Source organism: Enterobacter sp. ECC_219_Taxon_10, from assembly GCF_058354905.1.
The window spans coordinates 627,748-683,406 of sequence record NZ_CM178005.1 but is presented as its reverse complement, the minus strand read 5'-3'; the positions used below and the strand labels follow the sequence as shown (position 1 = coordinate 683,406).

Below are 55,659 nucleotides of genomic sequence, written 5' to 3'. Positions count from 1 at the left end.
GTGATGGCAAACGCGGCCATGGTGCCGTCAACGTCCAGACGGTAGTTCAGATAGCGCTCGCCCTGATTGCTGGCAAACGTTTTCTCGCTCCACGGAAAGGTGTGGGCGCGTGTTTCAATCGCGAACGCTGCGGTCAGGTCAGGCGTCGTGAGGGAAGAAATCGTGTTCATATTCGCAGATTTGTTGCCATAGCGCGCTGCGCGCCTTTGGATTGGCTTTCAGCTCGTCCAGTGCTGGCGAGCTGATTTTGCTCCCCTGAAGAGAGATGTCGCTAGTCTCTCCGATGCGCCAGCTGTTACAGCGGCTATCAGGAGGAAGCATGGCAACCCGTTCAGGCTTCAGCTGTAAGACCTGGTCGGGCGTCAGCTTCAGGCTGCGAAGGACATCACCGATCAGGGGTTCATTCAGGGCAGGCAGTTCTTCCGCTACCATCACCAGCCGAACGTGCGCAGGGATGGAGATGGCGATTTCGCCCTGCAACGCCGTCGGGCGACGCAAGGCCCACTGGGTAATGCCCAGCTGCTGCAACTGCCAGTCTCGTCGGGATGTCATAGGGATAACTCCTGTCTCTCAGGCGCGCAAATATAGCAAATGTGTCGAAAGTGCGCCATCTACCTACTATAATCCCCGCCTGAGTTTATTGAGGAACAATTCATGTCTGCATTTACCCCGGCAAGTGAAGTCTTGCTGCGTCACAGTGATGATTTCGAAGAAAGCCGTATTCTGTTTGCCGGAGATATGCAGGATGACCTGCCCGCGCGTTTCGACTGTGCTGAAAGCCGTGCCCACACCCAATACTACCACCACTGGCAGGTGTTGAGCCGCCAGATGGGCGAGCGCGCACGCTTCAGCCTGGTGGCGGAGCAGAGCGATATTGCCGACTGCGATACGCTGATCTACTACTGGCCGAAGAACAAGCCGGAAGCCCAGTTCCAGCTGATGAACCTGCTCTCCCTGCTGCCGGTTGGCTGTGATATTTTCGTGGTCGGTGAAAACCGCAGCGGCGTCCGTAGCGCCGAGCAGATGCTGGAAGCCTACGCGCCGCTGACCAAAGTCGACAGCGCGCGTCGCTGCGGTCTGTATCATGGCCGTCTGGAAAAGCAGACAACGTTCGATGCCAACACCTTCTGGGACGAATACCAGCTTGACGGCCTGACCATCAAAACCCTGCCGGGCGTCTTCAGCCGTGACGCGCTGGATACGGGCAGCAAGCTGCTGCTCTCCACTCTGACACCGCACACCAAAGGCAAAGTGCTGGACGTGGGCTGCGGCGCGGGCGTGCTTTCAACGGTGCTTGCCAGCCATTCACCAAAAGTGCGTTTAACCCTGTGTGACGTAAGCGCCCCGGCGGTTGAAGCCAGCCGCGCAACGCTTGCCGCAAACGGCATTGAAGGCGAGGTGATTGCCAGCAACGTCTTCTCTGACGTGACCGGCCGCTTTGACATGATTATCTCTAACCCGCCGTTCCACGACGGCATGGAGACCAGCCTCGAAGCTGCGCAAACGCTGATCCGTGGCGCGACTCGCCACCTCAACAGCGGCGGCGAGCTGCGCATCGTGGCGAACGCCTTCCTGGCGTACCCGAAAGTGCTGGACGAAACCTTCGGCTTCCACGAAGTGATCGCCCAGACTGGCCGCTTTAAGGTCTACCGCACCGTGATGACGCGTCAGGCAAAGAAATAATTTGCCATAAAATGCAGGCCGGATAAGCGCCAGCGCCATCCGGCAAGCAGGCGTCTCAATTCCGTCCATTTTTGCAGCAATCAATAAAAGTCGCGCAATTTTCAGTTGACGTAAAGCTGAAAACATCTAGAATGCGCCTCCGTGGTTACGATACTTTTACAGTATCGATGGTATGCGAAGGTGGCGGAATTGGTAGACGCGCTAGCTTCAGGTGTTAGTGTCCTTACGGATGTGGGGGTTCGAGTCCCCCCCCTCGCACCATAAATCACGTTGATATTGCTCGCACTGGGCGAAGGTGGCGGAATTGGTAGACGCGCTAGCTTCAGGTGTTAGTGTCCTTACGGATGTGGGGGTTCGAGTCCCCCCCCTCGCACCAACGAGGCGATATCAAAAAAAGTAAGATGACTGTGCGAAGGTGGCGGAATTGGTAGACGCGCTAGCTTCAGGTGTTAGTGTCCTTAGGATGTGGGGGTTCGAGTCCCCCCCCTCGCACCAATTATCTTACATCCCTTCTGTAACTCCTCTTGTTTTCCCTGTTATTTCAAACTCATCAGTATTACCAGAATTCCACTGATCAATGCGACACACGATGGCAGTAAAACAAAGTGACGAAGTTGCTTATGCCATATCATGCCTGACGTAACCAGCAATCCTGACACAATGATGGCCTTCCAGATATTGATGGAGAGATCGGCAAACATCAACACGCCAAGGATTACGCCCGGCAACAATACTCCCCATGCACTTCCCAGCGCCCTGTTCAACATACATCGCCCTTTCATAACGATAATGATAAACAATATCATATGATAAAAATTATCATTTGTCGCGCAGTGAAGCAAAAAAGATCGGCCTTTACCCTTATGTAGAATGACAGAAATTTCCTAAGGTGATAAATTGCTCACCTGTTAACTACACATAAAGTTTTTCTTATAATTACGCTTTGAGTTTTTTGCATATTTTAGTGCGAAACCACACCTATTTATCTGTTTTAATTAAATTTTAATAAAAACGCACGACTATGACATCACAATCCTGGCGGTCTTTGGTTCAAAGAAAATATCAATTATCGTTACGTTTATTTTTATTTCTGAACGCAACTTCAGCCGTGTTCTCGGTAACAAACCCGCTCTATTCTGTACGCGTGTTTTCTGCCCCTCTGATTGCAATTTTCGCGATCAGTACTGGCCTGTTCGTCTGGCACTGGAAAAAGCGCGCGCGGAAGATAAATATTCCTGCCGTTTCAGCAATCTTTGGTATTTTGTGGGCCTGGCAAATTGATTCGAAATTTTCGCTAATTACCCATGACCAGGCTATGTATTTGATAATAGCCTTACTCACGGTGCTTTTTATCGGAACGCTGGCCTTCGCCAGTAATATCAAAGCATTTACGCTGCACTCGCTCCCCGCCTTTATTGTCTGCCTGTGGTTAAGCGACCAAGATATATGGCTAAGAATGTCCTATTCTTTCGCACTTCCTGTGGTGGCTATTGCTATTCATAACATTTTGCAAAGGCGCAACGATCGCTTCGCCCAGGAGCTGCTCTCTCGCCTGCTGGAAGAACGGGAAACGCTGACCGATCTCAGCATGATGGATCCTCTAACCGGGCTCTATAATCGTCGCGGCCTGCAGAGCCGTCTGGAGAACCTGCCGGCGGTAGAAAACGGCGAACACTTTGTCCTTCTGATGGATATCGACCACTTCAAAGCCTATAACGACCATTATGGCCATATGATGGGCGACCAGGCACTGAAACGCGTCTCTGCGGCCATCCGTGATGCCGTCCGTTCACGCGATATTGTGGCGCGTTTCGGTGGGGAAGAGTTCATGGTGCTGCTGACGAATATTTCCCTTGAACACGCCCGCCATACGGCAGAGCGGATCCGTCAGAAAGTCTATGATTTGAAAATCCCTCATCTTTTCAACGAAAGTGTCGCCACCAACGTCACCATCAGCATCGGTATTGCCATTTTCGAAAATGAAGACGTTGAAGGCGCGCTGGAGAGAGCAGACAGAGCGCTCTATGAAGCAAAGCATTTAGGTCGCAATAACATTCTGCTAAGTGAAGAGCTACAAACCGCTTAAGCGCGTAAGCGGTTAATCAGGACAAAAGTCTTGCCATTGGTATGAGCAATAGTTAGGATTGGCAATCATTATCATTTAGATTCCTATCTCAACTATGGCTACGCAAACCGCACACATCGTTGAACCACTCCTCTGGCGAGCGCCGCTCACCAGCGGGGATGCGTCGCTTGCGGATGCCATACGGGATAAGATTGCACAGACGCGTGCCCACCTTCTGGACTTTATCAGGCTTGATGAAGCGCCCCCGCATCACGCCATGACGCTCGCTCAGTGGCAGCAACCCTCTACGCTGCAGTCGCTACTTGCAACCTATTCCGACCATATCTATCGCAATCAGCCGACCCTAACGCGGGAAAATAAACCGCTGCTTTCCCTGTGGGCACAATGGTATATCGGGCTGATGGTTCCCCCGCTCATGCTGGCGGTGTTAACCCAAAAGAGCATGCTGGCGCTCTCCCCGGATCATTTTCACGTCGAGTTCCACGAAACTGGCCGAGCAGCCTGTTTCTGGATTGACCTGCACGAAGATCGCGGCGCAGAGCAGTTCTCTGCTCAGGAACGTCTGGAACAGCTTGTCATCCAGGCCCTGATCCCAGTGGTGGAGGCACTTGAAGCAACGGGCGAGATCAACGGGAAGCTTATCTGGAGTAATACCGGATATTTAATCCATTGGTATTTAACGGAAATGAAACCGCTGCTCGGCGATGAGAAAGTGGAGGCCCTGCGTCAGTCCTGCTTCTTTGCAAAACAACTTTCCGATGGCCGCGATAACCCATTATTCCGTACCGTTGTGCTCCGTGACGGGCTTCTGGTGCGTCGTACCTGCTGCCAGCGCTATCGCCTGCCGGACGTCAAGCAGTGCGGGGATTGCACGCTGAAATAGTAGAGTGCGGCCTGATGCCCTCACCCTGCCCCTCTCCCACAGGGCTGAGGAATCTCCATAAATTAATGCGAGCAGTGAACAATCCCCTCGCCCCTTTGGGGAGAGGGCTAGGGTGAGGGGGAACATATGGCTCTGGTGGTCATTCCGTTCACTTTATGTTCCTTGGTACTCTGTAAGGACATGGCCGGTGAACGTGCCAGGGCGGCTCAATCGCCACCGCCCTGGCGACCCGGGCTCCCGGCGGTAAATCGCCGCTTCGCGGTGCCCTCAGCTTATTCCTTCAGGCTATCGGGTCGGGCATGAGCCTGCATCCCTGCAGGCCACGCCCTCTCGGCGCATCCGTGCGCCTCGCCCCGGCCTTACGGAAACGCTTCGGCGATTTACAGCCGGACCAGGGCGTCGCTGAAAGCCTTAAATCGTTCTGAAACAACCTTATTGCTTCTGCTAAAAAATTACTGGGGTTCCCTCAGCCCCGTGGGAGAGGGAACAAACACTAAAAACGGCAACCTGAAAGTTGCCGTTTTGCTTTTACCTAGGCCACCTGCTGATTGTCCTCTTCCGCGTTACGCTGCGCTTCTTCCGCTTCCTGCTCCAGCAGCTGTTTCTCGTACACTTTAAAGAACGGGAAGTAGATGATTGCCGATACGCAGGCCAGAACGACCACCAGAATAGCGGCACGGAAATCCCAGCCCAGCGCCCATGCTGCGCCTATCGGCGCCGGTGCCGTCCAGGGTACTACGGAAATAACACGGCCAATCAGATCAAACGTCATCGCCGCCCAGGCCAGCACGGCGTTAACCATCGGGGCCAGCAGGAACGGAATAAAGAACACCGGGTTCATCACGATCGGCGTACCGAAGATAACCGGTTCGTTGATGTTAAAGAAGCTGGGCACCACGCTCAATCGGCCGATAGAGCGTAAATGCGCTGAGCGACTGCGCAGATAGCAAATCACCAGCCCCATCGTTGCACCCGACCCCCCAATCACGATGAAGAACGTCCAGAAGGCTTCCATAAAAATATGTGGCAGGAGATGACCGGCGGCCAGCGCGGTCTGGTTAGCCCCGAGGTTAGTCAGCCAGAACATCTGCAGCATCCCGGAGACGATGGCCGCCCCGTGGATCCCGGCGAACCACAGCAGATGCCCAATCAATACCGCCAGCAGGATTGCGGGCAGTGAGTCCGCCGCGGAAACCAGAGGCTTGAAGATGGACATAATTGCCTGCGGGATCAGCATATCAAACTGAGACTGAATCAACAGGCTTAGCGGATAAAGCGTTAACACCACCACCAGCACCGGGATCAGCAGGTCAAAGGAGTTTTTGATCATCGGCGGCACCTGGTCTGGCAGGCGAATACCGATGTTATGCGCTTTCAGGAAACGCATCATCTCAACGCAGTAAATCGCCACCAGAATGGCGGTAAAAATACCCGTTCCACCCAGGCTGTCGACGGGAAGCGTGCCTTTAGTTTTAGGGGCTGCAACCAGCAGAAACGCCATCAGAGACAACATGGCGCACATGAACGGATCCAGCTGGTGCGTTTTGACATAATGTTTGCCAAGGTTATAGGCGATGGCCGCGCAGATATAAATGGACATAATGCCCATCGTCATATCAAACGGCGTCAGGATCTGGCCTTCAAACTGCTTTGCCATATCCAGCCAGGCGCGCGCAAAACCCCAGGTGGTATCAGGCGAAAACGGTGGGTAAGCAAACACTAATAAAAATGAACCTACAATCATGAACGGCATCGCGGAGATAAACCCATCACGGATAGCCATGACATGACGCTGGGACGAGATACGCCCGGCAATCGGGCTCACGTAATTTTCAACGAAACGGAATATCAGATTAAACGCAGCATGGTTGGCAGACATGGTTGATCTCCTGTCAGACGTTTATTACGGGCGCACTCGCGCCGCACGTTGTTCCATAAATCAGCTTCACAACCTTGCTGGCTTGCGTACCAGCGGTACTGCTCAGACGAAATGGTTTCATAATTGGCTCTTATTATTGGATACAGGGGACGTTACATACTCAGTATTAATCTACGCATCACGCTCTGCAACCGGTTACTGTAACCGGTTTCTGTGATTGTGAAGAGGATCCAGAAATCAGCCATCCTGGATATTTGTTACTTAAGAGATATTTACAGAGCATAAATTCTTATGACAGATTACGCAGGATATTTGTCAGGAGGAAACAATGAGTTTGCAGTCCGTACAGCAGTTTTTTGCCGACAACGCGCCGGAGATAGAGGTAATAGAACTTAGCCAGAGTACGGCTACCGTTGCGCTGGCTGCTGCCGCCCACCGTGTAGAGCCGGGACAAATTGCCAAAACCTTATCGTTGAAGGTTAAAAATGAGGTGATTCTGGTCGTGGCGAAGGGTGATGCGCGTCTGGATAACAAAAAACTGAAAGACACGTTTGGCGCGAAAGCACGCATGCTCAGCAGCGATGAAGTGGTTACCGTTACAGGTCATCCCGTTGGTGGCGTCTGCCCGTTCGGGCTGGAAAACCCGCTCGCGGTTTACTGCGATATCTCTTTAAAACAATACGCTGAAGTGCTCCCCGCCGCTGGCGCAATTCATAGTGCCGTGCGTATTTCTCCAGACAGAATGGCAGAGCTGACATCCGCAAAGTGGGTTGATGTGTGCATCTGAATGATGCGCCAGAGCGTATCTGGCGCGCAAAAGGCAGGTTACAAAAATGTCGGTTTGCTTAGCCCCGCAGTTCGCGGTTCTCTAACCGGGAGATGGGTAAGAATATCCGCTGCGTCAAGCAACCCTACGTCAGAGTTCACCCCCAGCTTCACCATCGCATTAAACTTATGCGCGCGAATAGTCTTGATATTGCGCTCAAGCTGCGCCGCGATTTCGGGGATGGAATACCCGCATGACATATAACGCAAAATCGCTCTTTCCGTTGGGCTTAACATCCGGTTCTGACTGCAGTACCAGTGGTTAAGCATATTGTCATTAATGCGCAGCGTTTCGCTCAACAACACCATGAATTCCTTCATCAGGTGTTCGAGGGTCACCGATTTACTGACCACACCGTGCAGACGTGAAGGCGAAAGATGGCTAATCAACCGCGCTTCCATCTCATCCGAGACCAGGATAATGCGTTGGATATGGCTATGCGTAAACGCAAGATCCCGCAGATGCGCAAGGCAGTTACGGCGCTCTTCTCGCGCATCGGAAAGCGAATAGATCAGCGAAAAAAAATTCACGTGATGCAGTGCTTTCTTAAAGCCATCAAAATCATTAAACAGGTGCAGTTGATATTGGCTGAGTTCAGACTGCGTAAAAAGATGCTGCAGCCCGACCGCACTCATCGCGCAATTTTCGATGATGGCGAGATGTCTTGTTGAATCGGTTTTTTCCATTCCTCGAACTCTCCATAGGCTGACATTAAACTCAGCTCTCTCATTCCCTGTGTACTGTTGATCCAGGCGTACATGTCGGCATTACTCCGCAATGAGAGCCTTCGCATCGCACTGTTTTTCTGCGCACTGATCGTTTTATTGCTCTTTTTAAGCAATGTAGCGATTTGGTTAATCCCCCACCCTTTGCCTAACAGGCGAAGCACCTTACGTTCAGAGTGCGTGAGCGCAATAAAGTGTTCGTCATCATCATCACTTTCCTGAGGTTCTGGGGTTAATAACGTCTGGCTTATCCGCTCCGCGCGTTCACTCCCTGCCCGGATAGCGTTAACGACACCTTCAATAGGTTCCATATCAGAAAGCAGCGTGCTTTCCGGCCGCATAAGCAGCTCAACGGCAATAGGGTAAAACGGCCGGGAGACCAAAAAGATCCAGTGGATTTCCCGGTACTGGTTCAGTAAGCGGTAATACTCTTCGAGCGTACCCCGTGGGTTCCTGTATTCGCCTGAAACATCGGCGATAATCACGTCTGCGCGGCGCAACTGAAGCAGGGTTAACTCCTGCAGTGAGCGGCAGTAGGTCAATTCAAAATCGGGGAAATGACGCGCCATTACGTCCCCTAGCCCATTTTGCATTACGGGTATTCGGCTAATGACAACGCCATGCTTACCAGGCAGTGACAACATAGACCCTCCGTGTCCATTTTTCATTTGATGAGTAACCTTAAACGCATCAATGTATAAGTATTTTCGTCCCTGAGTGTAAAACGGATTAATACAAGCAGAAGATGAGATATGTTCTTGGTTTAAGAAACGCCTAAAACAGCGCTAATATCTCACAAAGCGCAAATAAATTTAATTACGTCGTCATTAAAATAACGACAATATAAAATTAGAATAACTAAATACAAATATCTTATATTTCCAAATTAATAATTCACCGCATTGATAAATTAATACAAAAAACCTTTCGTGACGGGGGTCGCAACTGTTTGCATAAACCTTGATCTGATCCACAGCAAAGGTCACCGCACTTTGTGCTAAAAGTAGGCATTACGGGCCAATCGGCAACTATCCACTTTCTCTTCGGGACACGACATGCAGGCAGATCGGTCAACGCAGCGTGCTATCACGCGGCTCTGTATTCAGTGCGGTCTTTTTCTGCTCCAGCACGGCGCGGAAAGCGCGCTGGTCGAGGAGCTTTCAACCCGGCTGGGACTGGCGCTGGGAATGGACAGCGTTGAAAGCGCTATCTCATCCAACGCCATTGTGCTGACCACCATTAAAGACGGGCAGTGTCTGACGTCCACCCGTAAAAACCACGACCGCGGCATTAATATGCACGTTGTAACCGAGGTCCAGCACATCGTCATCCTGGCTGAGCATAAGCTTCTCGATCTCAAGGAGATTGAAAAACGGTTTAACCAAATCAAGCCATTACGTTATCCACGCTGGCTGGTCGTGCTCATGGTGGGGCTGTCGTGCGCCTGTTTTTGTAAGCTCAATAAAGGCGGCTGGGACGGCGCGATCGTCACCTTTTTCGCCAGCAGCATCGCCATGTACGTGCGCCAGATGCTGACGCACCGGCAGCTGCACCCACAAATTAATTTCTGCATCACCGCGTTTGTTGCCACCACGGTGTCTGGCCTGCTGCTGCGCCTGCCGCAGTTTGCCGCGACCCCGACGATTGCGATGGCCGCCAGCGTGCTTCTGCTGGTGCCGGGCTTCCCACTGATTAACGCCGTCGCCGACATGTTTAAAGGGCACATCAATACCGGCCTGGCACGCTGGGCCATCGCCAGCCTGCTGACGCTGGCGACCTGCATCGGCGTGGTGATGGCGATGACGTTGTGGGGGCTACGCGGATGGGCGTGATAGATTTTCTGCTGGCGCTGGCACAGGACATGCTCCTGGCCGCCATTCCTGCCGTCGGCTTTGCGATGGTATTTAACGTTCCGCAACGCGCGCTGCCGTGGTGTGCCCTGCTGGGCGCAATCGGTCATGGCTCACGAATGGTGATGATGACGGCGGGCTTTAACATCGAATGGTCGACGTTTATCGCCTCTATGCTGGTCGGCAGCATCGGTATTCAGTGGTCGCGCTGGTATCTGGCGCATCCGAAAGTGTTCACCGTCGCCGCCGTTATTCCGATGTTCCCCGGCATATCTGCCTATACGGCGATGATTTCCGCGGTGAAAATCAGCCATTTTGGCTACACCGAGCCGCAGATGATTCTTCTCCTGAGCAACTTTCTTAAGGCGTCCTCCATCGTCGGCGCGCTCTCTATCGGGCTGTCGATACCCGGGCTATGGCTCTACCGCAAGCGCCCGCGCGTTTGATATTTGTGTTATTTCGCTGCCGTGGAGATAATCTTTCTGGTCCGTTTGGTAAAAATAAGGAAAGGATGTGGCTAACCCTGGCAGCGAACACCCCGAGCACAGTGAAGAATCGAGCCTGAAAGAGAAAATTTTTCAGAGCGCTATCGCGCTGTTTGCCGAATTTGGACTGAACGGTGCCCGCATGGAGCAGATCGCCGAGAAAGCGGGTACCACCAAACGCATGGTGGTTTACCATTTTAAAAACAAAGAAAATCTCTACCTGCTCGTCCTGGAATACGTTTACACCCAAATTCGCGCCAGTGAAAAAGCGCTCAGCCTGGCGGATATGCCTCCTGTCGAAGCGCTGGTCCACCTGGTTGAAGCCACTTTTGACTATCACGCAGACCACCCGGATTACATCCGCATAATCTGCATGGAAAACATGCAGCGCGGCCGCTTTATGCAGCAGTCAAACTATCTTCGCCAGGTCAACCGCAGCGCGCTCGACCTGCTGGAAGGCATCCTGCGCCGGGGCAAAGAAAAGCTGCTATTCAGCCAGACAGTTAACGCCCGCGATCTTCACCGTCTGATCAGCAGCTTCAGCTTTCACTACGTTGCCAACAGCTACACCTTCACCTTGCTGTTTGAAGAGGGTGCAGACGAACAGGCCCAGCGCCAGCACTACCGTAAAATGGCTGTTCAGGTGGCGCTGCGTTATACCTGTCCATAATATTGCTTGCAATTAAATCGTACACAATCTATATTCATTTCATGAACGCAAAAACGAACGACACGACCGCTGCGCTCCTGCTGGACAACCAGCTCTGTTTTGCCCTCTATTCGGCAAATCTGGCGCTTAATAAGCTGTACCGGCAACTGCTGGCACCGCTGAACCTGACTTACCCGCAATATCTGGTGATGCTGGTGCTGTGGGAGCAGGATGACGTGACGGTGTCGGACATCGGTGAACGGTTGTTCCTTGACTCCGCAACGTTGACGCCGCTCCTGAAGCGTCTGGAAAGCGCAGGGCTCATCAACCGCCACCGCTCGCGTAAAGATGAACGTCAGGTCGCCGTCACGCTGACTGAAGCCGGACGTGAACTTCAGCAGCAGGCATTGGGTATCCCACATGCGGTGGGATGCGCCGCACAGTGTGATACCGACACCATGCTGGCGCTCAAGCAACAGCTGGAACTTTTGCGACAACAGATTCAACGCGCGTGAGGCTATACTTTACGCGTCTTAGTTTACCCATATATATCGCACGCTATTAAATAGCACATACAAAAGTAAGATGAGGAACCTGCCATGTCTTTAGAAAAAGTTGTTTATACCGCCAAAGCAAAAGCAACCGGGGGCCGTGACGGCCGCGCGACCTCTTCCGATGGCGTACTGGATGTCAAACTGGGCGTACCCAAAGAGATGGGCGGCATGGGGGGAGAAGTCACGAACCCTGAGCAGCTGTTTGCCGCGGGTTATTCTGCCTGCTTCCTGGGCGCGATGAAGTTTGTGGCGGCTCGCGACAAATTTACCCTGCCAAAAGATGCGTTTATTGAAGGCGAAGTGGGTATCGGCCCGCTGCCAACCGGTTTTGGTATCGAAGCAAAACTGAATATCCACGTAGAAGGTATGGATCCTGCTGAAGCTAAAAAACTGGTCGATGCGGCGCACATTGTTTGCCCTTACTCTAACGCGACCCGCGGCAATATTGACGTCACGCTGAATATCATCGCGTAATCGGTTCTGTTCCCTCTCCCGCCGGGAGAGGGATCCCCACAAATTAATGCGAGCAGTGAGTAATCCCCTCGCCCCTTTGGGGAGAGGGTTAGGGTGAGGGGGAACATACGGCTCCGGTGGTCATTCCGTTCACTTTATGTTCCTTGCTACTCTGTAAGGACATGACCGGTGAACGTGCCAGGGCGGCTCAATCGCCACCGCCCTGGCGACCCGGGCTCCCGGCGGTAAATCGCCGCTTCGCGGTACCCTCAGCTTATTCCTTCAGGCTATCGGGTCGGGCATGAGCCTGCATCCCTGCAGGCCACGCCCTCTCGGCGCATCCGTGCGCCTCGCCCCGGCCTTACGGAAACGCTTCGGCGATTTACAGCCGGACCAGGGCGTCGCTGAAAGCTTTAACTCGTTCTGAAACAACCTTATTGCTTCTGCTTATAAATTACTGGGGATTCCTCAGCCCGCCAGGATGAGGGCACCAGCCTGCACTTCCCCCTCCTTTCCTTCCCCCTCTCTGTGCTACCATAAGCCCATATCACGCCCGTAGTAATCAGTTGAGTAAGCGTTATGTCCTCCAGAATTCTGACCACCAGCATTGCTGGCATTGATGCCTTTATGCGCGACCCACGCGGTGTGTTGACCCACGCCGAAGGCGGCACGGTTGCGGTTTTTGCCGACAACGCGCCGGCGTTTTACGCAATCACGCCGGAACGACTGGCACAGCTTCTGGAGATCGAGGCGCAATTGTCACGCCCGGCGAGCGATGTCACGCTGGATAACCAGTTCTTTGATGAACCGGTTAATGCCCCACTGGCCGTTCCTATGGGTAAATTTGCCCTGTACGCGGGCTGGCAGCCTGACGCGGATTTTCAGCGGCAGGCTGCACTGTGGGGCATTGCGTTAACCCAACCCGCCACCGCGGAAGAGCTCGCCGCGTTTACCGCCTGGTGGCAGGCGGAAGGCAAAGTGTTCACCCACATCCAGTGGCAGCAAAAGCTCGCGCGTCATCTTCAAATAACCCGCGCCAGCAACAATGGCCAGCCAAAGCGCGATATCAACGCGTTTTCAGAACCGGATAAACAGATCCCAAGCGGATTCCGAGGTGCGAAATGAAGAACGTCGGCGACCTGATGAAACGTCTGCAAAAAATGATGCCTGCCAACGTGAAGCCCGCTTTCACCACGGGTGAAGAGCTGCTGGCGTGGCAAAAGGAGCAAGGTGAAATTCGTGCCGCCGCGCTCGCCCGCGAAAACCGGGCGATGAAAATGCAGCGCACCTTTAACCGCTCCGGTATTCGTCCCCTGCATCAGAACTGCTCGTTTGATAACTATAAAATTGAGACCACCGGGCAGATGAACGCGCTTGCCGCCGCACGTCAGTACGTGGATGAATTCGACGGCAATATCGCGAGCTTCATTTTTAGCGGCAGGCCCGGGACCGGAAAAAACCACCTCGCAGCCGCCATCTGCAACGAGCTGCTTCTGCGCGGTAAATCGGTCCTCATCATCACCGTGGCCGATATCATGTCCGCCATGAAAGACACCTTCAGCAACCGTGAAACCAGCGAAGAACAGCTGCTTAACGATCTAAGCAATGTGGATCTCCTGGTTATCGATGAGATAGGCGTTCAGACGGAATCCCGTTATGAAAAGGTCATCATTAACCAGATTGTCGATCGCCGCTCCTCCTCCAAACGCCCCACCGGCATGCTGACGAACCACAACATTGACGAGATGACCCGTTTACTGGGTGAACGCGTCATGGACCGCATGAAGCTGGGCAACAGTTTGTATGTCATCTTCGACTGGGACAGTTACCGCAGCCGCGTCACCGGCAAAGAGTATTAAGACAGTTCCAGGAATCACCAGCAGGGCGCAGGTATATACTGGAACCCCTTCCGGCCCAAAACGGACCTTTTTGAGAAAGCCATTATGAAAAAACAGATTCTTATCAGCACCTTTTTAGGCGCGCTGCTGGTTACCGGCGCAGCGCAAGCGGCTTCCTGGCAGGATTCCCTGTCAAGCGCAGCAAATGAGCTGACCAAAGAGGGCAGCAGCGCCCAGGGCGGGCTCTCGGCTTCTTCTCTCACCAGCCTGCTGAGCAATAGCTCCCAGAGCCTGAGCGCGGGCACGATGAACAACGCGGCGGGGATTCTGGAATATTGCGCGAAGCAGAAGCTGGCGTCCGTGACCGACGCGCAAAACGTGAAAAACCAGGTGCTGGGTAAACTGGGTCTCGATACGCAGGAACAGAAAGCAGATACCAGCTATATGGACGGCATTCAGGGCCTGCTTAACGCGCAAAACGGCCAGCAGCTTAACCTGAGCACCCTTGGCAACTCCTCTCTGGCAAAACAGGTGAAAACCAAAGCCTGCGATCTGGTGCTGAAACAAGGCGTTAATTTCATCTCCTGATCCGCCCCATTTTCTGCCACAACACGCCGCGTTTAATGCGATAGGCTTGCATCGCGGCGTTAAACGAGCGTTTTTCCTACCTGCCACCGTCTCAGCGTCCGTTTGTCAGGATGCGACCGCCTTCATAAAAACGATTTTATAAACCAAATCCTAACAACAGCACACTTTCGTGACACTAAAATTGCAGCTAAACGACATCGCCATTACATTGTCTTACCAAAAATAAACAGTTAGCCAGCGAAGCACCTGGCGTCATGAGGATATGCTGTTGTCAGAATTTATCTCTCTTATCCTTTTTCTGGCTTCCGTCGGCGTTTATGCCTGGAAAGCCGGCCGTAACACCTGGTGGTTTATCGCCACGCTGGTGGTGCTCGGCATTTTTATCATTTTAAACATTACATTATACGCCAGCGATTACTTCACCGGCGACGGCATTAACGATGCTGTGCTCTATACCCTGACGAACAGCCTGACGGGCGCAGGGGTGGGTAAGTACATCCTTCCGGGGCTGGGGCTGATCGTGGCGCTGGTGACGATTTTCGGCGCGCTCGCCTGGGTGCTGCGCCGCCGTCGCCATCTCCCTCACCATCATGGCTACAGCCTGCTGGCGCTGTTCCTGGCGCTGGCCTCCGTTGATGCCAGCCCGGCGTTTCATCAAATTACCGAGCTTGTGAAATCCCAGTCGCGTGACGGCGATCCGGACTTCGTGGCCTATTATAAAGAGCCGTCAAAAACGATCGCCAACCCGAAGCTCAACCTTGTCTACATCTACGGTGAAAGCCTGGAGCGTACCTACTTTGATAACGACGCGTTCCCTAACCTGACGCCGGACCTTGGCGCGCTGAAAAATGAAGGTCTCGACTTCAGCCACACCATGCAGCTGCCCGGCACGGATTACACTATCGCCGGAATGGTGGCTTCCCAGTGCGGTATCCCGCTCTTCGCGCCTTTTGAAGGCAACGCCTCCGCTTCAATGTCGACGTTCTTCCCGCAGAATATTTGCCTGGGCGATATTCTGAAAAATTCCGGCTATGAAAACTACTTTATGCAGGGAGCAAACCTGCGCTTTGCCGGAAAAGATGTGTTTCTGAAATCCCACGGTTTTGACCACCTGTATGGCTCGGAAGAGTTAAAAACGACGGTTGCCGATCCGACCTACCGCAACGACTGGGGCTTCTATGACGATACGGTACTGGACGAAACCTGGAAGAAGTTCGAGGAACTTTCCCGCGCGGGCAAGCGCTTCTCTCTCTTTGCGCTGACGGTGGATACCCACCATCCGGACGGGTTCGTCTCGCGCACCTGTAAGCGCAAAAGCTATGACGTGGATGGCAAAAACAATAAGTCTTTCAGCGCCGTGACCTGTAGCCAGGAGCACATCGCCGCGCTGGTCGAGAAAATCAAAACCTCGCCCTGGTTTAAAAACACCGTCATCGTCGTCTCGTCCGATCATCTGGCGATGAAAAACAGCGCGTGGGATCAGCTCAACAAGCAGGACCGCAGCAATCTGTTCTTCGTCCTGCGCGGCGACAAGCCGCAGCAGGAGACGATCGCCACCAAGCGCAACTCCATGGATAACGGCGCGACGGTGCTGGACATTCTGGGCGGCGACAACTTTATTGGCCTTGGGCGCAGCACGCTGTCCGGACAATCCCTGTCGGAGGTCTTCCTCAACATGAAGGAGAAAATTCTCGCCTGGAAGCCCGACATCATCCGCCTGTGGAACTTCCCAAAAGAGATGAAAGACTTCACCATCGATCGGGATAAAAACACCGTCGCCTTCTCCGGCAGCAATTTCCGTCTGCCGCTGCTGGTACGCGTGTCGGATAACCGCGTTGAACCGCTGCCGGAAAGTGAGTACTCCGCGCCGCTGCGTTTCCAGCTGGCCGATTTCGCCCCTCGCGACAACTTCGTCTGGATCGACCGGTGTTACAAAATGGGACAGCTCTGGTCACAGCCGCTGGCGCTTTCTACCGACTGGTGCGTCTCTCAGGGACAGCTTGGCGGGGAGCAAACCGTGCAGCATGTTGACAAAGCCCAGTGGAAAGGCAAAACCGCCTTTAAAGATACAGTGATTGATACGGCTCGCTATCAGCACAACATCGACATGCTTAAAATCGTCGACAACGACATTCGTTATAAAGCGGACAGCTTCATCTTTAACGTGGCCGGCGCGCCTGAAGAAGTGAAGCAGTTTAGCGGCATCTCCCGTCCGGAGTCCTGGGGGCGCTGGTCGAACGCGCAGCTGGGCAACGAGGTGAAAATTGAGTACACCCATCCGCTGCCGGAACAGTTCGACCTGGTGATCACAGCCAGAGCTTACGGGCCCAACGCGAATAAGCCCGTGCCGGTGCGCGTGGGCGATGAAGAGCAGACGCTGACGCTTGGTAACGACGTAAGCACTCACACGCTGCATTTCACCAATCTATCGCGCAGCAATACTTTAGTCATTGTGCCGCCAGACCCGCAGTCCACCAATGAAGGGAATATTCTCGGCCACTCACCGCGCCAGCTGGGGATTGGCATGGTCGAAATCAAAATTGTCAGCAAGCAAGGCTAACGCATGCCCCGCCCGGCATTCCGCTGGGCGGTTATGAAAATAAATAATTCTATATAAAGTTTATAAATCAGACAAAAACTCTTTATATAAGCCAATTTTATTTATAAATATCCCACCAAAAGCCACCAACATAGAATGTACAGCTCCTGAAATCACTACGGAGCGGTACACACTTTTATCATGCTAACCGGCTATAAGTTCGAGTCCATCCGGGCATTGCGCAGTGAAAATGTCATTGCCTGGGAGGTATTGTCCACGGCAAAACCCCACGTCAATCTTGAAGACTACTTTAGCTCAATGCCCTCTGCGCAGCGTAAAGAACACTTCTTTGCGCAGCTTCGCCATACCCTGTCTTGCGAAGAAGGCGACAAGTATTACCTCAATGCGACATCGGATTTACTGCTGGAACCAGACTTCCTCGACAGGCTGAAAGAAGAAACCTCCTGCCCGGAGAGGCTGGCTATTGAAGTTACCGATCTCCATACGATGGTACAACTCGACGATATGCAAAGCCGGTCCCTGCGAACAGGTATCGCGATGCTCCATCAGTGGGGCGTTGAAGTGTGGGCCGACGACGTCTGCGAAGACATTCTTCCCGAGCTGCTTGCCAGCCAGATCCGCTTCTGCGGCGTCAAAATTGACAAACATACCTTCTGGATCGGACGTACCGAGCAGGCTAAGTTCCTGCACCTTACCCGCCAGTACAAGCGTGTCGCCAGTAAGGTACTGATAGAAGGCATCGAAACCGCGGGTGATTTCGCGCTGGCCCGCGCCAGCGTGGCCGACTACGGCCAGGGTTATCTGTGGGGCATGAAATGACGCCTTTCATCCCGAATGCCGGCTATCAGGTCATCGTTCTGAGCAGCAATGCGTTTTTGTGGCTCGGCCTCCATTCTATAGTATCGACGGCCGTGTCTCCCCGTCCTGAGGCGTACTGGATCAACAACGTTACTCCAGAAGGGCTTCTGCGTTTGCAGCAGCTGCTCAGCACGCACGCCGGGCAGAGCTGGCTGTTATTTACGGATACGGCCAGGGTCAACGACATTAACGCCCTGCCAGGCAATGAGCGGATCAGAGTGGTCCCGGGAAATGTGTCCCTTGCCCAACTAAGCCACTGCTTTAGCGACATGACCTTCTCTTTAGAAAATACCGCCACGCTCACGTACCAGGAAATGCGGGTTTGCATGCTGCTTCAAAAAGGCTTCAGCCCGGTGCGTATCGCACAAATCCTTAATAAGTCACCAAAAACGATCTACACCCACAAGCGTAACGCGATGAACAAATTTTGCTGTCAGAACCTGGCAGAATTCCATCGAAAACTCTGCCTGCTGGACGCTCTGGCCACTTCTCTGTAATTGCACTGTTATTCACGTCAGGAAATAAGATCATGAAAATTATCTCCACTGCTGTATGTTGTTCCGCTCTCCTGCTTCCTGCCGCTGCGATCGCCGCAGACAGCACCGCAAGCGCGACGATGCACGTTTCACTTGAGGTGGTAAAATCCTGCACCCTCAAAGCCAACGACCTCAATTTCTCACGCCACGGGTCGGATGAATCAAGCGAAATTCAGGCCAAAACGCAGGTCGATATTGTGTGTACCAACGGTACGCCGTTCACGCTCTCTGCCACCAGCAACGATAGCAGCGAAAACGGCACCTTCTGGCTGAAGCCGGAAAACGGTGAAACGGGCGCACAGAAGATAGCGTGGAAACTTTTTGCCGATGAGAGCAAACAGACGCAAATCACCAGCACCGATGGGCTTACCGATACCGGCAACGGCATGGCGCAGGAAGAGACGCTGTATGGCGTTATTGACGCAGGGGCGCTGACGACCGCGCAGGCGGGCGCCTACAGCGACGATGTCACCTTAAATCTGGTGTATTGATCATGCGGCGCTGTCTTCCCTGCTTCATTCTGTGGCTCCTGATGCTGACGCTGCTGTCTCGCTACGCGCTGGCCGCCACGCTTCAGGTGGCCCCCGTGACGCTCGATCTCCAGAGCGGTCAAAGAGCATCCGCGGTTTACCTCACGAACAGCGGCAAAGCGGCCATCCATGCTCAGATACGGGTTTACGAATGGACCCAGCAAAACGGCAAAGATGTGTTAACGGCCACCGACGAGGTGGTCAGTAGCCCGGCGATGACCTCTCTGGCCCCGGGCCAGCAGCAGCTGGTGCGCATCATCGTTATGGAGCCCGGCATCCGTGAACAGGAGCAAAGTTACCGCCTGGTCATTGATGAGTTGCCGGATGAAACGTCCCGTGCGGCCAACCCCAACGCGGTGCACTTTCTGCTGCGCTACTCGATTCCCGTCTTTATTGCCGGAAACCAGAATATGCCCGTTAGCCGCGATGCCCTGAGCTGCGAACAGGCGGAGCCCCAGGGAACGATCCGCTGCTATAACGCCGGGAACAGCCATATTCGCCTGAGCCACCTGCAGGCCCTGACGGCCAGCGGGCAGGTTGTGGGATCGGTGAAAGGGCTGGCGGGCTATGTGCTACCGGGACAGACCGCGCTTGTGACACTTAAGCAGGCTTCACACCACACGCTCAGCGCACTGCGCGCCTATCTCAATGATGAACACCATGCCAGCCAGATCCCCCTGCGCCCGCTCGCTACTCGCGCTCCTGCTTTGGCTACCGCTCACGCTGTCAGCCCGGGTTGAACCCGCCGCCGACACCGTACAATGGCTGGCCATCACGGTGAATCACGCTCCTCGAGGGAAGCTGTGGGCCTGCCGGGTCGTGGGTGAGGCGCTGTGGATTGACCGCGGCGACCTCAAAAAGCTGGGGCTTCGCGCCCCGGATGACCACAGCGAGTGGGTTGAGCTGACGTCCCTGCCTGGCCTGAAGGTCAGTCTCGACTTACACGCTCAGCAGGTCTCCCTTACCGCCGACGCAAAGGCGCTCGACGGCCAGCAGCGCCTGACTATCGAGAGGCCGACCGCGCAGTATCGCTATCCCGAGGCGCAGCCCATCAGCGCGTTTACGCTCGGGTATGCCCTTTATGCCAGCAACTCCCAGGGTAACCGCCAGCTTAACGCGCAGACCTCGCTGACCGCATCCGGGGCGCTTCCCGGCACCTTCAGCAGCAGCTTTTCAAGCCATGCGGGGGAGGAAAACAGCGCTGGGCGGCCCAGCCACACGCGTCTTGAAACCCGCTGGCAGTGGGACAACGCAGACTCGCTGACCAGCCTGGCGCTGGGCGACAACATCACCACGGGCACCCGCTGGAGCCGGCAGGTACGTTTTGGCGGCCTGCACTGGGCGCGGAATTTTGAGCTTAATCCGCAGCTCAACACCGAACCGCGCAGCCGCTACAGCGACACTGCCGTCCTGCCTTCAACGGTCGATCTTTACATCGACGGGCTTAAGCAGAGCAGCGAGCACGTGACGCCGGGGGATTTTCTGCTGGATACCCTCCCCTCCTTCACCGGAAGCGGACAGGCGCAGGTGGTCATTACCGACATCAACGGTCAGCGTCGCACCGTACAGCTCGATCTCTACGGCGCGCCGGGGATGCTGGCGGAAGGGCTCAGCAGCGGCTCGCTGGATATCGGCTGGATGCGGCAAAACTACGCCCTGCGCTCGAATGACTATGCCCCCGATCCCGTGCTCGACGCGGGCTGGCGCTATGGGGTAAGTAACCGGCTGACGCTGGCGCTACACACGGAACAGCAGAGCAAACTGCGCAATGTCGGGACAGGCGTCGACTGGCTGATCTCGCCCGACATCGGGATTGTTAGCCAGCATGTTGCCCTGAGCGACAGCCCTTATGGCCAGGGAAAACAGTGGGGCCTTGGCTGGCAATGGAACGGCAGCGGGACGGGCTTCTCTGCCAGCACCGTCCGTACCGATGCCGACTTTGCTGATAACGCCCGCACGATCGGCGCCCTGCCGGTCAGACGCAGCGATAGCGTCTGGCTAAGCCACTCTGTTCCTCATTTTGGTACCGTAGGCGCAGGCTGGGTACAGCAAAACATTCAGGGCAACAAACAGCGCTACCTCAACGCCTCCTGGTCCGTCTCGCTGCCGGCCCACCTCTCCACCACGCTGAGCTATACCCGTTCGTTTACGGATGCGTCGAGTAACGTTCAGCTTATGCTCTCGGTCCCGTTAGGCCGTGCGGATACTCTCTCCGTTCAGACCAGCCGCGAGACGTCACGCATGGATTATCGCCACCAGCCGGACGATCGGCTCGGCGGTTGGTCATGGCAGCTGGGACAAAGCGTTGGTGAGCGCCGGGATACCTATGCGGACGTGGGCTATCTGGGTCATGCAGGCGAGTGGCACGTCGGGCTGGAGCAAGGCGCTAAGCTGGGCAATCAGTACGCCTCAGCCGAAGGCAGCCTGACGCTGCTGGATGGCAGCCTTCATGCCCTGCGCTACAGCCAACAAGGTCTGGCGCTGGTCTCCACCCACGGCGTTGGACACGTGCCGGTAATGCTGGAAAACCGCCCGGCAGGCGAAACCGATGAAAACGGCTATCTGCTGCTGACCGACCTGCCGCAATACCACAGCAGCAAAGTCAGCATCAATCCGCTGGATCTCCCTGCCGATGTAATGGCCCCCGTCACCGACATGGATGCCAGGCCGGGCAACGGCAGCGCGGTAAAGGTCGATTTTAATGTCCATCACGCCGTGACGGTTCAGGCCCGGCTGGTCGACAGCCGCCACAAGCCGCTCCCGCTGGGCAGCATCGTTTCAACACCACGCGGCGCGACCATCGTCGGACGCGACGGTTTTATCTGGCTTGAAGATCCGCCCCTGCCGGGTGAACTGGTGGTGAAAACCGGCGAGGGGGAGTGTCGGGTCACGCTTCCGGCCCCGCGCACCGCGTCATCAATACAGAATATTGGAGAACAACTGTGTCATTAAAAACACCGTTATTGCTGCTGCTCGTGCTGTCCATGAAGGCGATGGCGGCAGCGTGCTGGATAACCTCACCCGCCGCCATCAACTTTGGCAGCGTCGTGGCGGGAAATGCCGCCTCGACCAACACCGAGGTTAAATTTAGCTGTCAGGCCGACAATAACGGCACGATGGAATATATCAACGTCTGCCTGAGCAGCATTGATGCTCCACCCTTTCAGATGCTCTCGAACGGGGACCAGGAGGGGAAACAGTACACCCTGCTCTTCCGCCTGCTTAACGGCGTCGCGCGCTCTCAGGAGCTGGGCCCCGCCAGCGGCGGGGATCTCATTCAGCAGACCCTGACTGCACAAAGCAATACCAGCATCAGCGGTAGCTTTCCGCTTATCGCCACCCTCCCGCCGGGGCAAAACCAACTGCCGGCGTACCACTATTACAACTACAACATGAATCTGCGCATCGCCTGGCACAGCGCCACCCGTCAGGATGCGCTGCAAAATTGCTCGGACGGCTCCGCGGAGGGCGAGCAGGTGCAGGGCGGCACCAGCGCGCAGGCCGAAATCAGCCAGGGGTGCTACATAGAACGCGTCACCCCGCTTAACTTCGGCACGCTGAGCAGCACCGCCACGCTGCACCCGACGCGTTCCACGGCAACACTCACCACGCGATGTCCGGCCGGCACGGCGTTTACCCTTGCCATGGGCAACGGCAACCATGCCAGCGGCAATCAGCGGCAGCTTTGCAACGACGAAGGCCAGTGCCTGCGCTATGCGCTCTGGCAGGATGCCGCTGCCACGCAACGCTGGGGCGATTCGCGCAGCGGGGATGCGCTGGTCGTCACCCATCCCGCAGGCGGCACCCAAAGCTTCACCGTTTACGGAGAAGTCCCGGCCCAGCCTCTGAGCGGTACGGGGGAATTTATTGACGACGTGATAATTACGCTGACTTATTAAACCACTCAAAAAACCGTCTGGATCAATGTTATCGGTAACAATGGCGTTAAAATAGCCAGCATCTCTGCTTAGAAGATGTAAACACCTTCTCTTTTTTTTCATTATCTCTGTCTGTTTTACAACAACTTATGAAATATCTGCTTGCTGACGCCATCGTCTACAACGACGAGGACGGTTCTGTTTCTCTTATCAATGCGCCGGATGAGGATGCGCAGATCCTCACCTGCACGGCCAATACCATCCTGAAGCTGCTGGTCCAGCATCATGGCAACGTGATTGAACGGGACACCTTTCTCCATGAGGTCTGGGATCGGCGAGGGCTCCAGGGATCGAACAACTCGTTAAACCAGTACATCAGTATTTTGCGCAAAATGCTGGCAAGCCTGCTTCCCGACGCGCTGTTTATCGTCACGGTCCCTAAGACGGGCTTTATGCTCAGCGCCGACGTCACGGTAACGCCCCAGGAGGAAGCGCCCCCGGCCGCCAAAATGGCGAAACCGGCATGGCGCGCTCGACCGGAACGGTTGTTCTGCGGCGCGCTTACTCTGGCGATCGTAACGCTGTGCCTCTGGATAACGGCGATCAAACCAGTAAACCCGCAGCGGGAGATCCATCTGCTGACCCATATCGGCACCTGTCCGGTCTACACCTTTACGCCGCTGGCGGATGTGTTTCACGAGAAGGCGATTGCCCTGGCGCAAACCCTTCAGCAGGACGGCCATCTCCCGTGTCTGAAAAATTCCATTTTCTATATGCACATCCAGAGAACGCTTTTTTACGGCCACGAAGGGCGGCTGGTGCTTTCCCAGTGTTCCCTCACGCGGGATAAAGCGAGCGCCTGCCGTACGCTTTACTATTACGAGTGGTGATATGCGACAGATAAAAATTTGGCTCATTCTGATCTTTAACCTGATGCTCATCGGCGCCGCGCTGGCGTGGTACTTCTACACGCCCCCGCTGGCGGTGGCCTGCGACGGTAACCTGACCTTCTCCGACAGACGCGACAATCACGATTTCACGTTTGATGGGGAGATCATCATGCGGTTCCACCCCGACAAAACCGGGTACATCACCCTAAACGGCAACGTCGAGAACGCCCCGCAAAATTGGGAAGTGTCGCGGCAGGAGATGTTTAAGTGGCGGCACGTGGAGGGGGAACTCTATGAAATCATCATTCAAAAAGTGGAGCGTTTTAGCCACGATGCGATGCCGCCCGGCGTATTTGAAAAATACGTGGCTGGCCTGACGCTGGGGAAAAAAAGGCTCCTGACGATAGAGCGCACCCCGCATGATGCGCTGGTGATTAGCAACTTTTACTCGCCGGTGCTGGTCTGCTCGGAATAATGTCGGAAGGTCAGGCTATACTTCCCGCCATGAACATTTACATTCGCCCCACCACCAGCGACGACGTTGCCGCCCTGCCCGCCCTTGAACGCGCGGCGGGCGAACGTTTTCGTGACGACCCGGATCTCGCCTGGCTTGCCGAGGGTGAGGTCATTTCCGCTGAACAGCACCTCGGCTATGCCGAACGGGGGCTAAGCTGGCTGGCGCTGGCGAACGAGCGTCCCGTGGGGTTTCTCCTTGCAGAGGCACACCCTTCGTCACTGTTTATTGTGGAGCTCTCGGTTGATCTGGCCTGGCAGGGAAACGGGATCGGCCGGCAGCTCATCGCCCGTGCGGCTGACCATGCCCGCAAAGTGGGGCTGACATCGCTGACACTGACGACGTTCCGGGACGTTCCGTGGAATGCGCCCTTCTATGCAAAGCTGGGGTTTGAATACGTCACTGAACTCACGCCTGAACTGCTTGAAAAACGTGAAGAAGAAGCAGCGCACGGCTTAGCGTATAACTCACGCTGCGCCATGCGTCTGCCGCTTTGATATCGCCCGGTGGCGCTTCGCTTACCGGGCCTACAACACCTTTCCGTAGGCCGGGTAAGGCGCAGCCGCCACCCGGCACAACGCGCAGGATTAGAACGTTTCCCAGTTATCGCCCGCGTCCGCCGTCGCGGCCTTACGCGATATCACCGGCGCGGCAACGCTTTTCGCGGCAGCAAACTCGCGCGCCTTCATCTGCTCCTGCTGAATGCGGAACACCGCCACGGCCTGCGTCAGGCGGCTCGCCTGCTCTTCCAGCGCCGCCGCCGCTGCGGCAGACTCTTCCACCAGCGAGGCGTTCTGCTGGGTCACGCGGTCCATCTCTGCTACCGCCAGACCCACCTGGTCGATACCGCGGCTCTGCTCGTCAGAGGCAGACGCAATCTCGCCCATGATGTCGGTCACGCGGGTCACCGCGTTCACGATCTCACCCATGGTTTCACCGGCGCTTTCTACCAGCGTTGAGCCCACTTCCACGCGGCCCACAGAGTCTTCAATCAGGCTCTTAATTTCACGAGCTGCCTGGGCGCTGCGCTGGGCCAGGTTACGCACTTCCCCTGCCACCACCGCAAAACCACGGCCCTGCTCGCCCGCACGCGCCGCTTCTACCGCCGCGTTCAGTGCCAGGATGTTGGTCTGGAAGGCAATGCCGTCGATCACGCTGATAATGTCGGCAATCTTCTGTGAACTACCGGCAATGTCTCGCATGGTTTGCACCACGTTGTCCACCACTTTACCGCCTTTTTGCGCGGTTTCAGACGCGCTCAGCGCCAGATGGCTCGCCTGACGGGCGTTCTCGGCGTTCTGCTTAACGGTCGCCGTCAGCTGCTCCATGCTGGCAGCGGTCTCTTCCAGGGAAGCGGCCTGCTGTTCAGTACGGGAAGAGAGATCGTTATTGCCCATCGCGATTTCGCTCGCGCCGCTGTAGATCGCATTCGCGCCGTTACGCACGTCGCCCACGGTACGCACCAGCTCACTCTGCATATGACGCAGCGAGTCAGCCAGTTCACCCATCTCGTTGGACCCTTCCACGTCAATGCGCTTCACCAGGTCGCCGCTGGCGATATGGCGAATATTGTCGATCAGACGCGTCAGCGGAGAGATCAGCGCCTGCTTGATACCCAGCCAGACAGCCACGATCACCACCAGCACGGCAACCAGCACGCTTATCAACACCCAGATCGCCTGGCTGAAGGAGCTGTTGCTGTCTTCAACCGCCATCTGGTACAGCTTGTCGTTCTGCTGCAGGTAGCTCACGTACTGCTTCTCAAAACCATCCTGGTAGCTCTGGGTCGGCTGGTCGAAGAAGGCGTTGATTTTACCTGCCCCCAGCAGCTGAATCAGCTCTGCCAGCGCACCGTGGTAGATATCGTAGTTACGCTTAATCTCCAGCGCAGCGGCGTCGCTTTGACGCGGGTCGCGCGGCAGGGCTTCATAGTCAGCCCAGTTTTTTTCCGCCTGTTTCAGCGAGGCAGACGCAATTTGCATCAGATCGTTAACGGTCGCGCCGCTGCCGATATTGCTCTGATCCATCATGTAGCGGATGCCCGCGCGGTTAAGGGTATTACGGGTTTGCAGCAGCGCAACCCAGCTCCCGTTCAGGGTGGATTGTTGCTGACGAATGGTTTGCAGGACGGTGAAATTCTCTTTGTCATTCTTCAGAGCATTAAAGAAAAGACCACCGGATGTGAGTTGTAACAGGCCAAATATAGCTAAAACCAGCATTAAGCTGGTGACAATCTTGATACGGTTTAACATGTTTTCTCTTTCCTCAGACAGATACAGAATTTTCGGCCTGGAAAGGGAAAACTTTACGAAAATCATCCTGGAATTTGTGGTTTTTACTCTTCTTCCCGCGCTGCGTTATGGCGGTTTCCGAGTTCAATAAACTCTTCCAGCAGCGCCGTCAGCTGCTTCATCTTCTCCGGCGTGTATTCCGCCTCAATCTGCTGATACGCCTCTTCCACCTGCGCCTGGGCGTGCTCGTACAGCGCATTGCCCTCTTTGGTCAGCGACACGTACAGCTTGCGCTGGTCGTTCACCGGCTTCAGGCGCAGCACCAGGCCGTCGCGCTCCATGCGCGTCAGAATGCCGGTCAGGCTCGGGCGCAAAATGCAGGTGCGAAACGCCAGGTCGTGAAAATCCATCGACGGATGCTCAGCCAACACGCGCACGATGCGCCACTGCTGCTCGGTGAGGTTATGGCGCTTCACAATCGGTCGGAAGTAGGACATCGCCGCTTCCCGCGCCTGCAATAGCGCGATGGTTAATGAATCATGCATAGCCTCTCCCCTTCACATCATTAACAAGTAAACAATTCATAAAAGATGTTTTTATAAACAACATGTTTTCCGTCAAAAAGTCTAACAGAAACCAGTCAATTTATTTAACCATATGATTTTAATAGACATAAAAATCAATATGTAAATTTATTGTTATTCATATCACAAATTCTTCACTTCTGATTGCGAAATGAACAGCAAAAGCATAAAACCAGATCATTAATATATTAATGAAATCATAACCCGGGCCGTCGGGGTAAGGAGTATGTGAATGAAAGGTACCGTTTTTGCCGTCGCGCTGAACCATCACAGCCAGCGTGAAGCCTGGCGTGAGGCATTTGAAAAAGCCCCCTACAACACGCCGCCGAAAACGCCGGTGTGGTTTATCAAACCGCATAACACCGTGATTCGCGCGGGCGAACCGATCCCCTTCCCGCAGGGGGAAACGGTGCTGAGCGGCGCGACGGTGGCGCTGGTCGTGGGTAAAACCGCCAGCAGGGTGCGCGTGGAGGAGGCCGCGGAATACATCGCGGGGTATGCGCTGGCTAACGAGGTGAGCCTGCCGGAGGAGAGCTTCTACCGCCCGGCCATCAAGGCCAAATGCCGGGACGGATTTTGCCCGCTCGGCGAACCTGTCGCCGTTGATAACGTAGACAACCTGACCATTATCACCGAGATCAACGGCCGCGAAGCGGACCACTGGAACACAGCCGATCTTCAGCGCAACGCCGCCGAACTGCTGAGCGCCCTGAGCGAGTTCGCTACCCTTAATCCCGGCGATGCAATATTGCTCGGCACCCCGCAAAGCCGCGTTGAGATCCGCCCGGGGGATCGCGTGCGTATTCTGGCGGAAGGGTTTCCGCCGCTGGAAAACCCGGTGGTGGATGAGCGTAGCGTCGCTATTGCTCACAGCACGCCGCCGCAGGCCACGCTGTTTGCCCTCGGCCTGAACTATGCCGACCACGCCAGCGAGCTGGACTTCAAGCCCCCCACCGAGCCGCTGGTGTTTATCAAAGCGCCAAACACCTTTAATGGCGACGGCCAGACCTCGGTGCGCCCGAACAATATCGAATACATGCATTACGAAGCGGAGCTGGTGGTGGTCATCGGTAAAACCGCGCGTAAGGTCAGCGAAGCCGAGGCGATGGAGTATGTTGCGGGCTATACGGTCTGCAACGACTACGCCATCCGCGACTACCTGGAAAACTACTACCGCCCGAACCTGCGGGTCAAAAGCCGCGACGGGCTTACGCCCATTAGCCCGAACATCGTGCCGAAAGCGGCCATCCCCGACCCGCACAACCTTCGTCTTCGCACCTTCGTCAACGGCGAGCTGCGTCAGGAAGGGACCACCGCCGATCTCATTTTCAGCATCCCGTTCCTGATCGCGTACCTGAGCGATTTTATGACCCTGCAGCCGGGCGACATGATTGCCACCGGCACGCCAAAAGGGCTGTCCGATGTGGTGCCGGGGGATGAAGTGGTGGTGGAAGTGGAAGGCGTAGGCCGCCTGGTAAACCGGATTGTCAGCGAGGAGACTGCAAAATGAAAAAGATTAACCACTGGATCAACGGTAAAAACGTCGTCGGAAGCGAGTACTTCCACACCACCAACCCGGCCTCCGGCGAGGTATTAGCAGAAGTCGCCTCCGGCGGTGAAGCTGAAATTCACCAGGCCGTCGCCGCCGCCAAAGAGGCATTCCCGAAGTGGGCTAACCTGCCGATGAAGGAGCGCGCGCGCCTGATGCGTCGCCTGGGGGATCTGATCGACCAGAACGTGCCTGAGATCGCCGCGATGGAAACCGCCGACACCGGCCTGCCGATCCACCAGACCAAAAACGTGCTCATTCCGCGCGCCTCGCACAACTTCGAGTTCTTCGCCGAGGTGTGCCAGCAGATGAACGGCAAAACCTACCCGGTCGACGACAAGATGCTCAACTACACCCTGGTGCAGCCGGTGGGCGTCTGCGCGCTGGTGTCGCCGTGGAACGTGCCGTTTATGACCGCCACCTGGAAGGTTGCGCCGTGCCTGGCACTCGGAAACACCGCGGTGCTGAAGATGTCTGAACTCTCCCCGCTAACCGCCGACCGTCTGGGCGAGCTGGCGCTGGAGGCGGGCATTCCGGCGGGCGTGCTGAACGTAGTGCAGGGCTACGGCGCAACGGCAGGCGACGCGCTGGTGCGCCACCACGACGTGCGCGCCGTCTCCTTCACCGGCGGCACCGCCACCGGGCGCAACATCATGAAAAACGCCGGGCTGAAGAAATACTCCATGGAGCTGGGCGGCAAATCCCCGGTGCTGATTTTTGAAGATGCCGACATCGAGCGTGCGCTGGACGCCGCCCTGTTCACCATCTTCTCCATCAACGGCGAGCGCTGCACCGCGGGCTCGCGCATCTTCATTCAGCAGAGCATCTACCCGGAGTTCGTCAAGCGCTTTGCCGAGCGCGCCAACCGCCTGCGCGTTGGGGATCCAAACGATCCGAATACCCAGGTTGGCGCGCTCATCAGCCAGCAACACTGGGAGAAAGTCTCCGGCTATATCCGCCTCGGCATTGAAGAGGGTGCAACCCTGCTGGCGGGCGGCCCGGACAAACCGACCGATCTGCCCGCGCACCTGAAAGGCGGCAACTTCCTGCGCCCGACGGTGCTGGCGGACGTCGACAACCGCATGCGCGTGGCGCAGGAGGAAATCTTCGGGCCGGTGGCCTGCCTGCTGCCGTTTAAGGACGAAGCGGAGGGCCTGCGCCTGGCCAACGACGTGGAGTACGGCCTGGCGTCGTACATCTGGACCCAGGACGTCAGCAAAGTGCTGCGCCTGGCGCGCAGCATCGAAGCGGGGATGGTTTTCGTCAACACCCAAAACGTGCGCGACCTGCGCCAGCCGTTTGGCGGCGTGAAGGCATCCGGCACCGGCCGCGAGGGCGGCGAGTACAGCTTCGAAGTGTTCGCCGAGATGAAGAACGTCTGCATCTCGATGGGCGACCACCCGATTCCAAAATGGGGGATCTGATCATGGGTAAACTGGCGTTAGCGGCAAAAATCACCCACGTGCCGTCGATGTACCTCTCCGAGCTGCCGGGCAAAAACCACGGCTGCCGACAGTCGGCCATCGACGGACATAAAGAAATCAGCAAGCGCTGCCGCGAGCTGGGCGTGGACACCATCATCGTGTTCGACACCCACTGGCTGGTGAACAGCGCGTACCACATTAACTGTGCGGACCATTTCTCGGGCGTCTACACCAGCAACGAGCTGCCGCACTTTATCCGCGACATGACCTACGACTACGACGGCAACCCGGCGCTCGGCCAGCTGATTGCCGACGAGGCGGTGAAGCTGGGCGTGCGCGCCAAAGCGCACAACATCCCGAGCCTCAAGCTGGAGTACGGCACGCTGGTGCCGATGCGCTACATGAACGCGGATAAGCACTTCAAAGTGGTCTCCATCTCGGCGTTCTGCACGGTTCACGACTTCGCCGACAGCCGCCGGCTGGGCGAGGCCATCGTCAGCGCCATCGAGAAATACGACGGCACCGTGGCGGTGCTCGCCAGCGGCTCGCTGTCGCACCGCTTTATCGACGACCAGCGCGCGGAAGAGGGAATGAACAGCTACACCCGCGAGTTCGACCGCCAGATGGACGAGCGCGTGGTGAAGCTGTGGCGCGAAGGCCAGTTCAAAGAATTCTGCAGCATGCTGCCGGAGTACGCCGACTACTGCTACGGCGAGGGCAACATGCACGACACGGTGATGCTGCTGGGGATGCTCGGCTGGGACAAATACGACGGCAGGGTGGAGTTCCTCACCGAGCTGTTCGCCAGCTCCGGCACCGGCCAGGTTAACGCCGTTTTCCCGCTGCCCGCGTAAGGAGCCACCATGCCGCACTTTATTGCTGAATGTACCGACAACATCCGCGAGCAGGCCGACCTGCCAGGGCTGTTCGCCAAAGTGAACGAGGCGCTGGCCGCCACGGGCATCTTCCCCATCGGCGGTATCCGCAGCCGGGCCCACTGGCTGGATACCTGGCAGATGGCCGACGGCAAGCACGATTACGCCTTTGTGCATATGACGCTGAAAATCGGCGCCGGGCGCAGTCTGGAGAGCCGCCAGCAGGTGGGCGAGATGCTCTTTGCGTTGATTAAAGATCATTTCGCAGCGCTGATGAACAGCCGGTATCTGGCGCTGTCGTTTGAAATCGAAGAGCTACACCCGACGCTGAATTTTAAGCAGAACAACGTGCACGCGTTGTTTAAGTAATACCGCACGGACTGTCCCCTCTCCCTTTGGGAGAGGGTTAGGGTTAGGGTGAGGGCAAATCTCTGCGGCCTGATGCCCTCACCCCGTCCCTCTCCCACGGGGAGAGGGAGAAAACAAACGTATAACAGGATATCGCCATGCTCGACAAACATACCCATACCCTGATCGCCCATCGCCTGCATCAGGCGGAGCAGTCCCGGGAGCAGATCCGCGCGATCTCGCTGGAGTACCCGGAGATCACCATTGAAGACGCCTACGCCGTCCAGCGCGAATGGGTGAGCCTGAAAATCGCCGAAGGCCGCGTGCTGAAAGGCCACAAGATCGGCCTCACCTCAAAAGCGATGCAGGCCAGCTCGCAGATCAGCGAGCCGGACTACGGCGCGCTGCTGGACGACATGTTCTTCCACGACGGCAGCGACATCCCCGTCGATCGCTTCATCGTCCCGCGCATCGAAGTGGAGCTGGCCTTCGTACTGGCAAAACCGCTGCGCGGCCCGAACTGCACGATCTTCGACGTCTACAACGCCACGGACTACATCATCCCCGCGCTGGAGCTGATCGATGCCCGCTGCCACAACGTCGACCCGGAAACCCAGCGCCCGCGCAAGGTGTTCGACACTATCTCCGATAACGCCGCCAACGCGGGGGTGATCCTCGGCGGCCGCCCGATTAAGCCCGACGAGCTGGATCTGCGCTGGATCTCCGCCCTGCTCTACCGCAACGGCGTGATCGAAGAGACCGGCGTTGCCGCAGGCGTACTTAACCACCCGGCGAACGGCGTGGCGTGGCTGGCGAACAAGCTTGCGCCGTACGACGTGCAGCTTGAGCCGGGACAAATCATCCTCGGCGGCTCGTTTACCCGCCCGGTGCCGGCCAGCAGAGGCGACACCTTCCACGTCGACTACGGCAATATGGGCTCCATCAGCTGCCGCTTTGTGTAAGGAGACAAACATGCAAAACGCATTCAAGGCGGCGCTGCAGGCGGGCCGCCCGCAAATCGGGTTATGGCTGGGGCTGACCAGCAGCTACAGCGCCGAGCTGCTGGCGGGGGCAGGCTTCGACTGGCTGCTGATCGACGGCGAGCACGCGCCGAACAGCGTGCAAACCGTCTTAACCCAGCTGCAGGCTATCGCGCCGTACGCCAGCCAGCCGGTAGTGCGCCCGTCGTGGAACGACCCGGTGCAGATCAAACAGCTGCTGGACGTGGGGGCGCAAACCCTGCTGGTGCCGATGGTGCAAAACGCCGACGAAGCGCGGCTGGCGGTACGTGCGACCCGCTACCCGCCCGCGGGCATTCGCGGCGTCGGCAGCGCCCTGGCAAGAGCGTCGCGCTGGAACCGCATCCCGGACTACCTGCAGCAGGCCAACGATGCCATGTGCGTGCTGGTGCAGATTGAAACCCGCGAGGCGCTGAAAAACCTGCCGCAGATCCTGGACGTGGAAGGGGTCGACGGTGTGTTTATCGGCCCGGCGGATCTGAGCGCCGACATGGGCTTTGCCGGCAACCCGCAGCACCCGGAGGTGCAGGCCGCCATCGAGCAGGCGATCGCGCAGATCCGTGCGGCGGGTAAAGCCCCCGGCATCCTGATGGCGAACGAGCAGCTGGCGAAACGCTACCTTGAACTCGGCGCGCTGTTTGTCGCCGTCGGCGTCGACACCACCCTGCTCGCCCGCGGCGCCGAAGCGCTGGCGGCGCGCTTTATCGAACAACCGGTTACGTCAGTGAATAACAATAAATCCGTCTACTAAACGTAAGATCTGGAGCGCAGCATGACGACCTCTACCCTGCAAGATATGAAAGCTATAGAACATCGCGCGATCAACAAGCTGTTCCGTCGTTTGATCGTGTTTCTCTTTATCCTGTTTGTCTTTTCGTTCCTTGACCGCATCAACATCGGCTTTGCCGGGCTGACGATGGGTAAAGATCTGGGCCTTACGTCGACCATGTTTGGCCTGGCCGCGACGCTGTTTTACGTCACCTACGTGCTGTGCGGGATCCCGAGCAACATCATGCTGGCGAAAATCGGCGCGCGCCGCTGGATCGCCGGGATCATGGTGGTGTGGGGCATCGCCTCCACCTGCACCATGTTCGCCACCAGCCCCGAAACGCTCTACGTCCTGCGCATGCTGGTGGGCATCGCCGAAGCTGGCTTCCTGCCGGGGATCCTGGTCTATCTCACCTGGTGGTTCCCGGCGTATCACCGCGCCCGCGCCAACGCGCTGTTTATGATCGCCATGCCGGTGACCATGATGCTCGGCTCGATCCTCTCCGGCTACATTCTGGCGATGGACGGGCTATGGAACCTGAAGGGCTGGCAGTGGCTGTTCCTGCTGGAGGGGCTGCCGTCGGTGGTGCTCGGCGTGGTGACCTGGTTTTACCTCAACGACACGCCGGATCAGGCCACCTGGCTGGACGATGACGAAAAGCAGGCGCTGAAAGCGATGATCGCCCGCGAGCAGGAGGTCGCCATCGCCCAATCCGTCACGCCGCGATCGACGCTGCGCGAGGTGCTGACGCCTGCGGTGCTGCTCTACACGCTGGCCTACTTCTGCCTGACCAACACCCTGAGCGCCATTAACATCTGGACGCCACAGATCCTGCAAAGCTTCAACACGGGCAGCAGCAACATCGTCATCGGCCTGCTGGCGGCGATCCCGCAGTTTTGCACCATCCTCGGAATGATCTGGTGGAGCCGCCGCTCCGACAGGCTGAAAGAGCGAAAAAAGCACACCATCCTGCCGTACCTGTTCGCCGCGGCGGGATGGATGCTGGCCTCAGCCACCGATCACAGCCTGATCCAGCTGCTTGGCATCATTATGGCCTCAACCGGATCGTTTACCGCCATGGCGATATTCTGGACCACGCCGGACCAGGTTATTAGCCTGCAGTCCCGCGCGGTGGCGCTGGCGGTGATCAACGCCATCGGCAACGTCGGATCCGCCGTCAGCCCATTGCTGATTGGGATCCTGCGCGACGCGACCGGCAGCTTCAGCTCCGGGCTGTGGTTTGTGGCCGGGCTGCTGGTGGTCGGCGCGCTGGTGCTGACGCGCATTCCGATGACGCAGCGGGATCAACAGAGGAACGAGCATGTGCCAGAGCCCTATCGCCAACATTGATATCAGCAAGGAGTACGACGAAAGTCTGGGCACCGACGATGTGCATTACCAGTCGTTCGCCCGCATGGCGGCCTTTTTTGGCCGCGACATGCAGGCGCATCGTCATGATCAGTATTTTCAGATGCACTTTCTCGATACCGGGCAAATTGAGCTCCAGCTCGACGATCACCGCTACTCGGTGCAGGCCCCGCTGTTTGTCCTCACGCCGCCGTCGGTGCCGCACGCGTTTATCACCGAATCCGACAGCGACGGCCACGTGCTGACGGTACGCGAAGATCTGATCTGGCCGCTGCTGGAGGTGCTCTACCCCGGCACCCGGGAAGCCTTCGGCCTGCCGGGGATCTGCCTCTCGCTGGCCGACAGGCCGGACGAGCTGGCGGCGCTGAAGCATTACTGGCAGCTGATTGCCCGGGAATCCACGGAACAGCTGCCGGGGCGCGAGCACACGCTGGTCCTGCTGGCGCAGGCGGTCTTTACCCTGCTGCTGCGCAACGCAAAGCTCGACGACCACGCTTCGGGCGGTATGCGCGGCGAGCTGAAGCTGTTCCAGCGCTTTACCCAGCTGATTGATGCGCACTACCACCAACACTGGACGGTGCCGGAATACGCTGGCGAGCTGCACCTCACCGAATCCCGCCTGACCGATATCTGCCGCCGCTTTGCCAACCGCCCGCCGAAGCGACTGATCTTCGACCGCCAGCTGCGCGAAGCCAGGCGGCTGCTACTCTTCTCCGACAGCGCGGTGAGCGAGATTGCCTGGCAGCTGGGGTTTAAGGATCCGGCCTATTTTGCCCGGTTTTTTAACCGATTAGTGGGGTGCTCGCCGAGCGCGTATCGGGCGCAGAAAGTACCGGTAAAACCTTTCCCCTCACCCTAACCCTCTCCCCAAAGGGGAGAGGGAACGATTACACCCTCGCCCCTTTGGGGAGAGGGCCGGGGTGAGGGGACAACGATCACAAATCCCAATCCCGCCCGAAAAGTACCCGCCGTTGTCCCAATCGTCCCTTCACGTCTCGCCCCTCTCAGGCTTCAATTAAACAACAAAAACAAAACATAAATTTAACAAACCAATTCCGATACGAGGTCCCTATGAAGCCTGAAGATTTTCGCGCAGACGCCAAACGTCCGTTAACCGGCGAAGAGTATTTAAAAAGCCTGCAGGACGGTCGTGAGATTTATATCTACGGCGAGCGCGTTAAAGACGTCACCACCCATCCGGCGTTTCGCAACGCGGCGGCCTCCATCGCGCAGATGTACGACGCCCTGCACAAGCCGGACATGCAGGACACGCTCTGCTGGGGCACCGACACCGGCAGCGGCGGCTATACCCACAAGTTTTTCCGCGTGGCGAAAAGCGCCGACGACCTGCGCCAGCAGCGCGACGCCATCGCTGAGTGGTCGCGCCTGAGCTACGGCTGGATGGGACGTACGCCGGACTACAAGGCCGCGTTCGGCTGCGCGCTCGGCGCCAACCCGGCCTTCTACGGCCAGTTCGAACAGAACGCCCGCAACTGGTACACCCGCATTCAGGAAACCGGCCTGTACTTCAACCACGCCATCGTTAACCCGCCTATCGACCGCCACAAGCCTGCGGACGAGGTGAAAGACGTCTACATCAAGCTGGAGAAAGAGACCGACGCCGGGATTATCGTCAGCGGTGCGAAAGTGGTGGCAACCAACTCGGCGCTGACCCACTACAACATGATCGGCTTCGGCTCCGCGCAGGTGATGGGTGAAAACCCGGACTTCGCGCTGATGTTCGTCGCGCCGATGGATGCCGAAGGCGTGAAGCTGATCTCCCGCGCCTCTTACGAGATGGTGGCAGGCGCTACCGGCTCCCCGTACGACTACCCGCTCTCCAGCCGCTTCGATGAGAACGACGCGATCCTGGTGATGGATCACGTGCTGATCCCGTGGGAAAACATGCTGATCTACCGCGATTTCGACCGCTGCCGTCGCTGGACGATGGAGGGCGGCTTTGCACGCATGTACCCGCTGCAGGCCTGCGTGCGCCTGGCGGTGAAGCTCGACTTCATCACCGCCCTGCTGAAGAAATCCCTGGAGTGCACCGGTACCCTGGAGTTCCGCGGCGTACAGGCGGATCTCGGCGAAGTGGTGGCCTGGCGCAATATGTTCTGGGCGCTGAGCGACTCCATGTGTTCCGAAGCCACCCCGTGGGTAAACGGCGCGTATCTGCCGGATCACGCCGCGCTGCAAACCTACCGCGTCATGGCCCCGATGGCCTACGCGAAGATCAAGAACATCATCGAGCGTAACGTGACGTCCGGGCTGATCTACCTGCCGTCCAGCGCCCGGGATCTGAACAACCCGCAGATCGACCAGTATCTGGCGAAATACGTGCGCGGCTCCAACGGTATGGACCACGTTGAACGCATCAAGATTTTAAAACTAATGTGGGACGCCATCGGCAGCGAGTTTGGCGGCCGCCACGAGCTGTACGAAATCAACTACTCCGGCAGCCAGGATGAGATCCGCCTGCAGTGCCTGCGTCAGGCGCAGAGCTCCGGCAACATGGACAAAATGATGGCGATGGTCGACCGCTGCATGTCCGAATACGACCAGCACGGCTGGACGGTGCCGCACCTGCACAACAACAGCGATATCAACATGCTCGACAAGCTGCTGAAATAGCGCAGCGGGAGGTTGCAATGCATTTAGATGAACAACGCCTGCGTTTTCGCGACGCAATGAGCAGCCTGTCGGCGGCGGTCAATGTGGTCACCACCGAGGGCGAGGCGGGCCGCTGCGGCATCACCGCCACCGCCGTCTGCTCGGTGACGGATACCCCGCCGTCGGTGATGGTGTGCATCAACGCCAACAGCGCCATGAACCCGGTCTTTCAGGGCAACGGCAGGCTGTGCGTTAACGTGCTGAACCACGAGCAGGAGATCATGGCCCGCCACTTCGCCGGAATGACCGCCATGACAATGGAGGAGCGCTTCGCCCTCTCCTGCTGGCAGAAAGGCCCGCTGGCGCAGCCGGTGCTGAAAGGCGCGCTGGCCAGCCTCGAAGGCGAGATTATTCAGGTGCAAACCATCGGCACGCATCTGGTTTATCTTGTCGAAGTGAAAAACATTATCCTGAGTGACGCGGGACACGGCCTGATCTACTTCAGGCGTCGTTTCCATCCGGTCATGATGGAGGCGGAAGCCGCCGTGTGATCCCCCCTCGCGCTGGCCTTTTTTCGGGCCAGCGCCGCTTTCTACAAAAATTCCTAAGGTTTCCGCTAAATCACGCCGTTATATATCCATAAGAGAAATTTTCTGTGCCTGAATACTGACATCTCCGGTCAGTGCTTTTTGCATTGTTCAGCGCATACCCAATATACAGGAAGACCTTATGGCTAAAACGACGCGGAGCCGCTCGGCTGAACGTCTGGTCGATATTCTCCTTGAGCTACATTTACACGGCGTGGTAAACCGCAGTGCGCTAATGGAGAAATTTAAAATTACCGAGCGTACCGTCTACCGGGATTTAAATGCGCTCTCGCCCATTGTTGAACATACCGGTAACGGGCTATATCGGCTGATCCACTCCGCCCAATCTCCCGGCGGGCAGGGATTACATCACGCTCTGGCTAACTTCCTGAATGCCGATAATTTTTTCCCTGAAAGAAATACGGACTTCTGGCAAAAACTGGAGGCGCGCGTCGACGAAAACCATATTCTCATCCTCGGTAATGACGCAGAGCACACGGTACAGCGTGATATCCGCCGCCATTTAGCAAAAATCGAGAAATCGATTAAGAACCATAATGTCTGTCAGATCGTTTATAAGGGTAAAACCCGTCTGATTAATCCCTATAAACTCATTAACAAAAAAAATATATGGTATTTACAAGCTACCGAAAATAGCCGGTTGAAATCCTTTTCATTAAGCCAGATTAGCTGGTTTGATATTCAAAAAACCCTTTTTACCCCTGATGAAAATGTTCGGGCATTGCTGGAAAAAAGCCTCGACCCGTGGGTTTCCGAAACTACTTTCACCGTGAAAATATTCATTAAGGATAATATTTCACATTACTTCCTGCGCCGCGATCTCCTGCCGGAACAAGAGCTGCTGGAGCAACAACGCGGCGGCGTCACGCTGCGCTGCCAGGCGGCACACGAAAACCAGATCCTGCCGCTGCTGTTCTACTGGCTGCCGAATATTCAGATCCTGGAGCCGAGCTGGCTGAAGGAGAAGCTCATCAAGACGCTGGAAAACTACCTGTCGATGGAGCGCAGCCCGGAAAACCACGTGATCTCAATCACATAATTTCCCCCGCCAGCGGCGAGCCTTAACCACTCGCCGCGTTCTTTGACCGCTCACCCATCACTTTCAACCACTCACTCATTTACCGTCCTTTACGCGCGCGCGGATCTGGCACGATCGCTCCAGCATTAATCAATACCTCCTCACAACGAACCCTGACCCTTTTTTCTTTACATAAAAAACCAGGTCTTACTATGGATACTAAAAAACTACTTAAGCACGTGCCCTGGGCCTTACTCGGGATCCTCGGTGCTTTCTGTCTGGCGGTTGTCGCATTGCGCCGGGGCGAACACGTAAGCGCCCTGTGGATCGTGGTCGCGTCTGTCTCCGTCTATCTTGTGGCTTATCGCTACTACAGCTTGTACATCGCGCAGAAGGTCATGAAGCTCGACCCGACGCGCGCCACCCCGGCGGTCATTAACAACGACGGCCTGAACTACGTGCCAACCAACCGCTACGTGCTGTTTGGTCACCACTTTGCCGCCATTGCAGGCGCGGGCCCGCTGGTCGGCCCGGTGCTGGCCGCGCAGATGGGCTACCTGCCGGGTACGCTCTGGCTGCTGGCGGGCGTGGTGCTGGCGGGGGCGGTGCAGGACTTTATGGTGCTGTTTATCTCCTCACGCCGTAACGGCTCGTCGCTGGGCGAGATGATCAAAGAAGAGATGGGCCGCGTGCCGGGCACGATCGCCCTCTTCGGCTGCTTCCTGATTATGATCATCATCCTGGCGGTGCTGGCGCTGATCGTGGTGAAGGCACTGGCCGAAAGTCCGTGGGGCGTCTTCACCGTCTGCTCTACCGTACCGATTGCGCTGTTCATGGGCATCTACATGCGCTTCCTGCGCCCTGGCCGCGTGGGCGAAGTGTCGGTCATCGGTATCGTGCTGCTGGTCGCCTCCATCTACTTCGGCGGCGTGATTGCGCACGACCCGTACTGGGGCCCGGCGCTGACCTTCAAAGACACCACCATCACCTTCGCGCTGATCGGTTACGCGTTCGTTTCCGCCCTGCTACCGGTGTGGCTGATTCTGGCTCCGCGCGACTACCTGGCGACCTTCCTGAAGATCGGCGTGATCGTAGGGCTGGCGATCGGGATTGTGATCATCAACCCTGAGCTGAAAATGCCGGCGGTGACCCAGTACATTGACGGCACCGGTCCGCTGTGGAAAGGCGCCCTGTTCCCGTTCCTGTTTATCACCATCGCCTGCGGTGCCGTGTCTGGCTTCCACGCGCTGATCTCCTCCGGCACCACGCCGAAGCTGATGGCCAACGAAACCGACGCGCGCTTCATCGGTTACGGCGCAATGCTGATGGAGTCCTTCGTGGCGATTATGGCGCTGGTCGCGGCGTCTATCATCGAGCCAGGTCTGTACTTCGCGATGAACACCCCGCCGGCGGGTCTGGGCATCACCATGCCAAACCTGCACGAGATGGGTGGCGAAAATACCGCGCTGATCATGGCGCAGCTGAAAGAGGCCAGCGCACATGCGGCGGCGACCGTCAGCTCCTGGGGCTTCGTGATTTCGCCTGAGCAGATCATGCAGACCGCGAAAGACATCGGCGAGCCTTCCGTCCTGAACCGCGCAGGCGGTGCGCCGACGCTGGCAGTGGGTATCGCACACGTATTCCACAAAGTGCTGCCGTGGGCGGACATGGGCTTCTGGTACCACTTCGGTATTCTGTTTGAAGCGCTGTTCATCCTCACCGCCCTGGATGCAGGTACCCGTGCGGGCCGCTTCATGCTGCAGGATCTGCTCGGCAACTTCGTGCCGTTCCTGAAGAAAACCGACTCTCTGGTAGCGGGTGTTCTGGGTACTGCGGGCTGCGTAGGTCTGTGGGGTTATCTGCTGTATCAGGGCGTTGTTGACCCGCTCGGCGGCGTGAAGAGCCTGTGGCCGCTGTTCGGTATCTCTAACCAGATGCTGGCAGCCGTAGCCCTGGTGCTGGGCACCGTTGTCCTCGTGAAGATGAAACGCACCAAATACATCTGGGTGACCGTCGTTCCCGCGCTGTGGCTGCTGCTCTGCACCACCTGGGCGCTGGGCCTGAAGCTGTTCAGCACCAACCCACAGCTGGAAGGCTTCTTCTTCATGGCTAACCAGTACAAAGAGAAGATTGCCGCAGGCGGCGCGGATCTGACCGCCCAGCAGATTGCCAACATGAACCATATCGTGGTGAACAACTACACCAACGCGGGTCTGAGCATTCTGTTCCTGGTGGTGGTGTACAGCATTATCTTCTACGGCATCAAAACCTGGATGAAAGTGCGCAACACCGAAGGCCGTACGGATAAAGAAACCCCGTACGTGCCGGTACCGGAAGGCGGCGTGAAAACCTCTTCGCACCATTAATCATCCCCCCTCACCCTAACCCTCTCCCCAAAGGGGAGAGGGGACTTTATACACCCTCTCCCCTTTGGGGAGAGGGCCGGGGTGAGGGGCTTTTCCTGTCTGGACCCCACAATGTTTGGTAACTTAGGCGAAGCGAAAAAATACCTCGGTCAGGCGGCGAAAATGCTGATTGGCATTCCGGACTATGACAACTACGTTGAGCATATGAAGACCAATCATCCGGACAAGCCGTACATGACCTACACCGAATTCTTCCGCGAGCGTCAGGAAGCGCGCTACGGCGGAAGTGGAGAAGGCGGCGTCCGCTGCTGCTAAAGGAGAGACCATGACCCCGATTGCCGTTACCCTGCTGACCGGTTTCCTCGGCGCCGGTAAAACCACCCTGCTGCGCCACATCCTGAACGAGCAGCACGGCTTCAGAATCGCCGTCATCGAAAATGAATTTGGCGAAGTCTCGGTAGACGATCAGCTGATTGGCGATCGCGCCACCCAGATCAAAACCCTGACCAACGGCTGCATCTGCTGCACCCGCTCTAACGAGCTCGAAGACGCCCTGCTGGACCTGCTCGACAGCCGCGATCGCGGCGACATCGACTTTGACCGTCTGGTGATCGAGTGCACCGGCATGGCCGACCCCGGCCCGATCATTCAGACCTTTTTCTCGCACGATATTCTTTGCCAGCGCTACCTGCTGGACGGGGTGATTGCCCTGGTAGACGCGGTCCACGCCGACGAGCAGATGAACCAGTTCACCATCGCCCAGTCTCAGGTGGGCTACGCCGACCGCATCCTGCTGACCAAAACCGACGTGGCGGGCGACAGCGAAAAACTGCGCGAGCGGCTGACGCGCATTAATTCCCGCGCGCCGATTTACACGGTGACGCATGGCGACATCGATCTGTCTCAGCTGTTCAACACCAACGGCTTTATGCTGGAGGAGAACGTCACCGCGAAACCGCGCTTCCACTTTATGTCCAACAAGCAAAACGACGTGGCGTCGATTGTGGTGGAGCTGGACTACCCGGTGGACATCAGCGAGGTCTCCCGCGTGATGGAAAACCTGCTGCTGTCGTTTGCCGACAAGCTGCTGCGCTACAAAGGGATGCTGTGGATCGGCGGCGAGCCGAACCGCCTGCTATTCCAGGGCGTACAGCGCCTGTACAGCGCCGACTGGGATCGCCCGTGGGGGGATGACGCGCCGCACAGCGTGATGGTGTTTATTGGCATACAGCTGCCGGAAGAAGAAATCCGGGCAGCGTTTGCGGGTCTGAAAAAATAAACAATCGCTCCCTTATAATCCTGAAAGGGAGCGCGTTCCCCTAAAGCAAATTCCGCGCTTCACTCTTTCTGTTTGCAATATTGTCTGTTAATGTCCTTAACAATAATGAAATCCTGCTTAGATTAATATTTACGACAATATTAATTGCGCAGAATTATACTATTCATGAATTGGTAGACATCACATGGCACTCATTATTCCCACAATCAGCAGCTGTAGCGAGAAGATCACGGCTGGAGAAAAAAGGCTGGCAAGACTCCTGGAGGGGGGCCTCAGCGAACAGTGTACCTGCTGGTATGATACCCGAATGGGCGATAAGCAAGAGCATCCCGACTTTGTGATTCTCGCCCCCGAAAAAGGTTTGCTGTTTATAGAAGTCAAAGACTGGTTTGTCACAAAAATAAAGTCGGCCAACAAAACGCATATTCACTATGAAACCAAAAACGGCGTTGAGCCGTTGAAAAACCCACTCGAACAGGTTCGACAATATACCTTTAACACCATTGACAGTCTGAAAAACGATCCTCTGCTTCGTCAACAACAAGGAGATTATGAAGGCAGCTTTATTATGCCGTATGGATACGGTGTTTATTTGAGCAACATCACCCGGGCACAGCTGGAAAAGAGTTTTACCCCCGAAGCGTTAGAAGAAATATTGCCCACCAGCCAGGTGATTTGCAAAGATGAACTGACCGAGTTTATGACCCGAGAACAAATCTCCGCCCGGCTCGAATCCCTTCTCAAACACCACTTCGTTCATCACACAACACCACAGCAGCTCGACCGCATCCGATGGCATCTTTATCCCGATGTCCGCATTAACCCATCGGTCACGCGGGTTGACCTGGATAATTTTACGTTCCACACCCCTGATGTGGTATGCATGATGGACAGGAACCAGGAACAACTCGCCAGAAGTATGGGGACGGGACACCGGGTCATTCATGGTGTGGCAGGATCAGGCAAAACGCTCATTTTGTATCACCGCTGCATCGAGCTTGCCAACAATATAGAAAACACCAAACCGATACTGGTGATTTGCTACAACATTACGCTGGCCAAAAAGCTCAAAGCGCAGCTCGAACAGCACAGCCTGAGGCTTCCTGTCGAGGTTATCCATTTTCATGCCTGGTGCTACCAGCAATTAAACGCGCATCGACGACTTCCCCCCAGGGGCAAAAATTTTATTGAGCTAATGGAAAATGCGCTGACGCTGGCATTTGAAGAGGGCATTATCAAACCGGAACAGTACAGCGCCGTTTTGATAGATGAAGGACATGATTTTAAGCCGGAATGGCTAAGAATCCTCGCTAAGATGCCGGACGATAAAGATAGCTCCCTGCTTTTCCTCTACGATGACGCTCAGTCAATCTATCAGAAAAAGAAAGCTCTCGATTTTACCCTGTCCAGCGTCGATATAAAGGCTAAGGGCCGCACCACTATTCTGGATACCAATTATCGCAACACCCGGCAAATACTCCATTTTGCCAGCAGTATTGCTTTTAATTATCTCAATAATCACATTGAAGATTCCCTCAAATACCAGCTGCCTGCCGCAGGTGGACTGTCCGGAAACTATCCGGCGCTGGCAAGCTTTGATAATCAGGACGAGGAGATTACACGCGTTCTCGATTGGGTCACTGAGCAGCGACAACAGGGTGTTGCCTGGTCGGAAATCGCTATACTCTGCCCCTCAACTTACAGTATTTCGGGTATGCTCGGACCAAGGCTCGAAGCCCGCAAGATCCCCTACCAGATGATTGTCTCCAGCGATGATAAAAAACACTGGTCACCACAGAATGATTTCCTCTGCGTAATGCCGCTGCCAAGCAGTAAGGGTCTTGAATTTCAATCGGTCGCCATTATGGATGCCGCAAAGGAAAGGAATGTAGAAGATCTGAGCGACGATATTAAGCGACTGTATGTTGGATTTACCCGCGCGCGCCAGAATCTTCTGGTGACCATGCACGGAACCGGAAGTCTGCGCGATCATCTGGTCGAGACCTGGGAAAAGAGCGTTAAGACGGTCTAGCTGTCCAGTAAGCACCAAACAATCCCCTCTCCCCTGCGGGGAGAGGGTTAGGGTGAGGGGTAACGCCTGGTATTATTTCAACGCCTCCGGCAGCGTCACAATCCACAGTTCGCTGTCCGATTCCGGCTTCTTCAGCGGCTTCACGCTGAGCGTGGTTTCCACCGGTTTATCATCCAGCGTCAGCTTGCCTTCCGCGTTCACTCGATAATCCTTGAGCTTTTTGCCCTCGACCGGGTGCTGCATCGCCACCTTCACGCCAAAGTCGTTATCGTTCGCCACCGCAAGCCGTTTGCTGTCGATCAGCGCCAGCCCTTCGGCTTTCTCTTGCTGCCAACCCAGCGCGCGCAGATCGACGACCTGCGTTTTTGCAGCAAGGGTAATGCCGCGCTGCACCAGGGTTTTCTCATCATCAAACTCCGGGTACTCGCCCGGCTTATCGAAGGCGGTCAGGTCGCTCGCCTTGCTCAGATCCACCTTGTAGATAAGGTTACGCATCGCGTCGTTTTTATCCTCACCCTGCTCAATCAGCAGGATATGCTGGTCATCCAGTGCCACGATGTCGCCGATTTTAGCATCGCTGTTTTTGCTGTAGGCCGCGCTGTCGATGGGGTAGCCGTACATCGCCGTTTTCCCGGTCGCCGGGTCGAAGCTGACCAGACGCGTAAACAATGCCTGCTTTTTGCTCTTACCGTCGATATCCAGCGTGCTTTGCACGGCGGCGATAATACGCCCGTCCGGCATCCGGGTCAGGCCTTCAAAGCCACGGTTCGGCTGGCGCCATTTGATAACGTTTGGCAGACCACCTGCGATGGATTTTTCCCCTTCCGCAGCCTGCGGCCCGTGGATCGCCAGAATTTTCCCTTTGCTGTCGACGTTAATCAGGAACGGGCCGTACTCGTCGCACAGCCAGAAGCCGCCTTTGCCGTCCGGGGTGATGCCTTCCGTGTCCAGCCCGCGGTTGTCACCCTTCAGAATTTTGAGGGTATCGCTGAATGCCACTTCATTGGTGGAGCCAATCACGCCGCTTTGCAGCGGCAGGCCGTTAATCTCGCCTTTATCATCATGCAGCGGGCGGGCATCCGTTGCCTCAGCTTTGCCGTTCTGAACGCGGATAGTCATCAGTAGCGGCGCGAAATCCGGTGTGACAAAAATTTTGGCTTCGTTTTTGCCCATTTTGGGCGCATCGGCGTTGGGACCGCGATCGGTCACGGTCGCGAAGGTAAGGGCATCGCCCTGCTTGCCCGTAAACAGAAGGCCAGAACCAATCCCCACCGGGAGTCCATTCGGAAACGCGTCGGCAAACGCGCCGCTGTATTTTACGTGTGAGCCGTCAGGGAAGCTGACGACATAGCGCTCCGCCGTGGGCTGCGCCGCCAGGCCAGAGAAAGAGAGCGCACAACCGATAAGCACAGGAATAATTCTTCTTTTCATATTGTTAGTATCCAGAAAGTGAAGCCCACAACGTAATGAACAAACGTGTCAGAAAAATGACATAGAACGAAAACGTGGCCGGGCATCTGAACGAATATTGACCACAAAGTTGTAAAAAATTGTTTTTTTTATGTGATTTTAGAAATGGAATTGGAAATTATTAGAATCCCAATTAATTCATCTCAAATTACTATCCCCGGCTCGTTCAGATTTCGTTTAGTCACAAAATTAAACTGTTCCTCAACGCCTGAAATTTGTGCGTTGACACACCAACAACCCAACCTTGGCGTTACAAATAAAGATAAAAAAATTAACAATACCAGCATTAAAAGTCGATTTGCATCACATTTGCAGTCATAAACATCGCTTGTTAAGGTGCCCCCAGATTAATTTGATGATGAGGCACGAAACATGAAAAAAATGAATATCCTTCTCCTTTCTGCTCTGGCTGCCGTATCAGGTTCCGCACTGGCAATGGGCGGCAGCATTGAACAGGGTAAAAACTTTACCAACCTCAATCTGGAAATGGGGAAATCCTCATCCGGTGTTTATCTCGAAAGTAACTGGCTGAAAAACACCGACGACGGTACCCAGACTGGCGGCGTGGGCGCAGGTTACAACCTGGAAGTGGGCCCGGTGATGCTGAACGCGGGCGCAAAAGCCATCTACATCGGCCCGAAAAAAGGCGATAACGGCGTTGCTTTCCCGATTGGCGGCGGCGTAAACGTTGCGCTGACCGACAGCATCCACGTGTACGGTGAAGGCTATGCGGCACCAGAAGGCCTGAACAACAGCGTGAAAAATTACGTGGAAGCCAACGGCGGCGTAAGCTGGACCCCAATCAAACCGGTTACGCTGAAAGTGGGCTACCGCCACGTGAGCGTTGACGGCAAAGATGGTCGTCCAAACCACACCCTGATTGACGGCGCATATGTCGGCGGTGGAGTCAGCTTCTGATGAAACACCGCATCACCGCGCTTTGCGTTTTGAGCCTCACGCTGATGCTCACCGGGTGCGTCCAGTACAAATGGGTAAAACCGGGCGTCAGCGATACTGAGATGAATAAAAAGCTCACGGAATGCGAAGCACAGGCCCTGATCGATCTGCCCCCGGATAACGTAGTGACCGGTTCGAGCTCGGAAAAAACGGACAAAAAGAACAAGAAAAAGGATATTTCCACGAGCTACACGGTAGAAGACGCGAATGAATATCGCCGGGATACGTTAGTCGACAGCTGCATGTTTAAAAGCGGCTGGGACAAGATCGAAGTGCAATAATCCCTTTAAAAAAAACCTGCCGGCTGGCAGGTTTTTTATTACCTCTTACTTACGCACCACCACCAGCTTCTGGTTCACAAACTCTTTGATACCCAGATCCGACAGCTCGCGCCCGTAGCCGGAGCGCTTCACGCCGCCGAACGGCAGCTCTGGCGCGGTATCGGTGAGCCAGTTGATATACACCATCCCGGTCTCGATCCGCGACGCCATTTTCTTCGCGCGCTCGATGTCCTGGCTGAACACCGCCCCGCCCAGGCCGTAGTGGGAGTCGTTCGCCAGCGCGACCGCCTCGTCGTCGTTTTTCACCACGTACATCTGCGCCACCGGGCCGAAGAACTCTTCAAAGTACGCCGGGTTGTCGCGGGAGATATTCGTCAAAATCGTCGGTTCGAAGAAGCTCCCGTCGCGCTGCACCGGCTTGCCACCATAGTGCAGCGTGGCACCGTTTTTCACCGCCTCGTTAACCTGTCTGGTGAGCGTTTCCAGCGCATCTTTAGACGACAGCGGCCCCAGCGTGGTGCTTTCGTCCAGCGGATCGCCGATCTTCACCTGCTTAAACGCTTCGGTGAATTTGCTCAGGAAGGCATCCGCAATCTTCTCATGCAGGATAAAGCGCTTCGCCGCGGTGCAGACCTGCCCGGCATTGTTGAGTCGCGCATTCACGCCAATTTTGACGGCCTTCTCCAGGTCTGCATCATCCAGAACGACGAAGACGTCGTTACCGCCCAGCTCCAGCGTAGATTTTTTGATGTGCTTGGCCGCCTGCGCGGCCACCACGCTGCCGGCCTTTTCAGAGCCGGTCAGCGCTGCGCCCTGTACGCGATCGTCGGCAATGATGTTCGCCACCTGCTCGGACGAGATAAACAGGTTGGTCCACGCCCCTTCCGGCGCCCCCGCCTCGCGCACCAGGTGCGCAAAGGTCTCGGCGCAGTGCGGCACGATGCTGGCATGCTTGGCAATGACGGGGTTCCCCGCCGCCAGGTTCGGCGCCAGAACGCGCATCAGCTGGTAATACGGGAAGTTCCACGGCTCAACGGCCATCAGCACGCCGATGGGGTGATGCTCCACCCACGCTTCCCCGAGTTCAGAGTCATACTTCACCGGGGCCAGGAACTGCTTCGCGTTGTCGGCGTAGTAGCGGGCGATCTGCGCGCACAGCTTCACCTCGCCGCGGCTCTGTTCGATGAGCTTACCCATCTCCTGGCTGGCGATTTTCGCCAGATCCTCCACGCGCTCGTCGATCAGGTCGGCGAGCTTATGCAGCACCGGCAGACGCTGATTGATGTCGCCTTTCGCCCACTCGGAATGATAAAGCGCATCGGCCGCCCTGAGCGCCGCTTCGATATCCGCGTCGGTATGTGAGGGGTATTCTTTGATGAGCTGGTTAGTGGCAGGATTTACTGTCTGATAAGCCATGTCGAATCTCCTTGTTTTACCGCTTAGGGTATTAAGGGTAGTCAACATGACTGGCGATGGACGTAAAGTTGGGTATATCCGGAAGGTTCTGAGTTAAGCAGTGTCGGACGGTTCGCTGACGTGGTATAAAAAACCTCCAGAAGGAGTTCCCATGACCGATACCCGACACGTTCGTCAGACTTTTCACCGTACCCAGGGCCTTGAGCTGCGCAGCACGTGGGAGAGCACGCAGGCGTACAAACGCCATAGTCACCCTCAGCTCTCCATCGGCGCGATTGTGGAGGGCCAGACCTGCTGCGTGTGTCATGACAGAGAGTACATCCTTCATCCCGGGGACCTCATTGTGATCCCGGCCTCTGCGCCGCACAGCTGCAACCCCGTCGCCGGGCAGCCGCGCAGCTACCATATGCTCTATATCGACACCGAGCTTCCGCTGGTGCTACAGGTGATTCGTAACCCTGACCTGTTTGCCCATTACCTGGACGTTGTCGAGACCATGTCTCCAGCGTCCGTGGAGAAACTGCTTTCTGCTCTTCCCCTCGGCGCGGATAGCGCAGATGCGCTTCGCCCAACCAGCCAGCAGGTTCAGGAGGCATTTCTTTCCGATCTCACCTGCCCGCCTTCCCTCGACGAGCTTGCCCAACGCTTCTCGCTGCGCAAGGAGACGCTGATCCGCACCTTCCGGCAGGACACCGGCCTGACGCCGGGCAGCTTTCTCAACGTCTCCCGCGTGGAGTTCGCCAAAGCGCGGCTGCGCGCCGGGGACGACATCGCCGACGTCGGCTACCAGAGCGGCTTTGCCGACCAGAGCCATTTTCATAAGACCTTCGTCAGCTATACCGCCGCCACGCCGCGCCAGTACGCCACGGGCCGATCAATATCAGACAATAAATAGGTTCTGCAGCGCCGTACTCTGACCTCAGATTGTTAACTGAGGTCGCTATGGAACTGTTCTTCCCTTCCGCTTTTCTCGCCCTGGCGCTGGCGCATTTTGTTGCGCTGTTGAGCCCGGGCCCGGATTTTTTCCTGCTTGTGGGCTACGCGGCGCGCTATCGGCTGCGCGGCAGCGCCGGGCTGTGCCTCGGCATCGCCGCGGGAAACGCGCTTTATATTCTTCTGGTGATTATCGGCTGGAGCGCGCTGCGCCAGTTTACGTGGCTGTTTACGCTGATCGAACTTTGCGGGGCGCTGTATCTGCTGTGGATCGGCTCGCATCTGGTGCGCAGCCGGCCGCAGGCGCTGGCGCTTGCAGAAACCCGACAGCGGTGCCCTTCTCTGATGAAGCAGATCCTGCTGGGGCTCGGTTCGGCGCTGCTTAACCCGAAGAACGCGCTGTTCTATCTGGCGCTGATGACGGCGCTGCTGGGGCCGGACGTCACGCTGCTTCAGCAGGCGACCTGCGGCGTCTGGATGGTGATGGTGGTGCTGGTGTGGGATCTGGCGCTGGTGACGCTGATGGGGTTGAGGGCGGTTCAACACAAGCTCAGCCGTTCGCTGTGGTGGATTGAGCGCACGGCGGGGGTGGTGTTGATAGGGTTTGGCGGGTGGGTGCTGTGGCGGCTACTGGAAATTATACGCTGAGATAGCGGGCAGCCTGACGCCGCCCATTGCTTATTTTTTGTTTTGATCGCGCAGCATTGCTTCACGCAAAATAGCATTGAGCCTCGTCTGATAACCTTTTCCAGGCCGTTTAAGCCATTCCATCACGTCAGCGTCGATACGTACAGATGCCTGAGTTTTGAGTGGTCGATAGAACTTCCCTCGCACCGCCCCTGACCACTGTTCATCCCCCGTGGCAGGGATATCGCTGTAATCAATCTCTGCTTCCGATTTTTCGGCGAGTGCTTTGAGCTCAGCCTCACGACGAGCACTAACCTCAGGCGCACTACCGCGTTTATGTTTAACCATGCTCATAACGGCTCCTCTCTTTACGGTCCGCCTTTCGTGCGCTAATGATTCGAATGACTTCGTCACCACTTTCAAAACGTACCGTGTGTGCGACCATAATGACAATTAGACCATGTACAAGACCAATGGTCTGCCAACGGAACTCTCCATTTTCATGACGATCCTGCAGAGATAAATGGTAAGGATCGTCAAACACCAGAACAGCCTCTTCAAAGCGGATCCCATGCTTAATGAGATTACTTTTCGCTTTGTTGGTATCCCATTCAAACTCCGTTGGCATAGTGTACCCTTCCCTTATTGTATATACAAAAAAGCATATACAAAACGTTCGTAAATTGAACCGGTCGACATCGTTCAATTTCATTTTCTGAAGGCGTATTCCAGAAGCTGAAACGCGGAGGTCCTTCTCCTTCTTTGCACTTTCCCCCCGCTTCCCTCTATCCTTAACCCATGGAAAAAATCGCTGAACTCAAACGCGCCAAGCTGCTGGCGCTGTCGCTGCTGCTGATTGCCGCCGCGGCGTTTATCACCACCCTGTTCCTGCCGCAGACCTTCTGGGTGCGCGGCGTGAAGGCCATTGCCGAGGCGGCGATGGTCGGCGCGCTGGCGGACTGGTTTGCCGTCGTCGCGCTGTTCCGCCGGGTGCCCATTCCATTTATCTCGCGCCATACGGCGATTATCCCGCGCAATAAGGACCGGATCGGCGACAATCTCGGCCAGTTTGTGCAGGAGAAATTTCTCGATACCCAGTCGCTGGTCGCGTTGATCCGCCGCTATGAACCCGCGCAAATGATTGGCGCCTGGTTCAGCAAGCCCGACAACGCCCAGCGCGTCGGGCTGCATCTGATGCAGGTGATGAGTGGTTTTCTCGAACTGACCGATGACGGACGCATTCAGCGCCTGCTTAAACGGGCGGTGCATAAGGCCATCGACAAGGTGGATTTCACCGAGACCAGCGCCGTGATGCTGGAGAGCATGACCAAAAACAACCGCCACCAGGTGCTGCTGGACGCCATCATCAACCGCCTGATTACCCTGATTCAGCGGGAAAGCACGCGAGAGTTTATCTCTGACCAGATCGTCCACTGGCTGAAGACCGAACACCCGCGCAAGGCGATGGTGCTGCCCACCGAGTGGCTGGGCGATCAAAGCGCGGAGATGGTGTCAAACGCGGTGAATACGCTGCTGGACGATATCAGCCACGACCGCACGCACCAGATCCGTCAGGCGTTTGACCGCGCCACGCTGAAGCTTATCGACAACCTGAAAAACGACCCGGAGATGGCGGCCAAAGCCGACAACATCAAGCACTACCTGAAAAACGACGAGGCGTTTAACCGCTATCTGGGAGAGATGTGGGCCGACCTGCGCCAGTGGCTGAAGGCGGATATGCAGAGCGAGGACTCGCGGGTGAAGCAGCGCATCGCCAACGCCGGGCTGTGGTTTGGCGAAACGCTGTCTAACGATGCCAGCCTGCGGGCGTCGCTGAACGAGCATCTGGAGCAGGCCGCGCACCGCCTTGCGCCGGATTTCGCGGCGTTTCTGACCCGCCACATCAGCGACACGGTCAAAAGCTGGGACGCCAAAGACATGTCCCGCCAGATTGAGCTTAACATCGGTAAAGATCTGCAGTTTATCCGCGTCAACGGCACGCTGGTGGGCGGGACGATTGGTCTGGTCCTGTTTTTACTCTCGCAAATCCCGACGCTTATCCATTGAGCGTCCTGAGGATCAGCGCCTTCATGCTGGTAATAGCTGCATCGGCGGAGGCGCTCCCCTGATGCAGCGCAATCCCCAGCTCTCCTGCGTTGGGCAGCAGGCGGTTGTCGATCTGTAAGGTCTCTGGCAGGCCAATACCTGTGCGAAGCGTAATCCCCAGCCCCGCGCTGACGCCCGCCCACAGCCCGCTCAGGCTATGGCTGGTAAAAGCGATACGCCAGGGTATACCTGCCGAATCCAGCGCCGCGATGGCTCTGCTGCGCAGAAGGCAGGGCGCGTCAAACATCACCAGCGGCAGCGGCTCCCCTCGTTGCAAAAGTGCTTCAACGTCCTCACGGGACCGGCAAATCCATACCAGCGGTTCGCTGCGCACATAGTCGCCTTCTCGTCCTTCCTGCCAGACCATCGCCAGATCGAGTTCGTTTGCCTCAACACCCCGCAGCAGCGGCTGGTTGCGTTCGACGCGTGCGGTCAACCGGAGCTCAGGGTGCTGTCTGTTAAAATCGCCGAGCACCTGCGGCATCACGGACTCCCCGAAGTCCTCCTGCATACCCAGACGCACTTCTCCCTGCAGCTGCTCTCCCTTGATTGCCCGGAGCGCTTCATCATTTAGCGCCAGCATGCGTCGGGCGTAGCTCAGCAAAATTTCACCCTCCGGGGTCAGCGCCAGCGTTCGCCCCTGCTTCACGGTGAGCGCCACGCCGCACTGCTGCTCCAGCTTTTTTAGCTGGGCGCTAACCGCAGAGGTAGACCGGCACAGCCTGTCCGCCGCCACGGCAAAGCTGGTGGACTTAATACCCTCCACAAAGCTGCGCAGCGCGTCCAGGTCTAATACTGAAAACCGTTTATCCATATCATCCTCATTTTCGGGACGTTGTGTCCGAAATATTGCGATTTTCTTTATGGTGGCAGCCTGCGAGAGTCATTGCCAGACAACAGGAGGAAAAAAATGAATACAACACTGAATCGCGACACGCTTGCGCAGGTCTCCCCTAAACTGGCGGAACTCAGCCAGCAGGTGCTTTTTGGCGATATCTGGCAGCGTCCGCAGCTGACCCCGCGGGACCGCAGCCTGATCACGCTTGCCGCACTGGCCGCCCTGGAGCGCACCGCGCAGCTTCCCTGGCATATCGACTTCGCCCGACAAAACGGCGTGACGGACGACGAAATAGCCGAAGCGTTTACCCATCTGGCGTTTTACGCAGGCTGGCCGGCAGCCGTCAGCGCTCTGACCTGCCTGGCAGAGGAGAAAAAATAATGCCGTTTGTTCGCATCATGACGGGTGACCGCTATACCGAGATGCAGAAAAAACAGATCTCGGACATTCTGCACCAGGCGCTGACGGAAACCTTCACCGTTCCCGCACAGGACAGGTTCCATTTTTTTGAATGCTTCGCGGCCGGGGATCGATACATTGATCGGCACTATCTCAGCACGGGCAGAACGGAGAGGGCGATACTGTTTAATATCGTTGCTGGTAAGCCGAGGAGCACTGAACAGAAATCTGCCCTCTACCGCCAGCTGGCTGCGCAACTGAATCAGAAGATGGGCATCGATGGTGGGGACGTGATGGTCGTTATCCAGTTTACTGCCGCTGAAGACTGGAGCTTCAGCGGCGGTATACGCTATCAGCCCTGAATGACGTAGCGCGTGGCAGCGAAGCGGTTGAGGATCAAATGCACCAGAAAGACCATCGTCAGCGTCGCCACCAGCGAAAACGTCACGGAGGTGATGCGGTAGAGATCGCTGAACACCAGGTCGCTGTCCGGATGCATGTTCTGCCCGAACATAATGCCGATGGTGGTGATGCTGGAAAAACCCACCCCCGCGCCCACTTTCTCCATCACGTGCAGCCGCGCGCCAAACGCCAGGCCGAGGCCAATCAGCGGCATCATCAGCAGCATATGGCTGCTGTGATCGTAAAGGATAAGCTGCACCACCAGAATATAGAGGCAGCCCAGCACCACCCCGACCACGCGCCAGATGGAGCTCATCACCGCGCCGCGATAGTGCATCGGGAACAGGATCAGAATCCCTGCCATCAGCGCAGAGAGCGAATCGCTTAAGTCGCTAATCTGAAACACCACGAAAATTATCGTCGCGACGCTGCCGGAGAGCAGCGACTCGTGGCGCACGCGGGCGTCGTCTTTCTCAATCAGCGGCGGCGGCTTGCGGGGCTCAACGTCTGGCAGCAGGTAGTTCATCAGCGCGCTCAGGCACACCGCCATCACGCTCGCTTCGATGTTGGAAAACAGCAGCGTGTGCCAGTTGGTGGTGGGGTAGCTCATAAAGTTGAGCATTACGCTCTGGCACACCACGCCCATCGAGCCAAACAGGAACAGCGGCCCTTTGCTCATAAAACGAAAACGCATCACGTACAGGGCAAACACCACCAGCGTCATGATAACCGGCCATTGCGATAGATAGCCGATGATAATCACCATTTCGACGCAGTTTAGCGATGCGCTGAAGATAAACTGCTTCGCCACGTGGCGGTTAAACACCGGCACCAGCGACAGCAGCATGATCGGGTAGACCACGAAAAACACGCCATAGCTGGTGTTGTAGAAGCTCGATATGCTCAGGGCAATCATCCCGGCAAAGACGATGCGCAGGGTCTGGCGAAAGTCGTTTGCCGTATAGACGATGTTGCCGTGCGGGGTAAACACCCGCGCCAGCGTATTAATAGACATAGTGCAGCAGGCTCACCAGGTGGATCTGCATCCCTGAGAAGAAGCGCGCAAACGGCCCTTCGCTGTTGTAGAGTTGCACGGTTGCCCGCGCGCCGGTTGGCAGCGGCTTCGGCAGCGAATCATCCAGCGTGACGTGAATGCGCATGCGCTGGGCGTCTCGTACCCAGCGGTTAGAGGTCTCCGGCTGGGAGAGCTGGCCGTTAACCGCCTCCTGGCCTGCGAGGATCCCCGCGTCACTGCTGGCCACGTGGGCGCGGAACACCTGTCCCGGGAAGGCGTCAAACACCACGGCGGCATCGGTGCCCTGATGGGTATGGCGCAGGCTCTTCTCGCGGAAATCGGCCACGATATCGGTCTGGTTGTTTACCAGCGCCAGCGCGGCGGAGCCGGATGAGGCGTAAAAACCGGGACTTAACTGCAGGTTACTGACCGTGCCGTCCGCCTGGGCGTAGAGCTTTGTCCAGCCGAGGTTCAGCTCTGCTTCATCCAGCGCGTTGCGGTATTTTTGCAGCGTCACGTTGCGGTGCTCTTCGCGCTCGCCGCGCTGGATGCGCAGGTTCCGGATGTTGGCCTGAATGGAGCTGACGGACTGCTCGCTGCTCTGCCAGGCGGTGCGAACTTTATCCAGATCTGCCTGCGAAACGTTCTGTAACGTGCTCAGCTTCTGGTAGCGGTCAAAGGTCACTTTGTCGTTCCGCGCCGTCAGCACCGCGGTTTTCAGGCTGGCCTGCGCGGCGGCGATCTGCGCGTCCAGCTGTTCGTTGGACAGGCGTGCCTGCTCCAGCGCGATTTGCGCCGCCTCCACTTTATTGCGAAACGGCGTATCATCGAGCTCAAACAGCAGATCGCCTTTCTTCACCTGGCTGT

59 protein-coding genes and 3 tRNA genes (2 of these 62 cut by a window edge) are annotated in these 55,659 nt (G+C 56.5%); 47 read left to right on the top strand and 15 right to left on the bottom strand.

What is annotated here, in order from left to right; genetic code table 11:
- Together rimI and AC4ICF_RS03210 are read right to left on the bottom strand one after the other, a co-directional pair.
- Window positions 1–170, bottom strand: the start of a protein-coding gene (gene rimI / locus AC4ICF_RS03215; RefSeq protein WP_116342381.1) for a ribosomal protein S18-alanine N-acetyltransferase. The gene continues 274 nt to the left of window position 1, outside the view; 170 of the gene's 444 nt are visible here — the first part of the coding sequence; it begins with the start codon at window positions 168–170; its stop codon lies beyond the left edge, outside the window.
- Complete coding sequence (locus AC4ICF_RS03210) at window positions 139–552, bottom strand: DNA polymerase III subunit psi (RefSeq protein WP_316379733.1); 414 nt, start codon at window positions 550–552, stop codon at window positions 139–141. Before AC4ICF_RS03210 ends, rimI begins: the two co-directional genes overlap by 32 nt.
- Window positions 553–654: 102 nt before the next feature.
- Between AC4ICF_RS03210 and rsmC the strand changes: the two genes are divergently transcribed.
- The 4 genes from rsmC to AC4ICF_RS03190 all read left to right on the top strand — a co-directional run bounded on the left by rsmC (window position 655) and on the right by AC4ICF_RS03190 (window position 2,178).
- Window positions 655–1,683 carry a 16S rRNA (guanine(1207)-N(2))-methyltransferase RsmC gene (gene rsmC / locus AC4ICF_RS03205; RefSeq protein WP_316379734.1) on the top strand — a complete coding sequence of 343 codons (1,029 nt, stop codon included), beginning with the start codon at window positions 655–657 and terminating at the stop codon, window positions 1,681–1,683.
- A gap of 174 nt (window positions 1,684–1,857) precedes the next feature.
- Window positions 1,858–1,944 (top strand) — tRNA-Leu (locus tag AC4ICF_RS03200).
- A gap of 28 nt (window positions 1,945–1,972) precedes the next feature.
- Window positions 1,973–2,059, top strand: a tRNA-Leu gene (locus AC4ICF_RS03195).
- Window positions 2,060–2,092: 33 nt separating this feature from the next.
- Window positions 2,093–2,178: transfer RNA gene (locus AC4ICF_RS03190), tRNA-Leu, on the top strand.
- Window positions 2,179–2,219: 41 nt separating this feature from the next.
- On the opposite strand, the gene AC4ICF_RS03185 is transcribed toward AC4ICF_RS03190, so the two are convergent.
- Window positions 2,220–2,450: a DUF1435 domain-containing protein gene (locus AC4ICF_RS03185; RefSeq protein WP_116342625.1), complete on the bottom strand. Its 231-nt coding sequence runs from the start codon at window positions 2,448–2,450 to the stop codon at window positions 2,220–2,222.
- A gap of 254 nt (window positions 2,451–2,704) precedes the next feature.
- On the opposite strand from AC4ICF_RS03185, the gene AC4ICF_RS03180 reads away from it, so the two are divergent.
- Both AC4ICF_RS03180 and fhuF read left to right on the top strand, forming a co-directional pair.
- Window positions 2,705–3,769 (top strand): GGDEF domain-containing protein, encoded by a 1,065-nt coding sequence (locus tag AC4ICF_RS03180; protein WP_061099315.1) that lies wholly within the window; start codon window positions 2,705–2,707, stop codon window positions 3,767–3,769.
- Between the two features lie 94 nt (window positions 3,770–3,863).
- A complete protein-coding gene (gene fhuF, locus AC4ICF_RS03175) occupies window positions 3,864–4,652 on the top strand; it encodes a siderophore-iron reductase FhuF (protein ID WP_316379735.1) in 789 nt (262 codons plus the stop codon).
- A gap of 532 nt (window positions 4,653–5,184) precedes the next feature.
- Here the strand turns inward: fhuF and AC4ICF_RS03170 are convergent.
- On the bottom strand, window positions 5,185–6,531 hold the full coding sequence (locus tag AC4ICF_RS03170) for a PTS sugar transporter subunit IIC (RefSeq protein WP_316379736.1): 1,347 nt from the start codon (window positions 6,529–6,531) through the stop codon (window positions 5,185–5,187).
- 328 nt (window positions 6,532–6,859) lie between these two features.
- On the opposite strand from AC4ICF_RS03170, the gene AC4ICF_RS03165 reads away from it, so the two are divergent.
- Window positions 6,860–7,318, top strand: a complete 459-nt coding sequence (locus AC4ICF_RS03165) for a YbaK/EbsC family protein (RefSeq protein ID WP_023331967.1) — start codon at window positions 6,860–6,862, stop codon at window positions 7,316–7,318.
- 38 nt (window positions 7,319–7,356) lie between these two features.
- Here the strand turns inward: AC4ICF_RS03165 and bglJ are convergent, their stop codons facing one another.
- Both bglJ and AC4ICF_RS03155 read right to left on the bottom strand, forming a co-directional pair.
- Window positions 7,357–7,992, bottom strand: a complete 636-nt coding sequence (bglJ, locus tag AC4ICF_RS03160; protein ID WP_116342372.1) for a DNA-binding transcriptional activator BglJ — start codon at window positions 7,990–7,992, stop codon at window positions 7,357–7,359.
- Entirely contained in the window at window positions 7,989–8,726 is a 738-nt protein-coding gene (locus AC4ICF_RS03155; RefSeq protein WP_116342369.1) for a helix-turn-helix transcriptional regulator, read from the bottom strand. Before AC4ICF_RS03155 ends, bglJ begins: the two co-directional genes overlap by 4 nt.
- A gap of 411 nt (window positions 8,727–9,137) precedes the next feature.
- Here AC4ICF_RS03155 and AC4ICF_RS03150 point away from each other — a divergent pair, with 411 nt between their 5' ends.
- From AC4ICF_RS03150 to AC4ICF_RS03065, 18 genes are all read left to right on the top strand, one after another.
- Window positions 9,138–9,914, top strand: coding sequence for a threonine/serine exporter family protein (locus AC4ICF_RS03150; protein ID WP_116342367.1), 777 nt, complete (start codon window positions 9,138–9,140; stop codon window positions 9,912–9,914).
- Window positions 9,905–10,378 (top strand): threonine/serine exporter, encoded by a 474-nt coding sequence (locus tag AC4ICF_RS03145; protein WP_024908279.1) that lies wholly within the window; start codon window positions 9,905–9,907, stop codon window positions 10,376–10,378. The genes AC4ICF_RS03150 and AC4ICF_RS03145 overlap by 10 nt, the downstream gene beginning before the upstream one ends.
- A 67-nt stretch (window positions 10,379–10,445) precedes the next feature.
- Window positions 10,446–11,087, top strand: coding sequence for a TetR/AcrR family transcriptional regulator (locus tag AC4ICF_RS03140; protein WP_316379737.1), 642 nt, complete (start codon window positions 10,446–10,448; stop codon window positions 11,085–11,087).
- 41 nt (window positions 11,088–11,128) lie between these two features.
- Complete coding sequence (locus tag AC4ICF_RS03135; protein ID WP_028015419.1) at window positions 11,129–11,581, top strand: MarR family winged helix-turn-helix transcriptional regulator; 453 nt, start codon at window positions 11,129–11,131, stop codon at window positions 11,579–11,581.
- An 84-nt stretch (window positions 11,582–11,665) separates the two neighbouring features.
- Window positions 11,666–12,094, top strand: coding sequence for an organic hydroperoxide resistance protein (locus AC4ICF_RS03130; protein ID WP_023310299.1), 429 nt, complete (start codon window positions 11,666–11,668; stop codon window positions 12,092–12,094).
- A 558-nt stretch (window positions 12,095–12,652) separates the two neighbouring features.
- Window positions 12,653–13,198, top strand: coding sequence for a primosomal protein DnaT (gene dnaT / locus AC4ICF_RS03125; RefSeq protein WP_316379738.1), 546 nt, complete (start codon window positions 12,653–12,655; stop codon window positions 13,196–13,198).
- Window positions 13,195–13,932, top strand: a complete 738-nt coding sequence (dnaC, locus tag AC4ICF_RS03120) for a replicative helicase loader DnaC (RefSeq protein ID WP_316379739.1) — start codon at window positions 13,195–13,197, stop codon at window positions 13,930–13,932. The genes dnaT and dnaC overlap by 4 nt, the downstream gene beginning before the upstream one ends.
- An 84-nt stretch (window positions 13,933–14,016) precedes the next feature.
- On the top strand, window positions 14,017–14,499 hold the full coding sequence (locus AC4ICF_RS03115; protein WP_116342359.1) for a YjjA family protein: 483 nt from the start codon (window positions 14,017–14,019) through the stop codon (window positions 14,497–14,499).
- Window positions 14,500–14,767: 268 nt separating this feature from the next.
- Window positions 14,768–17,059 (top strand): phosphatidylglycerol--membrane-oligosaccharide glycerophosphotransferase, encoded by a 2,292-nt coding sequence (gene opgB, locus AC4ICF_RS03110; protein WP_316379740.1) that lies wholly within the window; start codon window positions 14,768–14,770, stop codon window positions 17,057–17,059.
- A gap of 180 nt (window positions 17,060–17,239) precedes the next feature.
- Entirely contained in the window at window positions 17,240–17,878 is a 639-nt protein-coding gene (locus AC4ICF_RS03105) for an EAL domain-containing protein (RefSeq protein ID WP_116342357.1), read from the top strand.
- On the top strand, window positions 17,875–18,414 hold the full coding sequence (locus tag AC4ICF_RS03100) for a helix-turn-helix transcriptional regulator (protein ID WP_316379741.1): 540 nt from the start codon (window positions 17,875–17,877) through the stop codon (window positions 18,412–18,414). Before AC4ICF_RS03105 ends, AC4ICF_RS03100 begins: the two co-directional genes overlap by 4 nt.
- Window positions 18,415–18,446: 32 nt before the next feature.
- Window positions 18,447–18,944 carry a Csu type fimbrial protein gene (locus tag AC4ICF_RS03095; protein WP_116342353.1) on the top strand — a complete coding sequence of 166 codons (498 nt, stop codon included), beginning with the start codon at window positions 18,447–18,449 and terminating at the stop codon, window positions 18,942–18,944.
- A gap of 2 nt (window positions 18,945–18,946) precedes the next feature.
- A complete protein-coding gene (locus AC4ICF_RS03090) occupies window positions 18,947–19,723 on the top strand; it encodes a fimbrial biogenesis chaperone (protein WP_316379742.1) in 777 nt (258 codons plus the stop codon).
- Entirely contained in the window at window positions 19,644–21,935 is a 2,292-nt protein-coding gene (locus AC4ICF_RS03085) for a fimbria/pilus outer membrane usher protein (protein ID WP_439210008.1), read from the top strand. Before AC4ICF_RS03090 ends, AC4ICF_RS03085 begins: the two co-directional genes overlap by 80 nt.
- Window positions 21,926–22,882 carry a Csu type fimbrial protein gene (locus AC4ICF_RS03080; protein ID WP_302219307.1) on the top strand — a complete coding sequence of 319 codons (957 nt, stop codon included), beginning with the start codon at window positions 21,926–21,928 and terminating at the stop codon, window positions 22,880–22,882. Before AC4ICF_RS03085 ends, AC4ICF_RS03080 begins: the two co-directional genes overlap by 10 nt.
- A gap of 128 nt (window positions 22,883–23,010) precedes the next feature.
- Entirely contained in the window at window positions 23,011–23,751 is a 741-nt protein-coding gene (locus AC4ICF_RS03075; RefSeq protein ID WP_316379744.1) for a winged helix-turn-helix domain-containing protein, read from the top strand.
- A gap of 1 nt (window position 23,752) precedes the next feature.
- Complete coding sequence (locus tag AC4ICF_RS03070; protein ID WP_316379745.1) at window positions 23,753–24,226, top strand: FidL-like protein; 474 nt, start codon at window positions 23,753–23,755, stop codon at window positions 24,224–24,226.
- 29 nt (window positions 24,227–24,255) lie between these two features.
- On the top strand, window positions 24,256–24,762 hold the full coding sequence (locus AC4ICF_RS03065) for a GNAT family N-acetyltransferase (protein ID WP_316379746.1): 507 nt from the start codon (window positions 24,256–24,258) through the stop codon (window positions 24,760–24,762).
- A 90-nt stretch (window positions 24,763–24,852) separates the two neighbouring features.
- Here the strand turns inward: AC4ICF_RS03065 and tsr are convergent, their stop codons facing one another.
- Both tsr and hpaR read right to left on the bottom strand, forming a co-directional pair.
- Window positions 24,853–26,517 (bottom strand): methyl-accepting chemotaxis protein, encoded by a 1,665-nt coding sequence (gene tsr / locus AC4ICF_RS03060; protein WP_116342621.1) that lies wholly within the window; start codon window positions 26,515–26,517, stop codon window positions 24,853–24,855.
- Between the two features lie 83 nt (window positions 26,518–26,600).
- A complete protein-coding gene (gene hpaR, locus AC4ICF_RS03055; protein ID WP_023334396.1) occupies window positions 26,601–27,041 on the bottom strand; it encodes a homoprotocatechuate degradation operon regulator HpaR in 441 nt (146 codons plus the stop codon).
- 271 nt (window positions 27,042–27,312) lie between these two features.
- On the opposite strand from hpaR, the gene hpaG reads away from it, so the two are divergent.
- From hpaG to AC4ICF_RS02980, 15 genes are all read left to right on the top strand, one after another.
- Window positions 27,313–28,590, top strand: coding sequence for a 4-hydroxyphenylacetate degradation bifunctional isomerase/decarboxylase (hpaG, locus tag AC4ICF_RS03050; protein ID WP_316379747.1), 1,278 nt, complete (start codon window positions 27,313–27,315; stop codon window positions 28,588–28,590).
- Window positions 28,587–30,053, top strand: coding sequence for a 5-carboxymethyl-2-hydroxymuconate semialdehyde dehydrogenase (gene hpaE / locus AC4ICF_RS03045; RefSeq protein ID WP_316379748.1), 1,467 nt, complete (start codon window positions 28,587–28,589; stop codon window positions 30,051–30,053). The genes hpaG and hpaE overlap by 4 nt, the downstream gene beginning before the upstream one ends.
- A 2-nt stretch (window positions 30,054–30,055) precedes the next feature.
- Window positions 30,056–30,907 (top strand): 3,4-dihydroxyphenylacetate 2,3-dioxygenase, encoded by an 852-nt coding sequence (gene hpaD / locus AC4ICF_RS03040; protein WP_116342619.1) that lies wholly within the window; start codon window positions 30,056–30,058, stop codon window positions 30,905–30,907.
- Between the two features lie 9 nt (window positions 30,908–30,916).
- Window positions 30,917–31,297 (top strand): 5-carboxymethyl-2-hydroxymuconate Delta-isomerase, encoded by a 381-nt coding sequence (locus tag AC4ICF_RS03035; protein ID WP_116342335.1) that lies wholly within the window; start codon window positions 30,917–30,919, stop codon window positions 31,295–31,297.
- A 137-nt stretch (window positions 31,298–31,434) separates the two neighbouring features.
- Window positions 31,435–32,238: a 2-oxo-hept-4-ene-1,7-dioate hydratase gene (gene hpaH / locus AC4ICF_RS03030; RefSeq protein WP_316379749.1), complete on the top strand. Its 804-nt coding sequence runs from the start codon at window positions 31,435–31,437 to the stop codon at window positions 32,236–32,238.
- 10 nt (window positions 32,239–32,248) lie between these two features.
- Window positions 32,249–33,046, top strand: coding sequence for a 4-hydroxy-2-oxoheptanedioate aldolase (gene hpaI / locus AC4ICF_RS03025; RefSeq protein WP_192981913.1), 798 nt, complete (start codon window positions 32,249–32,251; stop codon window positions 33,044–33,046).
- 21 nt (window positions 33,047–33,067) lie between these two features.
- Window positions 33,068–34,414: a 4-hydroxyphenylacetate permease gene (gene hpaX, locus AC4ICF_RS03020; RefSeq protein WP_233002917.1), complete on the top strand. Its 1,347-nt coding sequence runs from the start codon at window positions 33,068–33,070 to the stop codon at window positions 34,412–34,414.
- Complete coding sequence (gene hpaA, locus AC4ICF_RS03015) at window positions 34,386–35,291, top strand: 4-hydroxyphenylacetate catabolism regulatory protein HpaA (RefSeq protein WP_316379750.1); 906 nt, start codon at window positions 34,386–34,388, stop codon at window positions 35,289–35,291. Before hpaX ends, hpaA begins: the two co-directional genes overlap by 29 nt.
- Window positions 35,292–35,503: 212 nt before the next feature.
- Window positions 35,504–37,066: a 4-hydroxyphenylacetate 3-monooxygenase, oxygenase component gene (gene hpaB / locus AC4ICF_RS03010; protein WP_491466148.1), complete on the top strand. Its 1,563-nt coding sequence runs from the start codon at window positions 35,504–35,506 to the stop codon at window positions 37,064–37,066.
- Window positions 37,067–37,083: 17 nt separating this feature from the next.
- A complete protein-coding gene (locus AC4ICF_RS03005; protein ID WP_163331020.1) occupies window positions 37,084–37,596 on the top strand; it encodes a 4-hydroxyphenylacetate 3-monooxygenase reductase subunit in 513 nt (170 codons plus the stop codon).
- 178 nt (window positions 37,597–37,774) lie between these two features.
- Entirely contained in the window at window positions 37,775–38,692 is a 918-nt protein-coding gene (locus AC4ICF_RS03000) for a WCX domain-containing protein (RefSeq protein WP_316379751.1), read from the top strand.
- 191 nt (window positions 38,693–38,883) lie between these two features.
- Entirely contained in the window at window positions 38,884–41,037 is a 2,154-nt protein-coding gene (locus AC4ICF_RS02995; RefSeq protein WP_061099346.1) for a carbon starvation CstA family protein, read from the top strand.
- 111 nt (window positions 41,038–41,148) lie between these two features.
- Window positions 41,149–41,352, top strand: a complete 204-nt coding sequence (locus AC4ICF_RS02990; protein WP_003856610.1) for a YbdD/YjiX family protein — start codon at window positions 41,149–41,151, stop codon at window positions 41,350–41,352.
- 10 nt (window positions 41,353–41,362) lie between these two features.
- Window positions 41,363–42,316 (top strand): GTPase, encoded by a 954-nt coding sequence (yjiA, locus tag AC4ICF_RS02985; protein WP_316379752.1) that lies wholly within the window; start codon window positions 41,363–41,365, stop codon window positions 42,314–42,316.
- Between the two features lie 184 nt (window positions 42,317–42,500).
- Window positions 42,501–44,348 carry a 3'-5' exonuclease gene (locus AC4ICF_RS02980; protein WP_316379753.1) on the top strand — a complete coding sequence of 616 codons (1,848 nt, stop codon included), beginning with the start codon at window positions 42,501–42,503 and terminating at the stop codon, window positions 44,346–44,348.
- A 72-nt stretch (window positions 44,349–44,420) separates the two neighbouring features.
- On the opposite strand, the gene AC4ICF_RS02975 is transcribed toward AC4ICF_RS02980, so the two are convergent.
- The gene (locus tag AC4ICF_RS02975; protein ID WP_316379754.1) at window positions 44,421–45,779 is read right to left on the bottom strand and encodes an esterase-like activity of phytase family protein; all 1,359 of its coding nucleotides are present in this window, start codon (window positions 45,777–45,779) and stop codon (window positions 44,421–44,423) included.
- 411 nt (window positions 45,780–46,190) lie between these two features.
- Between AC4ICF_RS02975 and AC4ICF_RS02970 the strand changes: the two genes are divergently transcribed.
- Together AC4ICF_RS02970 and AC4ICF_RS02965 are read left to right on the top strand one after the other, a co-directional pair.
- A complete protein-coding gene (locus AC4ICF_RS02970; RefSeq protein WP_116342315.1) occupies window positions 46,191–46,736 on the top strand; it encodes a YfaZ family outer membrane protein in 546 nt (181 codons plus the stop codon).
- On the top strand, window positions 46,736–47,056 hold the full coding sequence (locus tag AC4ICF_RS02965; protein ID WP_116342313.1) for a hypothetical protein: 321 nt from the start codon (window positions 46,736–46,738) through the stop codon (window positions 47,054–47,056). The genes AC4ICF_RS02970 and AC4ICF_RS02965 overlap by 1 nt, the downstream gene beginning before the upstream one ends.
- A 45-nt stretch (window positions 47,057–47,101) precedes the next feature.
- Here AC4ICF_RS02965 and AC4ICF_RS02960 read toward each other — a convergent pair whose 3' ends face one another.
- Window positions 47,102–48,472, bottom strand: coding sequence for an NAD-dependent succinate-semialdehyde dehydrogenase (locus AC4ICF_RS02960; RefSeq protein WP_116342311.1), 1,371 nt, complete (start codon window positions 48,470–48,472; stop codon window positions 47,102–47,104).
- Between the two features lie 151 nt (window positions 48,473–48,623).
- Between AC4ICF_RS02960 and AC4ICF_RS02955 the strand changes: the two genes are divergently transcribed.
- Both AC4ICF_RS02955 and AC4ICF_RS02950 read left to right on the top strand, forming a co-directional pair.
- Entirely contained in the window at window positions 48,624–49,367 is a 744-nt protein-coding gene (locus AC4ICF_RS02955; protein WP_316379755.1) for a helix-turn-helix transcriptional regulator, read from the top strand.
- Window positions 49,368–49,414: 47 nt separating this feature from the next.
- Window positions 49,415–50,053, top strand: a complete 639-nt coding sequence (locus AC4ICF_RS02950; protein ID WP_316379756.1) for a LysE family translocator — start codon at window positions 49,415–49,417, stop codon at window positions 50,051–50,053.
- A gap of 30 nt (window positions 50,054–50,083) precedes the next feature.
- On the opposite strand, the gene AC4ICF_RS02945 is transcribed toward AC4ICF_RS02950, so the two are convergent.
- Both AC4ICF_RS02945 and AC4ICF_RS02940 read right to left on the bottom strand, forming a co-directional pair.
- Window positions 50,084–50,386, bottom strand: a complete 303-nt coding sequence (locus AC4ICF_RS02945; RefSeq protein WP_116342305.1) for a BrnA antitoxin family protein — start codon at window positions 50,384–50,386, stop codon at window positions 50,084–50,086.
- Window positions 50,373–50,660, bottom strand: a complete 288-nt coding sequence (locus AC4ICF_RS02940; RefSeq protein ID WP_010427219.1) for a BrnT family toxin — start codon at window positions 50,658–50,660, stop codon at window positions 50,373–50,375. Before AC4ICF_RS02940 ends, AC4ICF_RS02945 begins: the two co-directional genes overlap by 14 nt.
- 170 nt (window positions 50,661–50,830) lie before the next feature.
- Between AC4ICF_RS02940 and AC4ICF_RS02935 the strand changes: the two genes are divergently transcribed.
- A complete protein-coding gene (locus AC4ICF_RS02935) occupies window positions 50,831–52,099 on the top strand; it encodes a DUF445 domain-containing protein (protein ID WP_316379757.1) in 1,269 nt (422 codons plus the stop codon).
- Here the strand turns inward: AC4ICF_RS02935 and AC4ICF_RS02930 are convergent.
- Entirely contained in the window at window positions 52,089–52,952 is an 864-nt protein-coding gene (locus AC4ICF_RS02930) for a LysR substrate-binding domain-containing protein (RefSeq protein ID WP_316379758.1), read from the bottom strand. The two genes, AC4ICF_RS02935 and AC4ICF_RS02930, sit on opposite strands and share 11 nt — an antisense overlap.
- A 96-nt stretch (window positions 52,953–53,048) precedes the next feature.
- Between AC4ICF_RS02930 and AC4ICF_RS02925 the strand changes: the two genes are divergently transcribed.
- Entirely contained in the window at window positions 53,049–53,357 is a 309-nt protein-coding gene (locus AC4ICF_RS02925) for a carboxymuconolactone decarboxylase family protein (RefSeq protein WP_316379759.1), read from the top strand.
- The gene (locus tag AC4ICF_RS02920) at window positions 53,357–53,737 is read left to right on the top strand and encodes a tautomerase family protein (RefSeq protein WP_316379760.1); all 381 of its coding nucleotides are present in this window, start codon (window positions 53,357–53,359) and stop codon (window positions 53,735–53,737) included. Before AC4ICF_RS02925 ends, AC4ICF_RS02920 begins: the two co-directional genes overlap by 1 nt.
- Here AC4ICF_RS02920 and AC4ICF_RS02915 read toward each other — a convergent pair.
- Window positions 53,728–54,792 carry a DUF2955 domain-containing protein gene (locus tag AC4ICF_RS02915; protein ID WP_316379761.1) on the bottom strand — a complete coding sequence of 355 codons (1,065 nt, stop codon included), beginning with the start codon at window positions 54,790–54,792 and terminating at the stop codon, window positions 53,728–53,730. The genes AC4ICF_RS02920 and AC4ICF_RS02915 overlap by 10 nt on opposite strands.
- Window positions 54,782–55,659, bottom strand: partial view of an HlyD family secretion protein gene (locus AC4ICF_RS02910; protein ID WP_491466211.1) — the 3' portion only. 190 nt of this gene lie beyond the right edge of the window; 878 of the gene's 1,068 nt are visible here — the last part of the coding sequence; its start codon lies off the right edge, out of view — the gene reads right to left on this strand; it ends in the stop codon at window positions 54,782–54,784. Before AC4ICF_RS02910 ends, AC4ICF_RS02915 begins: the two co-directional genes overlap by 11 nt.

Bases quoted from the DNA above. Each gene is read 5' to 3' on its own strand.
- AC4ICF_RS03185 (WP_116342625.1), bottom strand. From the start codon at position 2,450: ATGTTGAACAGGGCGCTGGGAAGTGCATGGGGAGTATTGTTGCCGGGC.
- AC4ICF_RS03035 (WP_116342335.1), top strand. From the start codon at position 30,917: ATGCCGCACTTTATTGCTGAATGTACCGACAACATCCGCGAGCAGGCC.
- AC4ICF_RS03065 (WP_316379746.1), top strand. From the start codon at position 24,256: ATGAACATTTACATTCGCCCCACCACCAGCGACGACGTTGCCGCCCTG.
- AC4ICF_RS03155 (WP_116342369.1), bottom strand. From the start codon at position 8,726: ATGTTGTCACTGCCTGGTAAGCATGGCGTTGTCATTAGCCGAATACCC.
- hpaG (WP_316379747.1), top strand. From the start codon at position 27,313: ATGAAAGGTACCGTTTTTGCCGTCGCGCTGAACCATCACAGCCAGCGT.
- AC4ICF_RS03090 (WP_316379742.1), top strand. From the start codon at position 18,947: ATGCGGCGCTGTCTTCCCTGCTTCATTCTGTGGCTCCTGATGCTGACG.
- AC4ICF_RS03170 (WP_316379736.1), bottom strand. From the start codon at position 6,531: ATGTCTGCCAACCATGCTGCGTTTAATCTGATATTCCGTTTCGTTGAA.
- AC4ICF_RS03000 (WP_316379751.1), top strand. From the start codon at position 37,775: ATGGCTAAAACGACGCGGAGCCGCTCGGCTGAACGTCTGGTCGATATT.
- AC4ICF_RS03145 (WP_024908279.1), top strand. From the start codon at position 9,905: ATGGGCGTGATAGATTTTCTGCTGGCGCTGGCACAGGACATGCTCCTG.
- rsmC (WP_316379734.1), top strand. From the start codon at position 655: ATGTCTGCATTTACCCCGGCAAGTGAAGTCTTGCTGCGTCACAGTGAT.
- AC4ICF_RS02935 (WP_316379757.1), top strand. From the start codon at position 50,831: ATGGAAAAAATCGCTGAACTCAAACGCGCCAAGCTGCTGGCGCTGTCG.
- AC4ICF_RS02920 (WP_316379760.1), top strand. From the start codon at position 53,357: ATGCCGTTTGTTCGCATCATGACGGGTGACCGCTATACCGAGATGCAG.
- dnaT (WP_316379738.1), top strand. From the start codon at position 12,653: ATGTCCTCCAGAATTCTGACCACCAGCATTGCTGGCATTGATGCCTTT.
- hpaX (WP_233002917.1), top strand. From the start codon at position 33,068: ATGACGACCTCTACCCTGCAAGATATGAAAGCTATAGAACATCGCGCG.
- AC4ICF_RS02925 (WP_316379759.1), top strand. From the start codon at position 53,049: ATGAATACAACACTGAATCGCGACACGCTTGCGCAGGTCTCCCCTAAA.
- yjiA (WP_316379752.1), top strand. From the start codon at position 41,363: ATGACCCCGATTGCCGTTACCCTGCTGACCGGTTTCCTCGGCGCCGGT.
- AC4ICF_RS02930 (WP_316379758.1), bottom strand. From the start codon at position 52,952: ATGGATAAACGGTTTTCAGTATTAGACCTGGACGCGCTGCGCAGCTTT.
- hpaR (WP_023334396.1), bottom strand. From the start codon at position 27,041: ATGCATGATTCATTAACCATCGCGCTATTGCAGGCGCGGGAAGCGGCG.
- AC4ICF_RS02915 (WP_316379761.1), bottom strand. From the start codon at position 54,792: ATGTCTATTAATACGCTGGCGCGGGTGTTTACCCCGCACGGCAACATC.
- hpaB (WP_491466148.1), top strand. From the start codon at position 35,504: ATGAAGCCTGAAGATTTTCGCGCAGACGCCAAACGTCCGTTAACCGGC.
- hpaA (WP_316379750.1), top strand. From the start codon at position 34,386: ATGTGCCAGAGCCCTATCGCCAACATTGATATCAGCAAGGAGTACGAC.
- AC4ICF_RS02945 (WP_116342305.1), bottom strand. From the start codon at position 50,386: ATGAGCATGGTTAAACATAAACGCGGTAGTGCGCCTGAGGTTAGTGCT.
- AC4ICF_RS03005 (WP_163331020.1), top strand. From the start codon at position 37,084: ATGCATTTAGATGAACAACGCCTGCGTTTTCGCGACGCAATGAGCAGC.
- AC4ICF_RS03135 (WP_028015419.1), top strand. From the start codon at position 11,129: ATGAACGCAAAAACGAACGACACGACCGCTGCGCTCCTGCTGGACAAC.
- AC4ICF_RS02940 (WP_010427219.1), bottom strand. From the start codon at position 50,660: ATGCCAACGGAGTTTGAATGGGATACCAACAAAGCGAAAAGTAATCTC.
- AC4ICF_RS03095 (WP_116342353.1), top strand. From the start codon at position 18,447: ATGAAAATTATCTCCACTGCTGTATGTTGTTCCGCTCTCCTGCTTCCT.
- AC4ICF_RS02975 (WP_316379754.1), bottom strand. From the start codon at position 45,779: ATGAAAAGAAGAATTATTCCTGTGCTTATCGGTTGTGCGCTCTCTTTC.
- hpaH (WP_316379749.1), top strand. From the start codon at position 31,435: ATGCTCGACAAACATACCCATACCCTGATCGCCCATCGCCTGCATCAG.
- AC4ICF_RS02950 (WP_316379756.1), top strand. From the start codon at position 49,415: ATGGAACTGTTCTTCCCTTCCGCTTTTCTCGCCCTGGCGCTGGCGCAT.
- AC4ICF_RS03075 (WP_316379744.1), top strand. From the start codon at position 23,011: ATGAAATATCTGCTTGCTGACGCCATCGTCTACAACGACGAGGACGGT.
- AC4ICF_RS02990 (WP_003856610.1), top strand. From the start codon at position 41,149: ATGTTTGGTAACTTAGGCGAAGCGAAAAAATACCTCGGTCAGGCGGCG.
- bglJ (WP_116342372.1), bottom strand. From the start codon at position 7,992: ATGAGTGCGGTCGGGCTGCAGCATCTTTTTACGCAGTCTGAACTCAGC.
- AC4ICF_RS02960 (WP_116342311.1), bottom strand. From the start codon at position 48,472: ATGGCTTATCAGACAGTAAATCCTGCCACTAACCAGCTCATCAAAGAA.
- hpaE (WP_316379748.1), top strand. From the start codon at position 28,587: ATGAAAAAGATTAACCACTGGATCAACGGTAAAAACGTCGTCGGAAGC.
- AC4ICF_RS02955 (WP_316379755.1), top strand. From the start codon at position 48,624: ATGACCGATACCCGACACGTTCGTCAGACTTTTCACCGTACCCAGGGC.
- hpaD (WP_116342619.1), top strand. From the start codon at position 30,056: ATGGGTAAACTGGCGTTAGCGGCAAAAATCACCCACGTGCCGTCGATG.
- AC4ICF_RS02970 (WP_116342315.1), top strand. From the start codon at position 46,191: ATGAAAAAAATGAATATCCTTCTCCTTTCTGCTCTGGCTGCCGTATCA.
- fhuF (WP_316379735.1), top strand. From the start codon at position 3,864: ATGGCTACGCAAACCGCACACATCGTTGAACCACTCCTCTGGCGAGCG.
- AC4ICF_RS03100 (WP_316379741.1), top strand. From the start codon at position 17,875: ATGACGCCTTTCATCCCGAATGCCGGCTATCAGGTCATCGTTCTGAGC.
- AC4ICF_RS03165 (WP_023331967.1), top strand. From the start codon at position 6,860: ATGAGTTTGCAGTCCGTACAGCAGTTTTTTGCCGACAACGCGCCGGAG.
- AC4ICF_RS03150 (WP_116342367.1), top strand. From the start codon at position 9,138: ATGCAGGCAGATCGGTCAACGCAGCGTGCTATCACGCGGCTCTGTATT.
- AC4ICF_RS02980 (WP_316379753.1), top strand. From the start codon at position 42,501: ATGGCACTCATTATTCCCACAATCAGCAGCTGTAGCGAGAAGATCACG.
- AC4ICF_RS03210 (WP_316379733.1), bottom strand. From the start codon at position 552: ATGACATCCCGACGAGACTGGCAGTTGCAGCAGCTGGGCATTACCCAG.
- tsr (WP_116342621.1), bottom strand. From the start codon at position 26,517: ATGTTAAACCGTATCAAGATTGTCACCAGCTTAATGCTGGTTTTAGCT.
- AC4ICF_RS03085 (WP_439210008.1), top strand. From the start codon at position 19,644: ATGCCAGCCAGATCCCCCTGCGCCCGCTCGCTACTCGCGCTCCTGCTT.
- hpaI (WP_192981913.1), top strand. From the start codon at position 32,249: ATGCAAAACGCATTCAAGGCGGCGCTGCAGGCGGGCCGCCCGCAAATC.
- AC4ICF_RS03130 (WP_023310299.1), top strand. From the start codon at position 11,666: ATGTCTTTAGAAAAAGTTGTTTATACCGCCAAAGCAAAAGCAACCGGG.
- AC4ICF_RS03070 (WP_316379745.1), top strand. From the start codon at position 23,753: ATGCGACAGATAAAAATTTGGCTCATTCTGATCTTTAACCTGATGCTC.
- AC4ICF_RS03105 (WP_116342357.1), top strand. From the start codon at position 17,240: ATGCTAACCGGCTATAAGTTCGAGTCCATCCGGGCATTGCGCAGTGAA.
- dnaC (WP_316379739.1), top strand. From the start codon at position 13,195: ATGAAGAACGTCGGCGACCTGATGAAACGTCTGCAAAAAATGATGCCT.
- AC4ICF_RS02995 (WP_061099346.1), top strand. From the start codon at position 38,884: ATGGATACTAAAAAACTACTTAAGCACGTGCCCTGGGCCTTACTCGGG.
- AC4ICF_RS03180 (WP_061099315.1), top strand. From the start codon at position 2,705: ATGACATCACAATCCTGGCGGTCTTTGGTTCAAAGAAAATATCAATTA.
- AC4ICF_RS03115 (WP_116342359.1), top strand. From the start codon at position 14,017: ATGAAAAAACAGATTCTTATCAGCACCTTTTTAGGCGCGCTGCTGGTT.
- AC4ICF_RS02965 (WP_116342313.1), top strand. From the start codon at position 46,736: ATGAAACACCGCATCACCGCGCTTTGCGTTTTGAGCCTCACGCTGATG.